This is a genomic window from Pseudoalteromonas sp. SG41-2, assembly GCF_014164535.1.
Classification (GTDB): Bacteria; Pseudomonadota; Gammaproteobacteria; order Enterobacterales; family Alteromonadaceae; genus Pseudoalteromonas; species Pseudoalteromonas rhizosphaerae.
Genome location: NZ_JACJFK010000006.1, coordinates 115,344 through 173,014, shown reverse-complemented (window position 1 = coordinate 173,014; position 57,671 = coordinate 115,344). Strand labels below are relative to the sequence as shown.

Annotated in this window: 40 protein-coding genes (2 of these 40 cut by a window edge); 26 read left to right on the top strand and 14 right to left on the bottom strand. The window is 41.5% G+C overall.

What is annotated here, in order from left to right:
• Positions 1 to 1,644, top strand: the 3' portion of a protein-coding gene (locus H5186_RS07060) for a LapD/MoxY N-terminal periplasmic domain-containing protein (protein ID WP_220491374.1). It extends 342 nt beyond the left edge of the window; the window shows 1,644 of its 1,986 coding nt (coding positions 343-1,986); the start codon falls outside the window, past its left edge; it ends in the stop codon at positions 1,642 to 1,644.
• Between the two features lie 148 nt (positions 1,645 to 1,792).
• On the opposite strand, the gene H5186_RS07055 is transcribed toward H5186_RS07060, so the two are convergent.
• The 4 genes from H5186_RS07055 to H5186_RS07040 are packed head-to-tail and all read right to left on the bottom strand — an operon-like array spanning position 1,793 to position 8,015.
• Positions 1,793 to 2,380 carry a response regulator transcription factor gene (locus H5186_RS07055; RefSeq protein ID WP_182719450.1) on the bottom strand — a complete coding sequence of 196 codons (588 nt, stop codon included), beginning with the start codon at positions 2,378 to 2,380 and terminating at the stop codon, positions 1,793 to 1,795.
• 36 nt (positions 2,381 to 2,416) lie between these two features.
• Positions 2,417 to 3,838 (bottom strand): HlyD family type I secretion periplasmic adaptor subunit, encoded by a 1,422-nt coding sequence (locus tag H5186_RS07050; RefSeq protein WP_182762303.1) that lies wholly within the window; start codon positions 3,836 to 3,838, stop codon positions 2,417 to 2,419.
• On the bottom strand, positions 3,835 to 5,973 hold the full coding sequence (locus H5186_RS07045) for a type I secretion system permease/ATPase (RefSeq protein WP_182762301.1): 2,139 nt from the start codon (positions 5,971 to 5,973) through the stop codon (positions 3,835 to 3,837). The genes H5186_RS07050 and H5186_RS07045 overlap by 4 nt, the downstream gene beginning before the upstream one ends.
• A 41-nt stretch (positions 5,974 to 6,014) precedes the next feature.
• Positions 6,015 to 8,015, bottom strand: a complete 2,001-nt coding sequence (locus H5186_RS07040; RefSeq protein WP_182740705.1) for a TolC family outer membrane protein — start codon at positions 8,013 to 8,015, stop codon at positions 6,015 to 6,017.
• A 231-nt stretch (positions 8,016 to 8,246) separates the two neighbouring features.
• Here H5186_RS07040 and H5186_RS07035 point away from each other — a divergent pair, with 231 nt between their 5' ends.
• Positions 8,247 to 24,458, top strand: coding sequence for an Ig-like domain-containing protein (locus H5186_RS07035; protein WP_182794268.1), 16,212 nt, complete (start codon positions 8,247 to 8,249; stop codon positions 24,456 to 24,458).
• A 122-nt stretch (positions 24,459 to 24,580) separates the two neighbouring features.
• Here H5186_RS07035 and flgN read toward each other — a convergent pair whose 3' ends face one another.
• From flgN to flgA, 3 genes are all read right to left on the bottom strand, one after another.
• Positions 24,581 to 25,012: a flagellar protein FlgN gene (gene flgN, locus H5186_RS07030; protein ID WP_182718217.1), complete on the bottom strand. Its 432-nt coding sequence runs from the start codon at positions 25,010 to 25,012 to the stop codon at positions 24,581 to 24,583.
• On the bottom strand, positions 25,005 to 25,319 hold the full coding sequence (flgM, locus tag H5186_RS07025; protein WP_149981594.1) for a flagellar biosynthesis anti-sigma factor FlgM: 315 nt from the start codon (positions 25,317 to 25,319) through the stop codon (positions 25,005 to 25,007). The genes flgN and flgM overlap by 8 nt, the downstream gene beginning before the upstream one ends.
• Before the next feature lie 78 nt (positions 25,320 to 25,397).
• Positions 25,398 to 26,105 (bottom strand): flagellar basal body P-ring formation chaperone FlgA, encoded by a 708-nt coding sequence (gene flgA, locus H5186_RS07020; RefSeq protein ID WP_182718216.1) that lies wholly within the window; start codon positions 26,103 to 26,105, stop codon positions 25,398 to 25,400.
• Positions 26,106 to 26,246: 141 nt separating this feature from the next.
• Between flgA and H5186_RS07015 the strand changes: the two genes are divergently transcribed.
• The 24 genes from H5186_RS07015 (at position 26,247) to H5186_RS06900 (ending at position 51,189) form a co-directional block, all read left to right on the top strand.
• A complete protein-coding gene (locus H5186_RS07015; protein WP_149981591.1) occupies positions 26,247 to 27,179 on the top strand; it encodes a chemotaxis protein in 933 nt (310 codons plus the stop codon).
• Positions 27,180 to 27,199: 20 nt separating this feature from the next.
• Positions 27,200 to 28,030, top strand: a complete 831-nt coding sequence (locus H5186_RS07010) for a protein-glutamate O-methyltransferase CheR (RefSeq protein ID WP_149981589.1) — start codon at positions 27,200 to 27,202, stop codon at positions 28,028 to 28,030.
• 199 nt (positions 28,031 to 28,229) lie between these two features.
• On the top strand, positions 28,230 to 28,640 hold the full coding sequence (gene flgB / locus H5186_RS07005; protein WP_149981587.1) for a flagellar basal body rod protein FlgB: 411 nt from the start codon (positions 28,230 to 28,232) through the stop codon (positions 28,638 to 28,640).
• Positions 28,641 to 28,642: 2 nt separating this feature from the next.
• Positions 28,643 to 29,074, top strand: a complete 432-nt coding sequence (flgC, locus tag H5186_RS07000; protein ID WP_149981585.1) for a flagellar basal body rod protein FlgC — start codon at positions 28,643 to 28,645, stop codon at positions 29,072 to 29,074.
• A gap of 14 nt (positions 29,075 to 29,088) precedes the next feature.
• Positions 29,089 to 29,781, top strand: coding sequence for a flagellar hook assembly protein FlgD (locus H5186_RS06995; RefSeq protein WP_182718215.1), 693 nt, complete (start codon positions 29,089 to 29,091; stop codon positions 29,779 to 29,781).
• Positions 29,782 to 29,837: 56 nt separating this feature from the next.
• Complete coding sequence (gene flgE, locus H5186_RS06990; RefSeq protein WP_182740803.1) at positions 29,838 to 31,193, top strand: flagellar hook protein FlgE; 1,356 nt, start codon at positions 29,838 to 29,840, stop codon at positions 31,191 to 31,193.
• A 159-nt stretch (positions 31,194 to 31,352) separates the two neighbouring features.
• Positions 31,353 to 32,117, top strand: a complete 765-nt coding sequence (locus H5186_RS06985; RefSeq protein WP_182718213.1) for a flagellar basal body rod protein FlgF — start codon at positions 31,353 to 31,355, stop codon at positions 32,115 to 32,117.
• 21 nt (positions 32,118 to 32,138) lie between these two features.
• Positions 32,139 to 32,927, top strand: coding sequence for a flagellar basal-body rod protein FlgG (gene flgG, locus H5186_RS06980; protein WP_149981578.1), 789 nt, complete (start codon positions 32,139 to 32,141; stop codon positions 32,925 to 32,927).
• Positions 32,928 to 32,945: 18 nt separating this feature from the next.
• Positions 32,946 to 33,629, top strand: a complete 684-nt coding sequence (gene flgH, locus H5186_RS06975; protein ID WP_182740804.1) for a flagellar basal body L-ring protein FlgH — start codon at positions 32,946 to 32,948, stop codon at positions 33,627 to 33,629.
• A gap of 11 nt (positions 33,630 to 33,640) precedes the next feature.
• Complete coding sequence (locus H5186_RS06970; RefSeq protein WP_149981574.1) at positions 33,641 to 34,735, top strand: flagellar basal body P-ring protein FlgI; 1,095 nt, start codon at positions 33,641 to 33,643, stop codon at positions 34,733 to 34,735.
• Between the two features lie 196 nt (positions 34,736 to 34,931).
• Positions 34,932 to 35,900, top strand: a complete 969-nt coding sequence (flgJ, locus tag H5186_RS06965; protein ID WP_182718211.1) for a flagellar assembly peptidoglycan hydrolase FlgJ — start codon at positions 34,932 to 34,934, stop codon at positions 35,898 to 35,900.
• Between the two features lies 1 nt (position 35,901).
• Positions 35,902 to 37,908 (top strand): FlgK family flagellar hook-associated protein, encoded by a 2,007-nt coding sequence (locus tag H5186_RS06960; RefSeq protein WP_182718210.1) that lies wholly within the window; start codon positions 35,902 to 35,904, stop codon positions 37,906 to 37,908.
• Between the two features lie 2 nt (positions 37,909 to 37,910).
• Positions 37,911 to 39,143 carry a flagellar hook-associated protein FlgL gene (flgL, locus tag H5186_RS06955; protein WP_149981567.1) on the top strand — a complete coding sequence of 411 codons (1,233 nt, stop codon included), beginning with the start codon at positions 37,911 to 37,913 and terminating at the stop codon, positions 39,141 to 39,143.
• A 349-nt stretch (positions 39,144 to 39,492) separates the two neighbouring features.
• On the top strand, positions 39,493 to 40,455 hold the full coding sequence (locus tag H5186_RS06950; protein WP_149981565.1) for a flagellin: 963 nt from the start codon (positions 39,493 to 39,495) through the stop codon (positions 40,453 to 40,455).
• A gap of 430 nt (positions 40,456 to 40,885) precedes the next feature.
• A complete protein-coding gene (locus H5186_RS06945; protein WP_182718208.1) occupies positions 40,886 to 41,854 on the top strand; it encodes a flagellin in 969 nt (322 codons plus the stop codon).
• Between the two features lie 165 nt (positions 41,855 to 42,019).
• The gene (locus H5186_RS06940) at positions 42,020 to 42,982 is read left to right on the top strand and encodes a flagellin (RefSeq protein WP_149981562.1); all 963 of its coding nucleotides are present in this window, start codon (positions 42,020 to 42,022) and stop codon (positions 42,980 to 42,982) included.
• A 77-nt stretch (positions 42,983 to 43,059) separates the two neighbouring features.
• Complete coding sequence (locus H5186_RS06935) at positions 43,060 to 43,494, top strand: flagellar protein FlaG (RefSeq protein ID WP_149981560.1); 435 nt, start codon at positions 43,060 to 43,062, stop codon at positions 43,492 to 43,494.
• Positions 43,495 to 43,525: 31 nt separating this feature from the next.
• A complete protein-coding gene (fliD, locus tag H5186_RS06930) occupies positions 43,526 to 44,944 on the top strand; it encodes a flagellar filament capping protein FliD (protein WP_182734918.1) in 1,419 nt (472 codons plus the stop codon).
• A 28-nt stretch (positions 44,945 to 44,972) separates the two neighbouring features.
• Entirely contained in the window at positions 44,973 to 45,401 is a 429-nt protein-coding gene (gene fliS, locus H5186_RS06925) for a flagellar export chaperone FliS (RefSeq protein WP_149981556.1), read from the top strand.
• A complete protein-coding gene (locus H5186_RS06920; RefSeq protein ID WP_182718206.1) occupies positions 45,391 to 45,690 on the top strand; it encodes a hypothetical protein in 300 nt (99 codons plus the stop codon). Before fliS ends, H5186_RS06920 begins: the two co-directional genes overlap by 11 nt.
• Positions 45,691 to 45,699: 9 nt before the next feature.
• The gene (locus H5186_RS06915; RefSeq protein ID WP_182739656.1) at positions 45,700 to 47,781 is read left to right on the top strand and encodes a 6-hydroxymethylpterin diphosphokinase MptE-like protein; all 2,082 of its coding nucleotides are present in this window, start codon (positions 45,700 to 45,702) and stop codon (positions 47,779 to 47,781) included.
• Positions 47,782 to 47,783: 2 nt separating this feature from the next.
• Positions 47,784 to 49,091 carry a DUF4910 domain-containing protein gene (locus tag H5186_RS06910; RefSeq protein WP_182794267.1) on the top strand — a complete coding sequence of 436 codons (1,308 nt, stop codon included), beginning with the start codon at positions 47,784 to 47,786 and terminating at the stop codon, positions 49,089 to 49,091.
• Position 49,092: 1 nt separating this feature from the next.
• Positions 49,093 to 49,758: a class I SAM-dependent methyltransferase gene (locus tag H5186_RS06905; RefSeq protein ID WP_169019233.1), complete on the top strand. Its 666-nt coding sequence runs from the start codon at positions 49,093 to 49,095 to the stop codon at positions 49,756 to 49,758.
• 51 nt (positions 49,759 to 49,809) lie between these two features.
• Complete coding sequence (locus H5186_RS06900; RefSeq protein WP_182739659.1) at positions 49,810 to 51,189, top strand: FAD-dependent oxidoreductase; 1,380 nt, start codon at positions 49,810 to 49,812, stop codon at positions 51,187 to 51,189.
• Here the strand turns inward: H5186_RS06900 and H5186_RS06895 are convergent.
• The 7 genes in view from H5186_RS06895 to H5186_RS06865 are tightly spaced (at most 30 nt apart) and all read right to left on the bottom strand, a layout consistent with a single transcriptional unit that may run on beyond the window.
• On the bottom strand, positions 51,171 to 52,001 hold the full coding sequence (locus H5186_RS06895; protein ID WP_182794266.1) for an AAC(3) family N-acetyltransferase: 831 nt from the start codon (positions 51,999 to 52,001) through the stop codon (positions 51,171 to 51,173). The genes H5186_RS06900 and H5186_RS06895 overlap by 19 nt on opposite strands.
• Positions 51,998 to 52,732: a hypothetical protein gene (locus H5186_RS06890; RefSeq protein ID WP_182794265.1), complete on the bottom strand. Its 735-nt coding sequence runs from the start codon at positions 52,730 to 52,732 to the stop codon at positions 51,998 to 52,000. Before H5186_RS06890 ends, H5186_RS06895 begins: the two co-directional genes overlap by 4 nt.
• Entirely contained in the window at positions 52,725 to 52,982 is a 258-nt protein-coding gene (locus H5186_RS06885; protein ID WP_145239482.1) for a hypothetical protein, read from the bottom strand. Before H5186_RS06885 ends, H5186_RS06890 begins: the two co-directional genes overlap by 8 nt.
• The gene (locus H5186_RS06880) at positions 52,982 to 54,439 is read right to left on the bottom strand and encodes an AMP-binding protein (protein WP_182794264.1); all 1,458 of its coding nucleotides are present in this window, start codon (positions 54,437 to 54,439) and stop codon (positions 52,982 to 52,984) included. Before H5186_RS06880 ends, H5186_RS06885 begins: the two co-directional genes overlap by 1 nt.
• 30 nt (positions 54,440 to 54,469) lie before the next feature.
• Complete coding sequence (locus H5186_RS06875) at positions 54,470 to 55,189, bottom strand: nucleotidyltransferase family protein (protein WP_145239477.1); 720 nt, start codon at positions 55,187 to 55,189, stop codon at positions 54,470 to 54,472.
• Complete coding sequence (locus tag H5186_RS06870; protein ID WP_182718197.1) at positions 55,186 to 56,634, bottom strand: PfkB family carbohydrate kinase; 1,449 nt, start codon at positions 56,632 to 56,634, stop codon at positions 55,186 to 55,188. Before H5186_RS06870 ends, H5186_RS06875 begins: the two co-directional genes overlap by 4 nt.
• A protein-coding gene (locus tag H5186_RS06865; RefSeq protein ID WP_182718196.1) for an alcohol dehydrogenase catalytic domain-containing protein crosses the window boundary here: on the bottom strand, positions 56,631 to 57,671 show its 3' portion. 15 nt of this gene lie beyond the right edge of the window; only the last 1,041 of its 1,056 coding nucleotides appear in the window; the start codon falls outside the window, past its right edge; it ends in the stop codon at positions 56,631 to 56,633. The genes H5186_RS06870 and H5186_RS06865 overlap by 4 nt, the downstream gene beginning before the upstream one ends.

The following is a 57,671-nucleotide window of genomic DNA, read 5'->3' as shown; positions in this document are numbered from 1 at the left end:
CCACTTTGGTTTCATCATCTTTATCAATTACATGTGATGCCAGGCGTTGCGCAAGTGAGCGATGGCTGGCAGCAGTTTGGTACTTTATATGTAGAGAGTCATAGTCAATACACAGAGCAAGCGCTATGGGAGAGCGCGATTCGATTATTCTGGAGTTTTTTTATGGTGGCGATTACCGCATGTATAGCGAGTGCTCATTTTTTAAGTCGAATTTTACGCCCGTTAGATGATGTTGTGCAGCAAGCAAATGCGCTAGGTGATAAACGTTTTATTAAATCTAAAGTACCAAAAACGTATGAATTTGCTCGGTTAGTTAGTTCGATGAATCTTCTGTCAACGCGCTTTAGTCGTATTATTAAAGAAGATAATAAACGCTTAGAGGAGTTTCGTTTTAAAAGCCAGCACGATGAATTAACTGGCTTGGCGAATCGAGAGTATTTTTGTGCCACTTTAGAAGCACAATTGGAGCAATCAAAAGAACATGCTCATGGCGCGTTATTTTTATTTCGTATTGTCAATCTTGACCTGATCAGTGAGCAAATCAATCGTGTTGAGATGGTGGCTTTTTTACGCCGCTTTACACAAACATTGGTCGCTTTTTTAGAAGCCAATGAAGATCGTTTTTCAGCAAGTCATATTGCCCGTATGTCTCATAGCGATTTTGCGGTATTGGTAAATGACACTGATGATATCGAAAGTCTGAGTTCGAAGGTACTTAAACAACATGCAGTATTACTGGCAGAATACAGTCATATTGGTTTAACTATCCCACACAGTTGTAGTTATATAGAGCGTGAAGATAGTCGTTTTACATTGTTAAAACGGGTCGATAATTTATTAAAAGCCGCCGTGGCAGAGCCGACAATACAGGTTCAAATTAATAATAATAAGCAGCGCAATGAATTATTTTCTGACGCTGCTAGTTGGCGTGAGGCGATTGAGCGCGCGTTAGATAATAATGACTTAGATGTGTTGCTTTATCCGGTTAAATCTTTTTCGGGTAAGTTATTACAAAACCAAGTGAGCTTAAGTTTATTACTCAATGGTGAGCTCTATCGTAGTGGCTATTACTTACAATGGGCAAAGCGATTGAAGTTACTTGCTCGATTAGACTGGGGCTTGATCAAATATCTGGTACAAACATTTGAAGCGCGAGAGGATTTAAAACTTATATCGGTGGAATTATCACAAGAAACATTATTAGATGATGCCGCGCTTGCTGCGATATTGACTTATTTATTGGCGTTTCCAAAATTAGCAGCGCATATTTGTTTTGATATACGTGAAAGTTTAGCTGTTGCTGAATTGACTATTTTTAAAGATTTTTGTATGCAAGTGAAAAGTATGGGAGCAAAAGTGGCACTGAAACGGGTCGGGCCAGCTTTCACTAAAATAGATAAAATTCATGAGTTAGGTCTTGAAATGATTAAAATTGATAGTATTTACGGACACAATATTAGTTACAGCCAAGATAATCAGACTTTTTTAAGAGGAGTGTGCGCACTAGCTCATTCAATTGGTATAAAAGTCATTGCTGAGGGCGTTAATAACCCCGAAGATCAGGTGACATTACAAGGGCTAGGATTCGATGGCATAGTATCGCAACCAGTTGATGATGAAGTAAAAGCAAGCGCGGAAGAATAAAATATAGGGTTGTGTATTCTGCCCAAGGTAGACTCTAATCTACGGACATAGTATTGCGTTTGTACTCTGGTTCTTAATGTAGAAAAATGCGGTTGATTTATAACATTACGGAAGATGCACAAGTATTAGAAATTGAATTCTCAATTTTTTAACTTCCTTTTACTGCGAGCATCAATTGCATACGGTCACGAACTTTGAGCTTGTTAAAAATCGAGCTCATATGTTCTTTAACGGTACGTTCGGTAATGTTTAATTGCTTTGCAACCATTTTATTACTGGCACCTGTGACAACAATATCGACCACTTGGTGTTCGCGTTTGGTTAATAGTGTTAGATCACAAGCATGCTGATAACTGATTGACTGCTTTGAGAGCACGCCGACTAAATTTGATAGCAACTGACCCGGTAACCAGATGCCGCCACTGATAACGGTTTCTGCCACTTGCTCTATAATTACCTTACTGGCAAATGCTTCAACATAACCGCGAGCTCCCACTTGCAGCGCAGCGCAGAGTTCTGCCATGTTTAACTCTTTGCTCATCACAATCACTGGAATGCGATTTTTACTGTACCTTTGTACTACGCTAAGCCAATCAGGACTGCCAGCTAAGATCCATAAAATAGTATCTGCTGTAATATTGTGTGGTTGTTGCTGTCGTATTTCACATTCAGGGTAGGCTGCTTGCCAGTGAGGTGAAATAAACTTAGCTTCGGTGATAAAGACACTTTGGCGCATTATAGTTCCATATTAAAAATGTAAGAATAATATTAATTAACGCTCAGTCATTGCTAATGAGGTTGCTCGTAATACCGGTTTAAGCAAGTACTCCAACACGGTTTTTTTACCAGTAATAATATCTACCTGAGTTGTCATTCCTGGAATAATTGTTAGGTTTTCGGCAAAGTGGCTTTTGTCCGTTTTCAGCTGTACTAAATAAAACGTGTTGTCTCGCTCATCAGTAATCGTGTCGGCACTAATTTGTATAACTTCGGCGCTTAGTCCGCCGTATATCGCAAAATCGTAAGCACTAAATTTGATCATTGCAGCTTGTCCCGGACGTAAAAAAGCAATGTCTTTCGGAGGGATTTTGGCCTCTACAATCAGTTGGTCATCCAGCGGTATTATTTCAAGTACATCACTACCAGGTTGTAAAATGCCACCGACGGTATTGACCATCAGGCGTTGCACAGTGCCATTAACCGGAGAGCGAATTTCAGTTTGGGTGACTTTATCTGCTAAACCAGATTCGGTTTCTTTAATTGCATCTAGGCGCAGCCGTGCTTCAGAAAGCTCATTATTCCAACGGTTTATCATAGATAATTCGACTTCGTTTACTTTATTCTTCGCTTCATTAATAGCAGAAAGGCTACGATTAATAACAGCCTTAGTGCGGTTTATCTCACCATTTAAATCAACAGCTTGGCGTTCTAAACGAATAATATCGATATCAGATACTGCGCCTGAGCGTAGTAATGGGCGGGTTACTTGTAGTTCGCGGTTTATTAATCGTAAGGCATTGCTATGCTGTTGCAGGGCTGCTTGTGCTTCGATATGATCTTGACGGCGTTGTTCTAATTGGCGTTTATGAATTGCGACTTGTTGTTCAAGCTCTTGGTTATTACTGGTGTAAAGTGCTTGTTCGTGCATCACGACTCCCGGCGCATCAGCAGTGAGTTTAGTCTCAAAAATTAACGGTTGTTTTTTAGTCTGAGCTTCAAGACGCGCTACTTTGGCACTGAGTGACAACACTTTTGACTGGTTTTCTCTAAAGTTCGAAATATATCTGGTAGGGTCTATTTTTATTAATACATCGCCAGCATTGACGATTTGCCCTTCGCGGACATTAATTTGCTCTACCATGCCGCCATCGTAGGATTGGATCAGTTGCAATTTATTTGATGGGATCACTCGGCCTTCACCACGAGCAACTTCATCTAGGTTTGCAAATGCAGACCAAACAACCAGCAACACCATACTTAAACAAATTAAATATAGCAGTAACTTGGCACTGGCTGGTTGCTGTTGCATTTTTTCCCATTGTGCATCGACCACCCAATCTTGGCTATTAGGTGGGGATAACCAGCCTTTAAATAAGTTATTAAATATTGATGGCTTTTGTCCTTTACTAGTCTCAATGGCACGACCGACAGATTCAAAAGAGCGTTGCTCTATAGTGATTTTATTTTTACTCATGAGGCACGCTCTACGGCTTGATTATTGAGAGACGCGATAACGTTGGCTTTTGCACCGTCGGCGATAATTTTGCCATTATCAATTACGATAATACGATCGACTAACTCAAGTAATGAGGTTCTGTGAGTAACAACAAGTAAGGTTTTATCTTGGCTGTGTTGTTTTAAATTGGCGATGATTTTGGCTTCGCTATTATGATCCAGTGCTGAGGTTGGTTCATCGAGAATGAGTATGGGTGGATCATTGATCAATGCTCGAGCCATTCCCACAGCTTGGCGTTGTCCACCAGAAAGTAAGCGACCTTGTTCGCCAACTTGTAGGTCAAAGCCATCAGGATGAGAGTTTATAAGATCGAATAATTGGCTACGCTCGCAAGCACTAATAATTTGTTCATCTTTGGCGTGCCATGCACTTAAGGTGATGTTGTCTTTGAGGGTGCCAAAAAATAGTGAGATAGTTTGTGGAACATAACCAATGTTATGGCGTAATTCTGCGGGATCTATTTGGTGAATATCGGTGTTATCAATTAAAATTGATCCTGAATTTGGCTCATGCAGCCCTAGGATTAACTTCTCTAGGGTGCTTTTTCCTGAGCCATTACGTCCTAGGATAGCCACTTTTTCACCGGCTTTGATTTTAAATGATACACCTGATAATGCTTCGTTACTGTCATCAGCATATTTAAAGTGCACATCATGAAACTCTATATCACCACGTAAAACGGGGTGACTTAACCAATGCTTTCCTGCAGGACGCTCAATTTCTTTTTCCATTATTTCATTGAGTGAATGCATGGCAATAGCGGCATGGTGAAATTGTGCTAACACAGCGGCAGATTGACCGATTGGCCCCATAGTGCGTGAAGATAATAAATAGGCGGCGATCAAGCCTCCTTGGGTTAAATCACCAGCAATAACTAAGTGCACCCCAATAATCATAATTATCACGCCAACACATTGTTGTAGCCAAGTGGCTGAGTTAGCAATTGAACCGGAGATCAGCCGGCTCTGTGCATTAACCCGAGCAATATAAATGGTTGATTTTTCCCATGCAGCCTGGGTTTTACATTCACTATGAAAGCTTTTAACGTCCTCGATATTGGTGAGACTCTCTACTAAAATAGCATTACGCATTGAACTGGCTTTCATTGTTTGCTCTGATAGCGCTTCTAATTTACGGTGGGCGGCTAAGGCATAGCATAGTAGCAACAGTGCTCCGACAATGATCGGGATACTAAGCTGTACGCCAATGATAGCAATCACGGTGAGGTATAAAAGTACAAAGGGTAAATCAACCAAAGCGATAAGCGTGATTGAGCTGAAAAATCCTCGCACAGCTTCAAATGACTGGATATTGCTGGCAAATGAGCCCGCCGATGTAGGGCGGTTTTTTAACTGCATACCCAGTACTCGCTCCATAATAACTGCGGAGACTTTTACGTCGATACGACTTGCTGCGAGTTCGACAAAATAGCTGCGTACTAACCTTAAAATGAAGTCGGCGGTCAGCGCGATTAATACGCCAATGGCTAATACCCATAGTGTTTCAACAGCTTGATTTGGTACCACTCGATCATACACGTTCATAACAAATAATGGCATCGCAATTGAAAGTACGCCTAGTGCAATGGCTGAAATAATCACGTCTTTATACAAGGATCGACATTCTTTTATCACGCCCCAAAACCAGCCGTCTTTAGATAGTTTTTGCAGCACTGGCGAGCGGGCATCAAAGGTGAATTCAGGACGTGTATAAATAACAATATCAGTGGCATTTTTGCTCAGATCTGTAATTTGTAAGGTTACTGCCGAATCGCTGAGTTCAGGGTAAATAACTTCTACGGTGTGTAATTGCAGATCCAGTGCAGTGATCACACAGGCTTGATTATTTTCTAGTAGTAAAATAGCGGGTAATAATGCCGTATTGATTTTAATAAGTTGTTTATTTACAACTTTAGTTTTAAAACCAATGCGTTTTGCAGCCCTTGAAAAACCAGAAGGAGTAAGATTACCTTGCTCAAGAGGAAGTCCATTTAGCAAGGTTTCGCGGGAAAATTCACGATCATGGTAGTGGCATAAAATTGCTAAGCAGTCGACTAAAATACCACCATGACCGATTTCATCATCTATTTCCATATAGCTTCCAATATCACTTTATATTGTTTAACTAGTTCAGATTAATAACTTGCCGCAACAAAGCTATTGCCAGTTTCTGTGTCTGTGATCACAGCTTCAATACGGCGGTTAGCGGCGTTAGCTCGAACAGAGATCTCATTAATTCTTGGTTTATCTACTCCATAACCGAGTGACTTAACCCGTTTAGGGGCAACACCGTATTGCTGAATTAAAATTTCAGCCACGGAGAATGCTCGTTTTTCTGATAGTTTTTTATTGTAAAGAGCAGGCCCTTCGAGTGAAGCATGCCCTTGTATTTCAACATTTTTAGATGGGTGTGATTTTAAAAAATCAGCGAGGCGTGCGATTTCTTGCAAATACTCAGGGCGCACAACACTTGAATCAGCCACGAACGGAATACCGATCTCGACGTTACTAGTATTACTGTTGTATTTAGTGCAGCCTTTTTCATCTACCTCAGTCAAGGTTGGGGTCGAAGGGCAATCATCTTGTTCGTTGGCAACACCGTCATTATCATCATCACTAAATGTACTGCTATTTAAGGTCGGTGCATTGAGATAACTGGGCATCGCAGTCATGCTCATATAGGCGTTATCTTGTTGGGCTTTTTTTTGCAAAAATGCTTGCCGATTGATTGTTGCTGCAACATCGTATTTAGGGCAGATAAACTCGGCATTATGGGCAATAGTATCATCTGTTAATTCAGTGATTTTCGGGAATTTGTCTGAGCTTACATTAAGTGTCGGAAGTAGTTTTCCCATTTCTGCTAGCATCGCTAATATGGCACTTTGGCGTTCATAAAGTGCTGCTGTATAGGAACGGTTTGACTGGAATGACTCGTTTTCTGCATCCAACACATCTAATAACGTGCGTTGACCAATATCAAATTGATCTTTATAGGCAACTTTTACTTTGTCTGATGAGCGGCGATGCTGGTCAAGGGCTGGTAATTTACTTTCAAGTACTTTGACATTGTTATAAGCAACTTGCAGATTTTGACGAATTTCGATACAGGATTGATCTCGCTGGTATTTTGCAATATTAACTTCTTGATAAGCTTGTTCTAAATTAGCGCTATCGAGGCCCCCGTTATAGAGATTGTAACGTACATCAATCCCAACCCGGGCTTCGGTACGGGTTTGATTAAAACCAAGTTCATCGCGATCTTGGGAGCCATATCGGGCGGATAAATCAACCTTTGGATGAAAGGCGGATTTCTGCGATTGGGCATTTGCTTGCTGCGCTTCAATATTGTAGAGCGATGCATAAAAATTTGGGCTGTTTTTATAGGCAATATCAAGAGCTTGATTAATCGAAATGGGGATGCTGTCTTCATTTAATTTTGCAGCCACGGTGCCTTGCTGAGGAAGTTCGCCGACTATGCGTAAGTAGCGTGCGCTAACATCATGGAGATTTGCGTATTCAGTCATTACATTTGATTGTGCAAGTGATAGGCGGCCGCTGATCTGTTCAAGATCGGCAGCTCTTGCAACTCCAGCACCAACACTTTGCTCAATTTGCTGATAAACCGATTCATGCTCTTGAAGATTTTTTTGTGCCAGCTCAACTAACGTGGTGAACTTCTGTACATCAAGGTAGGCAACGCTTGCTTGCAGGGCGGTTTGCTCTGCTTGGGAGAGCATTTCAAAATAGCGAATGAGCTGAATTCGCTCAAAGCGTTTAACTGTATTAGATGTTTGGAAACCATCATAGAGCATTTGTCGTAATGTTAACTCTGCCGTATTTCGATTGTATTCATCTTCTACGCCGTAGTTGCGCTTTTCATAGCCGGCACTGATTGATGCGTCTAGGGTCGGTAAATACCCAGATTGTGCTGCGTCAATGCCATAAACAGATGCTTTAAAAGCATGCCAAGCTTGCTGAACTTCTGGGTTGCTCGCAATCGCTTTGTCGGCTACATAAGTTAAAGGCATGATCGAAGTTTGTTCTGCATAAAGATTGGGGGTAAATCCATTTGCAGCTAAAACCAAACCAATTAGAGTTGTAAATCTAGTACCGGTAAAGTTAGTTTTCTTAGCCATTTCGTCCTCTTAGATCCAAATTTATGGGCAATTAAATTTAGTTTTAGACAACGAAATCAATTTGTGCAAATAGAACTTTGATAAAGCACAAAAATTAATTTCTACCAGTTTTTTAATCTTTTAATACAATTTTAAAAATTCAAAACCTGTACTTTAGTCCAGTATCCTTTTGGCTGTGATGTCCTAAATTTGAGTAATACAAAGGTATAACTCTTGATTAAAGGCAGCAAAATGGACGCAAATCAATTACTGATCATAGACATTCAAGGCTCAGCTGGGATTGTTTTAGAAGATGGTTCAATTCGGGCATTATCGTTGGGGGACGCGCTGACGGTTGGTGATGTTATTATCACTGCTGAGAACTCCTCGGTTATGATCGATATCAAAGGTATGTCTCTGTCTATTCCTGCCAATCAACGGGTAAGAATCACCCCCGACCTTGTTGCCGAAACGACCCGCGATAGCTCAGAAACAACAATTTTTGATGATAGTATTGATGATGCCATTGCTAGCTTAAACCAACCGAATACTGCAGATGAGGCATCCTCCTCTCCTTTAAGTGAAGATGTCAGTGATTTTTTGAGTGCCCTTGAAAGTGGTGGTGATTTACTGGATACATTAGAAGCAACTGCCGCTGGTGGTAATGCTGCAACAGGTTCTGGTGGAGGTACTTCCTTTGTGGAACTTGCACGTATCGCTGAGGGTATTGATCCAAGTAGTTTATCTTTTGATGATAGTTTTACAGCTAACAATGATGGCATTTTTTCTCTTCGTGATACGACCGATGGGGTGGTGCCCGAAACCGCGTTAATTGGTAGTTTAGAGTTAAATGACATTGGCTTAATTAATAACCCGCAACCGATTATTTCAGGTGCATCGACTAATTTAGTGGGTCAAACAGTATTAATTACAATCACCGATGCTTTGGGTAATGTACAAACGATTGATGTTGTTGTGCAACCTGACGGCACCTTCACCTCTCCGGAATTAGAACCATTACCAGATGGCCCAATTGTTGTTGAAGTTACAGCAACAGGCCCAGATGGCAATCCAATTTCAGATAACATTGCTGCCGATATTGATACCACAGCACCGCTTGTGAGTATTGATACACTTGCTGATTCGACATCGCCAGTGGTAGTAATTACAGGCTCCGTAGTCGGGCTGGTGGCCGGTGATGATGTAACGCTTACGGTGACTGATAGCAGTGGGCAAGTGCAAACGTTTGTGACGCAAATTGATGAGCAAGGTAATTGGAGTGTTACCACCGCAGCTTTGGCTGAAGGTCCTTATGGTGTTCAAGCAAATGCGGTTGATGAAGCTGGTAACCAAGGTAATGCACAAACTACAGCCATTATAGATCTAACCGCGCCAGTAATTGTGATTGATGCAATTGCTGATACCAATGACGTGACTCCTACATTGACGGGGTCGGTAAATGGTGTAGCTACGGGTACGCTTGTATCAATAACCGTTGTAGCTAGTGACGGCGTTGCGCAAGCTTTAACTGCTTCGGTTACAGCTGATGGCAGTTGGTCTGTAGAGGTTGTTGATGCACTGGCTGAAGGTCAATTTACAGTGACAGCCAGCGTCGCTGATAGCGCTGGTAATCAAGCCGAAGATAGTGCAGCTGGTGTAGTAGATTTAACCAGTCCAGTCATCTCGATTGATCAATTGAACGATAGCAATGACACAACACCATTAATATCAGGCTCAGTATTAGATGTGCCGCCAGGTACAACAGTGACTCTGTTAGTTACAGGCAGTGATGGGCAACAGCAAACGCTGACGGCTACAACCGACGGCAATGGCAATTGGCAAGTTGACGTTATTAATGCATTGGTGGAGGGCGATTATACAGTACAAGCCACCGTTTCGGATCCAGCTGGTAATAGCAGCTCAGCGTCGGCAGTGGGTACTATAGATTTAACTGCCCCACTGATCAATATCGATCCATTAGTAGATAGTAATGATCAACAACCGACGATTTCAGGTATTACCCAAGGGTTGGCTGCCGGAAGCCAAGTAACAGTCACCATTGTAGATAGTAACGGTCAGCAACAAACGGTTATCACACAAATAAATGCCAGTGGAGTTTGGAGCATAGCAGTGGCCAGTGCTTTAGCCGAAGGGCCATATACGGTGACAGCCACAACGCAAGATACAGCAGGAAACACAGCCCAAGATACCGAAACAGGGCTAATTGATTTGACTGCTCCGACCATCAGTATTGACTCATTTGCTGATTCTAATGATGTGACTCCGATTATCTCAGGTGTAGTCTCGGGTGTTGAAGCAGGTACTTTAGTTACTGTGATTTTGGTTGATAGTGCAGGCACAGTGCAAACTGTAACCACTACAGTGAATGCTGATGGTAGTTGGCAAGTTGGCACTAACCAAGCAATTTCCGAAGGTGAGTTTTCTATTACTGCGTCAGTAACAGATACCGCGGGTAATCAAGCAACTGATGTTGCGCAAGGCCTAATTGATCTTACTGCACCGACTATTAATTTAGAGCCATTGGCAAATACGGCTGATGATACGCCGGTTATTTCGGGTCAAGTCAGCGGTGTGGCAGTTGGTACTATGGTTACTATTGTTGTAACCGATGCAAATGGTGTGCAACAAACATTAATGACCAGCGTGCTTGCCGATGGAGGTTTTGCTATCGAAGTTGACAGCGCACTCGCGCAAGGGAGCTATAGCGTTACTGCATCAGTGACAGATAATGCTGGCAATCAAGCTTCAGATACTCAAACCGGTCTTATTGATTCGAGTTTACTATCAGTGACAATTGATGTGATTGGAGAAACAAACGACACGACTCCAAGCATTTCAGGAACTAGTCTTAATGCTGTTGCAGGTGATACTGTCAGTGTGTTGATAACTGGTTTTGATGGTCAAACGCAATTATTAACGACACAAGTAGACAATAATGGTGATTGGAGTGTTACACCAACAATTGCATTAGTTGAGGGTGGATTTAGCGTTAATGCCACATTAACAGACAGCTTAGGCAATATCGTGTCTGATAATGCAACGGGTATAATTGACACTACCGCTCCCATATTAACGATTGATAATTTAGATACAGTTAGCGATAGTACGCCGATCATTAGTGGTCAAACTGATGAACCAGCGGGCAGTGTTGTGAGCTTAGTTGTTACCGATGGTGTAAATTCACAAAACTTAACCGCGATAGTAAATACCGATGGCAGTTGGTCAGTAGAAGTACCTATTGCATTACAAAACGGCGCCATTAATGTCGATGCGAGCATAACGGATACTGCAGGTAATCAAGCAACGGCCTCTGATACCTTTATTTTAAATGGTAACGCACCAAGTATTAGTATCGATACGGTTGCTGATGGCAATGATGTAACACCAACCATTAGTGGTACGTCTGATGCCCCTGACGGTACACTTATCACCGTGGTAATTACTGATAGTAATAATAATAGCCAAACTCTGAACACAACCGTCATAGCAGGTGTGTGGAGTGTAGATGCACAAGATGCGCTTGCCGAAGGTGAATTTACGGTTAATGCAAGTATCACTGTAAATGGCTTAACAAGTGATGCTCAGGCAACGGGGATCATTGACACACTTGCACCGACTTTTGATATTGATCCGTTGTCTGTAACCAACGACACCACGCCAACCATCACTGGTAGCAGTGATGAAATTGGTGGACTGGTAAGTATCACCGTGACAGATGCAAACGGTGCGGTGCAAACTTTAACTGCGACGGTACTGGCAGATGGTACGTGGTCGGTAGATATACCGACACCACTTGCAGAGGGCGCATTCCAAGTGGATGCCAGCGTGACCGATGTGGCAGGTAATACCGCCAGCGACACTGAAAACGGTGGAGTAATTGACACCCAAGCGCCTACTTTTGATATTGATCCGCTTGCTGCAACGAGCGACAGCACGCCTACCATCACTGGTAGCAGTGATGAAATTGGCGGTCTCGTCAGCGTGATTGTCACTGATGCCACTGGCGCTGTGCAAACCTTAACCGCGACGGTACTGGCAGATGGTACGTGGTCGGTGGATGTACCGACCCCACTTGCAGAGGGCACATTCCAAGTGGATGGCAGTGTCACTGATGCGGCAGGTAATACCGCGTCTGATACTGAAAACGGCGGAGTAATTGACACTCAAGCGCCTACTTTTGATATTGATCCGTTGGCTGCGACGAACGACAGCACCCCAACCATCACCGGTAGCAGTGATGAAATTGGCGGGCTGGTGAGCATTACGGTCACCGATGCCAATGGCGATATACAAACCTTAACTGCCACTGTGTTGGCTGATGGCAGTTGGTCGGTGGATGTACCGACCCCGCTTGCAGAAGGCGCTTTTGTTGTTGATGCTAGTGTCACTGATGCGGCAGGTAATACCGCGTCTGATACTGAAAACGGCGGAGTAATTGACACCCAAGCGCCTACTTTTGATATTGATCCACTTGCTGCAACGAACGATACCACGCCCACCATCACTGGTAGCAGTGATGAAATTGGTGGTCTCGTCAGTGTCATCGTCACTGATGCGACGGGGGCAGTACAAACCTTAATCGCGACGGTACTGGCAGATGGTACGTGGTCGGTGGATATACCGACGCCGCTTGCAGAGGGCGCATTCCAAGTGGATGCCAGCGTCACTGATGCGGCAGGTAATACCGCGTCTGATACTGAAAACGGCGGAGTAATTGACACTCAAGCGCCAAGCTTTGATATTGATCCGCTTGCTGCAACGAGCGATAGCACGCCTACCATTACTGGTAGTAGTGATGAAATTGGTGGACTGGTAAGTATCACTGTGACAGATGCTAACGGCACGGTGCAAACTTTAACTGCGACGGTACTGGCTGATGGTACGTGGTCGGTGGATGTACCGATCCCACTTGCAGAAGGCGCATTCCAAGTGGATGCTAGTGTCACCGATGCCGCCGGCAATACCGCCAGTGACACAGAAAATGGTGGGGTGATCGATACTCTTGCACCGACGGTTGATATCAACCCGTTGGCTGATAGCAACGACAGCACGCCTACCATCACTGGCAGCAGTGATGAAATAGGTGGGTTGGTGAGCATTACAGTCACCGATGCCAATGGTGATATACAAACCTTAACGGCGACAGTACTTGCAGATGGCAGTTGGTCGGTGGATGTACCGACCCCGCTTGCAGAAGGTGCTTTTGTTGTTGATGCCAGCGTCACCGATGCCGCCGGCAATACCGCTAGCGACACAGAAAATGGCGGAGTGATCGATACTCTTGCGCCAACCTTTGATATTGATCCGTTGGCTGCGACGAACGACAGCACCCCAACCATCACCGGTAGCAGTGATGAAATTGGCGGGCTGGTGAGCATTACGGTCACCGATGCCAATGGCGATATACAAACCTTAACTGCCACTGTGTTGGCTGATGGCAGTTGGTCGGTGGATGTACCGACCCCGCTTGCAGAAGGCGCTTTTGTTGTTGATGCTAGTGTCACCGATGCCGCCGGCAATACCGCCAGTGACACAGAAAATGGTGGGGTGATAGACACAACAGCGCCGATTGTCACTATCGATGCACCGGCATTGACCAACGACAATACGCCGCTGGTCACAGGGACATCGGATCTAGCCAATAGTGACATTGCGATTACCTTTACGGATGGCAATGGCAGCCATACGGTGACAGTACAAACCAATGCTAGCGGTAATTGGAGTGCAGAAGCCACGCAGCCGCTTATCGATGGTGCGTACACCGTGACTGCCAGTCTCACTGATGCCGCAGGTAATACCGGCAACGCCAGTGACAATGGCGTGGTTGATACAATTCCGCCAGAGCTTGCGTTTGTGCCCACCTTCCTATTAGGACAGTTAGTGTCCCTTAATGGTACCTCCGATTTACCTGCTGGAAGCACAGTTACGGTTACTCAAAACCTACTTGGTGGCGGGGTGATAAACTATACCGCGACCACCGACGCAGCAGGTAATTGGTCATTAGTTGGGTTGAGTATTCCGCTGCTAACACTTAGTTCGATCACCGCCAGTGCCAGTGATGAAGCAGGTAATGTGCGCACGATCACTTCGACTGATTTTGATGGTACGCCACCGACGCTCACGGTGAGCGTCGATACATTGAGCAATGACAACACCCCAGCCATTAGTGGGACCACTGATGCGGGTCAAGGGACTGCAGTGACGGTGGTTGTTACTGATAAAGATGGCAACACGCAAACACTCACGGCCACCGTGGATGCCAATGGTGATTGGGTAATTAGCCCGACAACCCCGCTGCCTGATGGTGCGTTTAGTGTTGATGTCAGTGTCCTTGATGGTGTTGGCAACGAAACCACCGACTCAATTAGTGGTGTGATTGATACCACCGCGCCGAGTCTTACAGTGCAAGGCGTGGGTGATGGCAGTGACGTCACCCCGGTATTCAGTGGCACCAGCAATGAAATCGGTGGCACAGTGACCTTAGTGGTCACCGATGCCAACGGGGTTGAACAAACCCTGAGCGCGACAGTACAAAGCAATGGTCAATGGTCAGTCGAAGTACCGAACGGCCTGAGCGAGGGCGATTACACCGTCAATGCCGTCATTACCGATGCGGCGGGAAATGATACTCAAGTGGCCTTAACAGGCAATATTGATACCTCAGTGCCTGTTGTTATGGTTAATGATAATGGCCTTGGAAACAATGCGACACCAACGATTACGGGTACCTCAACCGAGCCGGCGGGCACCGTTGTCAGCATCAGTATCGTGGATGTCAATGGCGATAGTTATGGATTAAGTGCCACCGTCCTCGCTGATGGTTCATGGCAAGTAACAGCACCAAGCTTACCGGATGGCAGTTATACAGTGACCGCCAGTATTACCGATGCGGCAGGCAATACCGGCAGTGACACCGGCACTGGCAGTGTGGATACCTTAGATCCGTTGATCAGCATTAATAACTTGGGTGCAATTAATGATGACACGCCAACGCTCAGTGGCACCTCATCAGAGCCACAAGGAACGGTGATAAACCTCACTGTCACCGACAGCGGTGGGACAGTTACCACACTCAGTGCCACGGTTGATGTCAATGGTGACTGGGCCGTTACCGCCCCAGTTTTAGCCGATGATGATTATACGGTGGTTGCGAGCGTCAGTGATGCGGCGGGCAATAGCAACAGTGCCACCGATACCTTCACACTCAATACCTTAGCGCCAAGTATTACCATCAATGCGATTGGTGAAACCAATGACACCACACCGACCATTAACGGCAGCAGTGATGCGCCAGATGGCAGTGTTGTCACTGTGGTGATAAATGATGGAATTAATCCAGCAGAGACTATTCAAACCACCGTAACCGGCGGCACGTGGAGTGTCACGGCCAGTAGTGATTTAGCGGAGGGTGACTTTACGGTGACCGCCACCGTTGAAGATGCCGTGGGTAATCAAGGCACGGCCACAGTTACTGGGATTATCGACACCACCATGCCGGATATCAGCATTAATCCGCCAGCCGACACGAATGACACCACGCCTACTATCAGCGGCACGGCCAGTGCGCCACAAGGCAGCATTGTCACCTTAGTATTTAATGATGCGGCAGGCAACTCACACACAGTCACCACGCAAATGACACCATCAGGCACCTGGTCAGTGCCTGCGCTGGAGGTATTGGCTGAAGGCGAATACACAGTCACTGCGAGTGTCTCAGATCAAGCGGGCAATCCAGCCAGCGCCAGTGTCACCGGGGTGATTGATGTAACGGCTCCAATGCTCAGTGTGGATGCACTGGCAGACAGCAGTGATGTGACCCCCCTTATTAGTGGCCAAAGTAGTGGTGTGCCAGCAGGCACACAAGTAACGATTGAAATCATCGCTGCAAATGGCGCAGTACAAAGCGCGACAGCCCTAACGGATGGCGCAGGAAATTGGTCGGTGGAGGTCAGTAACGCGCTCGTCGAAGGCGAGTACACAGTGAATGTCAGTGTGACAGACTCCGCAGGCAATACCGGCACCGATAGCGAAACTGGGGTGATAGACACAACAGCGCCGAGCGTCACTATCGATGCACCGGCGTTGACCAACGACAATACGCCGCTGGTTACAGGGACATCGGATCTAGCCAATAGTGACATTGCGATTACCTTTACGGATGGCAATGGCAGCCATACGGTGACAGTACAAACCAATGCTAGCGGTAATTGGAGTGCAGAAGCCACGCAGCCGCTTATCGATGGTGCGTACACCGTGACTGCCAGTCTCACTGATGCCGCAGGTAATACCGGCAACGCCAGTGACAATGGCGTGGTTGATACAATTCCGCCAGAGCTTGCGTTTGTGCCCACCTTCCTATTAGGACAGTTAGTGTCCCTTAATGGTACCTCCGATTTACCTGCTGGAAGCACAGTTACGGTTACTCAAAACCTACTTGGTGGCGGGGTGATAAACTATACCGCGACCACCGACGCAGCAGGTAATTGGTCATTAGTTGGGTTGAGTATTCCGCTGCTAACACTTAGTTCGATCACCGCCAGTGCCAGTGATGAAGCAGGTAATGTGCGCACGATCACTTCGACTGATTTTGATGGTACGCCACCGACGCTCACGGTGAGCGTCGATACATTGAGCAATGACAACACCCCAGCCATTAGTGGGACCACTGATGCGGGTCAAGGGGCTGCAGTGACGGTGGTTGTTACCGATAAAGATGGCAACAGCGAAACCCTCAGCGCCACCGTGGATGCCAATGGTGATTGGGTAATTAGCCCGACAACCCCACTGCCTGATGGTGCGTTTAGTGTTGATGTCAGTGTCCTTGATGGTGTTGGCAACGAAACCACCGACTCGGTTAGTGGTGTGATTGATACCACCTCGCCGAGTCTCACTGTACAAGGTGTCGGTGCTGGCAGTGACGTCACCCCGGTATTCAGTGGCACCAGCAATGAAATCGGTGGCACAGTGACCTTAGTGGTTACCGATGCTAACGGGGTCGAACAAACCCTAAGCGCGACAGTACAAAGCAATGGTCAATGGTCTGTGGAAGTACCAAATGGCTTGAGCGAGGGCGATTACAGCGTTGAGACGACCATCCTGGATGCGGCTGGAAATAGCACGCAAGTCAACTTAACGGGCACTATTGATACCTCAGTGCCTGTTGTTATGGTTAATGATAATGGCCTTGGAAACAATGCGACACCAACGATTACGGGTACCTCAACCGAGCCTACGGGCACCGTTGTTAGCATCAGTATCGTGGATGTCAATGGCGATAGTTATGGATTAAGTGCCACCGTCCTCGCTGATGGTTCATGGCAAGTAACAGCACCAAGCTTACCGGATGGCAGTTATACAGTAACCGCCAGTATTACCGATGCGGCAGGCAATACCGGCAGTGACACCGGCACTGGCAGTGTGGATACCTTAGATCCGTTGATCAGTATCAATAGCCTCGGAGCCATTAATGATGATACGCCGACACTCAGTGGCACCTCGTCAGAGCCACAAGGGACAGTGATAACCCTCACCGTTACCGACAGCGGTGGAACGGTTACCGCACTCAGTGCAACGGTTAATGCCAGTGGTGAGTGGGCGGTCACCTCGCCAGTCCTCGGCGATGATGATTACACGGTAGTTGCGAGTGTCAGTGATGCAGCGGGCAACAGCAACAGTGCCACTGATACCTTTACACTTAACACCTTAGCGCCGAGTATTACCATCAACGCGATAGGTGAAACCAACGACACTACACCGACCATTAACGGCAGCAGTGATGCGCCAGATGGCAGTGTTGTCACTGTAGTGATAAATGATGGAATAAACCCCGCAGAGACAGTTCAAACCACCGTAACTGGCGGCACATGGAGTGTCACGGCCAGCAGTGATTTAGCGGAGGGTGACTTTAGTGTTACCGCCACCGTTGAAGATGGCGTGGGTAATCAAGGCACCGCCAGCGTCACTGGGATCATTGATACCACCATGCCGGATATCAGTATTAATCCGCCAGCCGACAGTAACGATACCACGCCTACCATCAGTGGCACCGCCAGTGCGCCACAGGGCAGCATAGTTACGCTGGTGTTTAATGATGCCGCGGGTAATTCACACACAGTCACTACGCAAATGACACCATCAGGCACATGGTCAGTGCCGGCGCTGGATGCATTAGCAGAAGGCACTTATACGGTTACTGCAAGTGTATCAGATCAAGCGGGGAACCCAGCCAGTGCGAGTGTGAACGGGTTAGTTGATGTCACCGCGCCGGTTATTAGCGTGAATGCGCTGGCAGATAGCAGTGATGTTACTCCGCTCATCAGTGGCCAAAGCAGTGGGGTGCCAGCGGGTACGCAAGTGAACGTTACAATCATCGCGGCCAATGGCGCAGTACAAAGTGCGACAGCAACAACGGATGGCGCAGGTAATTGGTCCGTGGAGGCCAGTAATGCGATTATCGAAGGCGAGTACACAGTCAATGTCAGTGTGACAGACTCCGCAGGCAATACCGGCACCGATAGCGAAACTGGGGTGATAGATACAACCGCGCCAAGCGTTACCATCGATGCACCGGCATTGACGAATGACAATACGCCAGTGGTGACAGGCACATCGGATCTAGCCAGCAGTGACATTGCGATTACCTTTACGGATGCTAATGGCAGCCATACCGTGACAGTGCAAACCAATGCCAGTGGTAATTGGAGTGCCGAGGCCACGCAACCGCTGGTTGATGGTGCATACACAGTGACTGCCAGTATCACCGACGATGCAGGCAATACAGCCAGCGCCAGTGACAACGGCGTGGTGGATACCATCGCCCCAGAACTGAGAATTATACCTTCCTTCTTACTTGGCAATTTAGTATCGCTATCAGGTGATTCAGACTTACCAGCGGGAAGCACCATCACTATCACGGAACATTTAGTGGGAGGGTTAATTGGTGCAAGTTATACGGCAACTACAGATACTGATGGTAATTGGCAATTACTTAACTTAACGGTGCCATTACTTAACCTTGCCTATGTTACTGCCAGCGCAACTGATGCAGCAGGAAATATTAGTACGGTCAGCACACTCGATTTTGATAACGTAGCACCTGATTTAACGGTCAGTGTTGACGCGTTGAGCAACGACACAACGCCAGTTATTTCAGGTGATACGGATATGGGTCAAGGCACTGTGATTAATTTGACAGTGGTTGATAGTGATAATGTCAGCCAAACATTTACCGCAGTGGTACAGGCTGATCAAACCTGGTCAGTATCTGTGCCGCAAGCTATTGCACAGGGAACCTATACCGTTACTGCCTCTGTGCGCGATGGGGTTGGTAATTTGACTACTGAGCAAACGACTGGAGTGATTGATAGTGTGGCGCCAAGTTTATTTATCGATAATTTAGCGCCAACAGCAAATACTGCCCCAACAATAACTGGCAGCAGTAATGAAATAGGCGGAGATGTATCGGTCACAATTGCAGGACAAACGTTGCAAGCGACAGTGGCAAGTAATGGCACTTGGCAAGTAACGCTACCAAGTGCATTGACTGATGGTGATTACACGGTTGATGTAACGATCACCGATGATGCAGGTAATCAACAAACGGCATCTGCGACACTGACCATAGATAGCACGACACCAGTGCTTACAATCACAGCCCTTGGAGTGGGCAACGATGCGACGCCAACAATTTCTGGTACGTCAACAGAGCCGCAGGGAACTGAAGTGGCTATCGTGTTGGTTGATGCAAACGGTGACACTCAGCAATTTACAGCACTAGTGCAAGCCGATGGCAGTTATTCAGCAACTCCAACCGCTGATATTGCTGATGGTGACTACATTGTTACGGCTACTATTACTGATGCCGCTAACAATATAGGCACAGTTCAAGGTAATGGCACGGTTGATACATTAGATCCTAGTTTAACCTTGAACGGACTAGGCACATTTAATGATAGTACACCGATGATTTCAGGGAGTAGTGATGAAATAGGCGCCACGGTAACAGTGAATGTCAATGATGACTCAAACAGTTATCAACTAACTGCTGTTGTACAAGCAGATGGCAGCTGGTCAGTTCAAGTTATTGATGCATTAAACGATGGCGCAATTACTATTACGGCTAATGTGAGTGACACTGCTGGCAATCAAGCATCGGCTTCAAGTAACGCAACATTGGATACTAATGCGCCGACTATCTCGATTGCGAGTTTACAAGCAACGATGGATACAACACCAACTATCTCTGGTACCACCGATGCCAGAGATGGTACGAATGTAACGATTGAAATTATTGCCTCGGGCATTGTTGTGCAAACATTGACTACTCAAGCTTTGGCTGGGCAATGGACTATTGATGTCAGTAATGCACTTGTTGAAGGCAGCTATACTGTGAATGCAGTTGTCAGCGAGGACGGTTTAACTGGCTCGTCAAGTACTAGCCTAGCAATAGACTTAACCGCACCAACATTGGCTGTCAATTCGCCTAGTATTACAAATGATACAACACCATTAATTAGTGGCACATCAGATGCTGCGCAAGGCACTGTAGTTGAATTATTGATCACTGATAGTACTGGCACAGAGCAATCTGTGCAGGCAACAGTTAAAGCAAATGGTACATGGTCTGTAGCGCTTGGAAGTGCGCTTGCAGAAGGAAGTTATAGCATTGCTGCAACTATCACTGACATTGCTGGGAATAGCAATTTGGCTCAAACAACAGGTGAAATAGATTTAACTCCACCAACAGTGTTGATTGATCCATTAAGCAGCACCGCAGATAAAACCCCAATTGTTTCAGGGGGAGCTGTGGGGGCTGTTGCTGGCAACACCGTTGCTGTTACTTTTACTGACGCACAAGGGGCTAGTCATACCATCAATACAACACTCGCAGCAGATTTAACATGGCAAGTCGAAGCTTCCCAAGCACTTGCGGAAGGCGCTTACTCAGTCACTGCTGTGGTCACCGATACTGCGGGTAATGTAGGGCAACTAACCGCTAATGCTGTTATAGATAGTATTGACCCTGAGATCACAATTGATCAAAGTAGTTTGATATTAACACAAGACACAACGCCACTTATTAGTGGGACATCTGATGAAGCGAATGCCACTGTTGAGGTGACCTTTACTGACGCAAGTGGTACTGAACAGGTTGTAACAGTTACTACGGATGCTCAAGGTGATTGGCAAGCAGCTGCAAATACCGCGTTAGCTGAAGGTGTTTATTCCGTAAAAGCAACAATCACTGATATGGCGGGTAATCAAGGAGAAGACAGTAAAACGGGCGGTGAAGTCGATATTACACCACCTGCACTTACGATTGTCCCTTCTTTCCTTCTAGGCAGTTTGGTTTCCTTATCTGGCACATCAGATTTACCTGAAGGCAGTGTTGTTACCATTACAAACCATTTAGTGGGAGGCGCTGTTGGTTTACCTTACACTGCAACGGTTGATGCGAACGGTGATTGGAGCGTATTGAATTTATCGGTATCATTACTGACACTAGCTTACGTTGAAGCCTCGGCAACCGATGCGGCTGGCAATACCACGACTATTAGTACTTTGGATTTTGATAATACGGCGCCTGAACTAACGTTATCTACCCCTGCATTGACGATGGATAGCACCCCAACTATTAGCGGAACCACTGATTTAGGTGAGGGAGCGCAAGTAACATTGGTGGTAACTGGTCAAGGAGTTGCAACACAAACCTTTAGCGCGACAGTGCAAGCGAATGGCAGTTGGTCAGTTAATGTACCGCAAGACTTAGGTGATGGACAATATACGGTTCAAGCGAGTGTGCGCGATGGAGTCGGCAACCTAACTGAGCAGACGGCCAGTGGTGTAATTGATACTACCGCGCCAACACTCACTATAAATCCTTTATCAATTACCAGTGATGCGACTCCAACGATTAGCGGTACAAGTAATGAGTTAGGAGCAACGGTAACCGTAACCATTGATGGCCAAACACTAACAACTTTAGTAAATGGATCTGGCTTATGGCAAGTCACTACAACGACTCTTACTGATGGCGATTATAATATTAATGCGACTGTGAGTGACAGTGCAGGTAACAGTATCAATCAAACAGCGAACCTAAGTATAGATACAGAAGCACCAGAGTTAACTATAGCGCCATTATCATTATCTAATGATAGTACGCCAACCATAAGTGGTAATTCAAATGAGCCACAAGGAAGCACAGTTTCTATTACTGTGGTGGATAGTAATGGTAATACTCAAAATTTAATTGCTACTATAGATAGTAATGGTAATTGGCAAGCCACGGCAGCAGCTTTACCTGATGGCACATTCACAGCAACAGCGTCAGTGACAGATAGTGCGGCCCTGACTACAACAGCTTCAACAACAGCTGTGATCGATACCAGTGCGCCAACTATTTCGGTTGATTCTATAGGGACTATAAATGTAGCCACCCCTCAACTCAGTGGTTTAACTAATGAGCCTGCAGGTACGCAATTGAGCGTCACAGTTACCGATAATAATTCCAGTTATACTTATACGACGCAAGTACAAGCCGATGGCAGTTGGTCAATTAATGTTACAGATTCACTGGTTGACGGCACTATCACAGTCGCTGCAAGTATTACTGATTTAGCGGGTAATTCAACAACCTCAACGTCGGTAACTGGATTATTGAATACCAGTGCACCAAGCATTGCAATTGTTGCTCCTGCAGATACCAATGACACAACTCCCAATTTCAGTGGCAGTAGTGACGCTGTCGATGGCAGTGCAGTCGTTGTTACAGTAACGGATAGCGCGGCCCAGACACAAACTTATAATACAACAGTAGTCGATGGTTTGTGGATTGTCTTAGTTACTCAAGCTCTTAGCGAAGGTATTTATACTGTTACAGCGACAGTCACTGAAGCAGGGCTAACAGCAGATGCTAGTGTTAGCGGTTTAGTTGATATTACTGCACCGGTATTGACTATTAATGAGCCTGGTACTAGTGGCGATGCAACACCTGTAATATCGGGTAGCACTGATGCGGGAGTCGGTTCAATAGTTACCATAGTACTAGTTGATAGCTTAGGTACTACAGATACAGTTACTGCTATGGTACAAGCTGGGGGAGTATGGAGTGTTGCATCAAATCAAATACTGGCTGAAGGGAGTGTCGCAATTACCGCCTCGGTTAATGATAGTGCAGGTAATCAAGGTAGCAATACCGCGACACTAATATTAGATTTAACGGGTCCTGTTATTGCTATTGATGTAATCAGTGACACAAATGATTTAACACCTCAGATCACCGGCACAGTAACTGGTGCACCTGGAAATAGCCAAGTTACTGTATTGTTTACTGATGCGGCAGGTAACACGCAAACGGTTACAACCACAACTGCGAGTAACGGTAATTGGTTAATTGAACCAAATACAGCACTTGCAGCGGGTAGTTATACTGTGGATGTGACCGTGCAGGATGAATACGGTAATGCCACCACGGTACAAGAATCAGGTGTTATTGATACGGTTGCTCCGACTATTGCCATTACGAGTGGGCTGATATTAACCAATGATGCGACACCTGAAATCAGCGGCACATCGAGTGAAGCAGGGCGCACAGTCACGCTGATATTTGATAATGGTATAGCGCAAACATCAGTAACAACTACTACGCAAGGCGATGGTAGTTGGAGTATTTCACCAAACGATATTCTGCTTGATGGCAGTTATACCGTCAGTGCAACAGTGTCAGATATTGCTGGGAATACCACTGCTACCTCTGCGATGACAGGTCTTGAGATAGATACTATCCCGCCATCACTTACGAACATAGATACAAATAGTATATTGTTAGGCCTAGTTGTGACAGGTTTTGATGGTGAAACTGATGCTGAAGATGGAGCTATTGTAAGGCTTGATAATGCGCTGGCACTCGGGATCACCTTATTAAGTGATGGTGGGGCTGTTGTAAATAATGGCACATGGAATATCGGCATTGTTGATGTAAATTTGGCCGATTTACTTGGCGCAGGCTTAAGCGATGCTCGCTTTAGCATTACAGATTCAATCGGTAATATAAGAGTGGTTGATATTAATGGTCAGGACCTTGAGATAAATGGAGTGGATGTTAGTTCTGCAGGTGTTGAACCTAGCGCTGAATTCAGTGGCAGTGATAATAGTACTGAATTATTATCATCAAACGATGATAGTATTGATTTAAGTAAAATTAGCAGTGTTGCTCCGGTATCTGAATTAACACCACAACTGAGTCAATTAACAGTTGCAGATCTTCTTGCAGAGAGTGAACAAAATAACTTGCTCGCACTCGATCCTGTGAGTGAGAGTAATAGTCTGGTGTTTACAGCACAGCAGAAAGCTACTGCGGAGCCTGCTCTTGATGTGCAAAATCAATCAGAGGAAATGATTAAGAAATTAATCGAAAGCGGCAATAATCAAATTGATAGTTAATTATTGTTAAGCAAAAGATATAAGGCGCGGGTTGTCCCGCGCTTAATCACTTTCGAGATAATTTTAAATAGGGAAAGAAAAATAATAAAGGGAATTTTGTAAAACTAAAAGTAGGAGTCAAATTATGCTTTTAAGTTATGGACGATCTTACTGTTACCATGAACAACACTACCATCTTGGTCATATGTTGTAGAGGTTGGCACACCAATCAAAATGTCTTTCAATTGTTTTACTGTTAATTGTGCATGGTGGGCTGCATGAGCATTAACGTCATTCTTCTTTTTACATGACTCTAATAGCTTATGCACATCACTCGTTAAGCTTGTTACTTCGTCAGATTCAACGTCATTACCTGCAAATAAGGCTTTGAGTTCTTTATCTAACGTTTGAATTTGACTTAAAAAGGTAAGTTTTTGTTTCGCGATATCTTTAAGGCCCTCGCCACGACGGGAGGCTATAGCGGTTAATTCATCTTCTAAGATATCAGCAAGGGATGTTAAGCAATTTAGCTGCATAACAAGTTTAGAACTGATCAAACTGGTGTGATCAGCCATACACATCAAACTCAAATGCAGCGATATTTTTAGCTAGCTTTTCAGCATCGATTTGATATTTACCTTCAGTAATTGCTTTTTTTAGCTCAGCCACTTTGTTGCTATCAAAACCAGAAGATTGCTGTGCTTTATCTTGCAAAGATTTTAATTGTTGCGCTTGTGGCGTTAAGCTTACTGAGTCAGCAGTCGCTTTTGGCGTAGTTGCTTGCGCAGTATTAGCATTATTATTTTGTAAATCAATTTTTTGCTGTTTAGCATTGGTCAACACATTAGCCTGTTGCTGACCTTTATTTACTTGGCTTACCATGATTTTAACCTATACATTATCCAACACATGCCTTGTTATCGGCAACCATGTTAGAAACTTTAGCACAAATACGAAAATTTAAATAATTACCTGCACAGACTCAACACCATCAACGCGGGCATTTAAAACTTTCCCTGACTTTGCATTTTTAACCTTTACCTGCTCTCCTAAAGTACCATCTTCTAGGGCTAAACCGGAAGTTTTTATTTTCAATCCTCGAATTATTGCAAAAATAGTGACATTATCGCCTTTGCAGACCATACAGATTTGATTTAATGCAACAGGGTAACCACTGCGGATATTACGTTTGCTGCGGCTACCAATCAGCAGCTCTTGATTTTGTAAATACTGCGCTCTTACGAAATGTTTTGGTTTCATAATCAAACGTAAATGATGAGCTTCAATAACCTCCCCGCGACTTAAATTTTCAGTGGCTATAATCACAGGGGTGAGTTCAATCATACGTACATGAACATATTGACTCCAACCATTGAGGTCATCACATTTTATTTGTACGGTTATTTGGCGATTAAATGGCGGCTCAGTAGGAATATTAAATGCAAGGTCGCTGTTGCAGCCACGATCAGGTATCCGACTATCCAATGTTAGAGCATTGAGTTCCTTATCATCGGCGGTATTAGGGTCTAATTGATCATAGACATGGGATACAGCAAGTTCTTGCAATTGTTCTTTGCTATATGTTTGTGCATACAGTGGAGTAACTAGGCATAAGCTAGCAAGAAAATAAAAAACACTGTATCTTCGGCTTTTTTTTAACAAACTCATAATGTTTCGACTATGCTTATGGTTGAAAACAGGGTATAAATATTTAGCGTCAATAAACAGACGCTCCCGTGTAGTTATGTAGCTTTACAGAAAGAAAGCAATTATTGTTCCGTTCTTATTCGCTTTCTTCAGGAGATTGAAATGGCAGGCATTTTAGACTCAGTTAACCAACGTACTCAATTGGTTGGGCAAAACCGTCTTGAATTATTATTATTCAAGCTAAGAGGGCGGCAGCGCTTTGGTATTAATGTGTTTAAAGTGAGAGAAGTACTGCAATGCCCTCCTTTAACAAACATGCCGAAGTCGAATGCCTATGTAAGAGGTGTCGCACATATACGTGGGCAAACTATTTCTGTTATTGATTTATCAATGGCTGTAGGTGGCCCTGCGATCGAGAATATTAAAGATAGTTTTATTATCATTGCTGAATATAACCGCTCCGTACAAGGTTTTTTGGTTGGCGGCGTTGAGCGAATTGTAAATATGAATTGGGAAAAAATAATGCCGCCACCGTCTGGGGCTGGCAGATATTCGTATTTAACAGCAGTGACAGAAATTGAAAATGAGTTAGTCGAAATTCTTGATGTAGAAAAAATATTAAATGAAATTTGCCCGGTAAATACTGAAGTCAGTGCAGCAATAGCTAATGATGGTGAAATTCAAAAAGACTTAGGTGAGCGCATCGTATTTATTGCCGATGACTCTGCCGTTGCTCGTAATCAAGTCAAACGTGCTCTAGAGCCGTTAGGCGTGCAGACTGAGCTTGCTAAAAACGGGAAAGAAGCATTAATTCGCCTCCGGGAAATTGCTGCACTTGACTGTAAGCATGATATTACCGAGCGAGTTGGTTTATTGATCTCTGATGTTGAAATGCCAGAAATGGACGGTTATACCCTCACGGCTGAAATAAAAGCAGATCCAAAGTTAGCCCCATTACATGTTATTCTGCATACATCACTCAGTGGTGTGTTCAATCAAGCGATGATTGAAAAAGTGGGGGCTGATGACTTTATTGCTAAGTTCAATCCGGATGAGTTAGCTACAGCAGTGAAAAAATGGGTTCATTGTGACTAATTTGAAAAGGCGGTGTTACTTTGGAAAATAAGCATTTACAACAAAGTGAGTACGATCAGTTTCGTTCTTTTTTAGAGCAACAATGTGGCATTGTTTTGGGTGATAATAAGCTTTATTTAGTCAAAAGCAGGCTTGCTCCGCTAATGGTTCGTTTCAATGTTGAGTCATTGTCACAATTGGTCAGTAAAACACTGAGTCCGCATGAGCGGCAGTTACGTGCCGCAGTTGTTGATGCTATGACGACCAATGAAACTTTATGGTTTCGGGATCAATACCCGTTTGAACTATTACAAAGTAAGTTATTCCCAGAGCATAAAGAGTTGCGTCGACCGTTGAAAATTTGGTCAGCGGCAAGTTCCTCAGGACAAGAGCCATATTCTATTGCCATGTCGGTCGCTGAGTTTCAAGCTAAGCAGCCGGGTGTATTAAAAATGGGCGCGCAGATCATCGGCACCGATATTTCTAATACTATGTTAGATATGTGTAAACATGCAGAATATGACTCTCTTGCTTTAGCTAGAGGGCTGTCGGTAGAGCGCAGGAAGAAGTTCTTCAAAGATAGCGGCAATGGGATGGCGCAAGTTAACGACTCAATAAAAAAATTAGTGAGTTTTCGACACCTTAATTTATTAGATTCATACGCACTAATGGGCAAATTTGATATTATTTTTTGCCGTAATGTGCTGATTTATTTTGCACCTGAGGTGAAAGCCAAAATTATTGCTCAGTTTGCTCAAGCACTTAACCCTAAGGGGTATTTATTTTTAGGTGCTTCAGAGTCTATGTCAGGGTTAAGTAACGAGTTTGATATGGTACGCTGTAATCCTGGTATTATTTATCAAAAGAAATAACTTACCAGCGTAAATAACGCGCTAAAACGCAAGTAACTCAAGTCTCATCGGTAGTAAAGCCGAATCTAGAATACGATAAAACGATGTGCCTCCACATCGTTTTTCTTTTTAAATCAAAAATTAAACACATCATAAAACACTAACCTAGTTGGCTCACCTTTTGCATTAATCATCTTAAGTCAATTTTTTGGAGATGGTTATGGCTATCAGTTTTGATAAAGCATTTGGGGTTCATCCTCATGCAATGTTGATCCGTTCGCAACGTGCTGAGTTATTAGCAACCAATATCGCTAATGCTGATACGCCGGGCTATAAAGCGAAGGATATCGACTTTGCCTCAGCATTGAAAGCGGCAAAAAGCCACCAGCAAGGCGGCAATAACATGGTAACAACTAACCCGAATCACATTGCAGGTGGTAGTCGTTATATCGGTAATAGTGAAATGTTTCGTTCGCCAAATCAAGCAGATACAGGTGATGGTAACTCGGTTGATATACAAGTGGAACGAAACTTGTATACAAAGAACTCATTAGAGTATCAGGCAAGCCTGCAATTTATGAGTAGTAAAATTAAAGGCCTTAAAAAAGCCCTCGGTAGTCAAGGAGCCTAAGCATGAGTTTATATAACGTTTTTGATATTTCAGGTAGTGGTATGAGTGCGCAAAATGTGCGTTTGAACACCACCGCAAGTAATATTTCCAATGCCAATAGCATTAGCTCAAGCCAAGACAAAACTTACCGGGCGCGTCACCCTGTTTTTGCAGCTGAACTGATGAAAGCATCAGAATCAACTGGTAATACGCAGGGATCGTCTGTTGGCGTTAAAGTACTAGGCATTGTAGAGAGTAATAAACCACTGCAAATTGAATATAACCCAAATCACCCCAGTGCGGATGAAAATGGTTATATCTACAAACCTAACGTTAATGTCGTTGAAGAAATGGCTAATATGATTTCCGCCTCACGCTCTTATCAAACCAATGTGCAAGTTGCTGATGCAGCGAAGCAAATGTTAAGTAAAACACTGTTGCTTGGGCAGCGGTAATTGAGGGTTAGATTATGAGTAACGACATAAATACTGCATCATCAAGCTATATAGATTCGCTTCGTTGGCCGAGTAAACAAGAGGCTGACGAAAAGACTGGTGAAAAGAAAAGTGATGCATTAACGCAAGAGGATTTCTTTTCATTATTAACGCAGCAACTGTCGTTTCAAGATCCCAGTAAACCTGCGGACAACGACCAAATGATTGCACAAATGACGAACTTTACCATGGCAGAAGGTATCTCAAATTTAAATTCAAAGTTTGAGTCTTTGGCTGCTTCAATGACCTCTAATTCAGCGTTGCAAGCATCAACTCTGGTAGGCAAAAAAGCTTTAGTTGAATCAGATACATTAGATCTTAACAGCAGTGGTGATGTCTCGGGCATGATTGCTGTTGAAAGTCCCGTTAAAGATTTAAGGCTCAGTATTACAGATGCTTCCGGACAACTAGTGAGAGTAATTGAGTTAGGTGATAAACCTGCTGGTGGCTTACGTTTTAACTGGGATGGAAAAAATGAAGCCGGTGAGAGCCTTCCGCCAGGAGAATACAATATCAAAGCAGAGGGCAGCATGGGCGAAGAATTTACTAGTTTACCCATGGCCTCTTATAAAAATATTGATAGCGTCAATATTAATGGCGCTAACGGTATTATTATTAACACTAAAGAAGGGGCAGTTAAGCTGTCTGATGTCGCAGAAATTGCGTGATAAATTTTATTTATTTTTTAGCCTATTGGCTAAATTTTATAGGTTAGAGGTGAATTATGAGTTTTAATATTGCATTAACTGGCATTGCTGCCGCACAAAAAGATTTGGATGTTACTGCTAATAACATCGCTAATGTAAATACCTACGGTTTTAAAGAATCGAGAGCTGAGTTTGCCGATGTTTATTCATCATCAGTTTTTTCTTCGGGTAAAACTAAAAATGGTGATGGTGTACAAACAGCATCTGTAGCACAGCAGTTTCATCAAGGTTCAACATTAGGCACTAAAAATTCACTCGATCTTGCTATAGGAGGTGAAGGATACTTTGCTCTTAGCAATGAGTTAGGCTCACAAGATAAAACATTCACTCGTGCAGGGGCGTTTAAATTAGATAAAGATAACTTTATCGTTGACGCACAAGGTAATTACTTACAAGGCTTTCCTGTTGATGAAATTAGTGGAGATGCAACATCAGTAAGTTTAACCTCCTCTGGGGCGATTCAAATTCCTGATTCATCAGGTTCCCCGCGGGCTACCTCAAGTGTATATTCGTCATTTCGATTGGATTCGACCAAAGATACACCGACTATTACACCATTTGATCCAACTCAATCAGGGTCATATACTCACTCTACCTCAACCAATGTTTATGATTCGCTAGGTGAGCCGCATACTATGCAATTGTTTTTTGTGAAAACGGATGCAGCTGTTACAGGTAATGCTAATGAGTGGCAAACCTATGCCACGTTAGACGGTCAAGCATTCAATCCTGATGGAAGCTCGCAAGGCGCTACTGGACCATTTAATCCAATTTCAACATTTCAGTTTGATGCGAACGGCTTACCACTTAACACCAATGGTACCGCAAATACAGGCAATACATTTAACCCTGTTGTGTTAGATAGCACTAATTTGACAGGGTTTTTAAGCAATGGTGCTAGCTTTCCTAATAATGTAACTATCAACTGGCGTGATGAAGCAGGTACCTCTGCAAAAATCCCGACCCAGCATGCAGGCAAGTTTGAAAATAAAGTATTATCTCAAGATGGTGCTGCTGTGGGACGGTTGGCAAATATAGACATTGGTGTTGATGGAAAAATTGTTGCTTCTTATAGTAATGGTGACTCTAACTACCTAGGTCAAGTTGCGTTAGTCCGTTTTCCCAATTCACAGGGGTTACAACAAGTAGGCAATACGTCATGGAAGAAAAGTTTAACTTCAGGTGACCCTGTAGCGGGTGAAGCAAATTCAGGCGCATTTGGTAAGATTAGCTCATCAGCATTAGAGCAATCAAACGTGAACTTAACCAATGAGCTTGTTGATTTGATCAGCGCACAGCGTAACTTCCAAGCTAACTCGCGTGCACTCGAAGTGAATTCAACACTACAGCAAGCTATTTTGCAGATCCGTTAATCTCGTTTTAATATTTTTTACAATCCGACACCTAGGCTGCTATTTATTAGCAGCCTTTTTTATTTGTGCTTGATTATATTTTGTAATTTATTACGTCATTTTATTGTGGCACTTATCTTGCATTTGTCATGTTATAGATTTTTAACGTGAGTCGATGTTATGGACAAGATGGTCTACATTGCAGCGTCTGGAGCTAAGCAAAGTTTGCGGGGCCTAGAGCTTAAAGCAAATAATTTAGCAAATGCCAATACCACAGGCTTTAAAGCTGACTTCGCGCAAGCGCGCTCAATGCAAGCTTTTGGTGAAGGCTTACCGACACGTGTTTTTACTATGCAGGAACGGCCAGGCTCTAATATGACTTCCGGCGGTATTGTTGAAACTGGACGTGATCTTGATATTGCTATGAGCGATAAAGGGTGGCTTACAGTGCAAGATGCTTCAGGGAATGAGGCATATACTAAAGTTGGCACGTTGAATATCACCCCTGATGGCGCTTTGATCACCAGTCACGGGCGTCAAGTTATTGGCGAAGGTGGACCGATTATTTTGCCATTGCCAGTGGAGAAAGTCGAATTTAGTGACGATGGTTCAATCCAAGTTCGCCCGCAAGGTGCGCCGGCTAACTTTTTAGAAGTTGTTGACCGTTTGAAGGTAATTAAGGCAAATAATTCTGAGCTTGAAAAAGGCAATGATGGCTTATTTCGACCAAAACCCGAATTACTGGAAAATGGTATATGTGGATTTTGTGACATCTCTAATGATGTGAAAGTAATGAGTGGCACTTTGGAAATGTCAAATGTGAATCCGGTACATGAGATGGTGGATATGATAAGCCATCAACGCCAATTTGAATTACAAGTTAAGTTAATGAAAACGGCTGAAGAAATTGACGAACGTCAAACTCAATTGCTGCGTATTGTTTAACTTTATTGAGAGGACATTAATATGAATCCTGCATTGTGGATAAGTAAAACGGGGCTTGATGCTCAACAAACCGATATTTCGGTTATCTCAAATAATTTAGCCAATGCCAGTACTGTTGGTTATAAGAAAAGTCGTGCTGTATTTGAAGATTTGCTTTATCAAAATATTAATCAGCCAGGGGGGCGTTCATCACAAGATACAGAGATGCCTTCTGGTCTGATGCTTGGTGCTGGTACCAAAGTAGTTGCTAATCAGAAGAACTTTTCTCAAGGTAACATGTTAACCACTGAAAACTCATTGGATTGGATGATATCAGGGCCAGGTTTTTTTGAAGTTTTACAGCCCGATGGCAATATCGCCTATTCTCGAAATGGTCAATTTACCACGGATGAGGATGGTCGTATTGTTACTGCTGGTGCAGGTTTTCCTGTGCAGCCAGAAATGAATGTACCTGATGATGCGAAGTCAATTACCGTATCACAAGATGGTGAGGTGTCTGTGAAAATAGAAGGACAACCTGAGAATGTGGTGATTGGTCAGTTAACGATCAGTGACTTTATCAATCCATCAGGTCTAGAGCCTGTAGGCCAAAATTTATATACCGAAACGGCCGTCAGTGGCGCACCTGTACAAGGTAACCCTGGTCTAGAAGGATTAGGCACTGTTGTCCAAGGCGCACTTGAAACCTCTAACGTAAATGTAACCGAAGAGTTAGTTAACCTAATTGAAACTCAACGTATCTATGAAATGAATTCAAAGGTGATTTCAGCGGTTGACGAAATGATGAGTTACATCAGTCAGCAACTTTAACTAATTCGGAGCAAAGTTATGCGTAATTTATCTATAGTCTTAACGGGTGCATTTATATTGAGTGGTTGTATGACGACTCAAAACCACAGCGTGGTTCAAGATGATCCATACTATGCTCCTATGTACCCAGAGCCTGCTGCAGAGCAAGTTGTGCCGACAGGCTCATTGTTTGATAGCAATTTATCAAACGATTTATATTCAGATAAAAAAGCGTTACGCACCGGAGATATTATTACAGTTAAACTGCAAGAATCGACGCAATCATCTAAAGCAGCTAAAACTGAAACGGATAAACAAAGTGATGCCAGCTTAGATCCTGTCATTGGATTAGGCGGACTACCGGTTAATATTGGTGGCGATAGTATTCAGTTTGGTGTGGGCAGCGGTGCTAAATTCAAAGGTGATACTAAGTCAAATCAATCTAATAGTTTATTTGGTGATATTTCCGTAAATGTTATGCGGGTATTACCTAATGGTAATTTAGTGATCCGTGGTGAAAAATGGCTGACTTTAAACTCCGGCGAAGAATTTATTCGTTTGGAAGGTCTTGTTCGCCCGCAAGATGTTACTGCAGATAATACTGTGACCTCTAACAGAATCGCAAATGCGCGTATTCAGTATTCTGGTAAAGGGCAAATGCAAGAGACTCAAACGGCAGGATGGTTAACTCGATTCTTCACTAGCTCTCTGTTCCCTTTTTAAAGGATGTTGATATGAATAGCTTGAAAGCGTTGCTGTGTATATGTTTATTAGCTTGGCATTCTATTGCTAGCGCTGAACGTATCAAGGATGTCTCAATGGTTGAAGGTGTTCGCTCAAACCAGTTAGTTGGTTATGGTCTGGTAGTAGGTTTACCTGGCACCGGTGAGCAAAGTCGTTTTACTGAACAAAGTTTTAAAGCCATGCTAAATAGTTTTGGTATTACCATGGCATCGAATTTAAAACCCAAAATCAAAAATGTAGCAGCGGTTGCTGTGCATGCAGAATTACCTGCATTTAGAAAGCCAGGGCAGACAATCGATATTACTGTATCGTCAATTGGTAGTGCGGGTAGCTTACGTGGTGGAACATTACTACAAACCTTTTTGAAAGGGGTTGATGGAAATACTTATGCTATCGCGCAAGGTAGTCTAATTGTTGGCGGGTTAGGTGTCGAAGGAGCTGATGGTAGTAAGATCGTAATGAACACGCCCACGGTAGGACGTATTCCAAATGGCGCAACGGTTGAACGGGCAATTAAAAGTCCTTTTATGCAAGGTGATTACATAACTTTTAATTTAAATCGTCCTGATTTCACTACTGCTAAACGTTTGGAGCAAACCATTAATGAGCTTATCGGCCCAGACAGTGCACATGCCCTTGATGCCGCTTCAATTCGTGTTATTGCCCCGCGTGATGCGTCGCAGCGTGTTGCTTATTTGTCTACGCTTGAAAACTTAGAGTTTAAACCTGCCGATACTTCGGCAAAAATTATTGTAAATTCACGCACTGGCACCATAGTGATCGGCAAAAACGTGCGGTTACAAGCGGCGGCAATTACCCATGGTGGTCTTACCGTTACGATCGCAGAACAGCAAAATGTATCGCAGCCTAACGCATTAAGTGAAGGGGAAACTGCCGTTACTAATCAAAGTATTATTGATGTTAACGAAGATGATTCTCGGGCCTTTGTATTTAACCCCGGTGTTAGCCTTGACGATTTAGTGCGCGCAATTAACGAAGTTGGAGCAGCGCCTGGTGACTTAATGGCGATACTAGAAGCATTAAAAGAAGCGGGTGCCATTAGCGGTCAACTCGTGGTTATTTAAACCATATTGACCCCCTAAGTTTGCGTTAACTTGCATTTAGGGGGCCTTGACTTGCATAATTAATCAACGCTTTTATACTTTCGCAAACTCGCAAACTCGCAAACTCGCAAACTCGCAAACTCGCAAACTCGCAAACTCGCATTGGCTTAATTATTGCATTGTTAATACTATTATTAATCACTGTGTCAAATTGCTGATGGATACTAATCATCTCGATAAACAAAACTTCTTTGATTTAGGCAATCTCAATACATTACGTCAAGATGCCTTAAAAAGTGGTGCCTCGCCTGAAGCATCAAAAGAAGCGCTAAAAAAAGCAGCGGCACAATTTGAATCTATTTTTACGCAAATGCTTTTAAAAAGTATGCGTAAAGCAAACGAAGCGTTTGAAGACGAAGACAGCCCTTTTAACTCCAGTGGAGTAAAGTTTTTTGAAGAAATGCATGATCAACAGTTATCGGTTGATTTATCTTCAAAAGGTTCATTGGGCTTAGCCGATCTCATAGTGCAACAACTCTCTCCTGACGGGAAAAAATTTACCCCTAGTTCAGTGCTGCGCACCGTCGATGATTTTACCAGTGATCAACGTGCAACCAGCAAGAATGCTGATAAGGCGGCTGACACTCAGGCTGTCAATAGCAGCTCATCAACAGCGCAAAAACCTCAGTTTGAAAATGCAGAAGATTTTATCAGTAGTGTTTGGGAACATGCCAAAACAGCTGCTGAGAAAATTGGTTTGAACCCCGCTGTGATGGTTGCACAAGCAGCTCTTGAGACTGGCTGGGGGAAACATATCATTAATAAAAGTGATGGTAATAGCAGCTTTAATTTATTCAATATTAAATCAGATAAAAGCTGGCAAGGTGAGAAAGCCAACAAAATGACGCTTGAATTTGAGCAAGGCACACCAGTTAAAAAACAAGCTAGTTTTCGTGCATATGATTCTATTAAAGAGAGTGTGAATGACTTTGTGCAGTTTTTGATAGAAAACCCACGTTACCAAGAAGCGCTACAAAATACCGCAAAACCGGCTGCCTTTTTAGATTCATTACAAAAAGCTGGTTATGCCACTGACCCCAATTACGCTGACAAAATTAAGCAAGTGCTAAACCACACAGAGCTTAAGACATTGGCGACATCATTGGTTCGCCAAGGAGTAAATTAACATGTCGTTTAACTTATTTGACATTGCAAGCTCAGGAGTTCGAGCTAGCTCTGAGTTACTGCAAACCACCAGTAAGAACATTACCAATGTTAATACGGTAGGTTATGTACGCGAGCGTACAGAGCATATGACCATGATTGATAACCAAGTCGGTCGTGGAGAAACCTATCGTTTATTAAATGAGTTTGCACAAAAGCAACTCAATCGTGATACCTCAAATAAAACCTTTTTCGACCAATTTGTGACTGAGGCTGGCCGGGTTGATAGTTTGTTTTCTCAAGAATCCAATAGTCTATCGACTAGTATGAATTCGTTATTCAATAATGTGCAGGAAAGTTTAAATCAGCCATCATCCTCAGTTGCACGATCGCTCGTAATGACGGATGCAAAAAATTTGATTGATCAAATGGATCGCTTATCAGGCATTGTATTTAATCAAAAAAATATCGTGAATGATCAGTTAGAAATATTTTCTGATGAAGCGAATACATTAATTCAAAATATTAGCAGCTTGAATAAGCAAATAGCTACCGTAAATGGTACGCGTAACGAGGCAAACTCAAGCACCACGTACAACGAAAGAGACCTTGCTATTCGTAAGTTATCGGAATTAATTGATGTAGAGACACTTGATGGCCCCAACGGTGAAAAGCTCGTATTTATGGGCACCGGCGAATCATTAGTAATGCAAGATGGCGCATTTAATTTATTTTCGATGGCGGGCGATCCTGATCCTAATTTTAAAGAATTACATTTAGACATAGATGGCGGCAAAGCTGTGCCGCTTGATGTTGATGTGACTAAGCTTAAAGGTAAAATTGGCGGATTATTAGCATTTCGTGATGACATTTTAGTGCCAGCACAAAACCAACTTGGCCAAATGGGGCTTGCGATTGCTGATGCTTTTAATCAACAAAACCGTTTAGGAATGGACGGTAATGGCGAGCTCGGTGGTGATATTTTTACAATCCCAACGATTGGCGGTCACGCTTATCAAGCCAATACAGGCAATTCAAGCATAACGGCTACCTTAGAACCAGGTAAAGGCAGTGAAATTCCTGCCAGTGACTTTATTGTTACTTATACCAGTGGCACAACGGTAGAAATACAACCGGTCGATAATAAAGGTGAACCATTAGGCTCTCCCTCAACCGCCAATATAGTTGCTGGCGTTATTGATTCATCGACTATGACCGGTGGGGAATCTTTTGGTTTACAATTAAACGTTACAGGGACTGGTAATGTTGGCGATAAATTTGCAGTTAAACTGAATGCCGAGGCTGCATCGAGTTTAACACTGGCTACCGATAGACCAGAAGCGCTAGCGCTGGCTTCTCCAATTCGTACGGCAGATAATATAAACAATACAGGTAATGGCAATATATCAGCAGGGACTGTTACTAGTGTGACTTCGGGTGGCTTTACAGCCACGACGCCTCCGGATCTAGCAAATGGTGATATCACGATAGTGAAAACCGCTAATGCTAATGAATATACAATTACAGACAATAACGGCAGCTCGACTTTTACGATTACTCCACCTGCTAAAAATCTACTAGAGCAAGCTGGCCCTCCTTATGATAGTTACGGTTTTGATTTTGATATTGAAGGCACCACAGCGGTAGGTGATAGTTTTACACTGGAGTTTAATGAAGGTGGTTTTGACGATAACCGCAATGGCTTAATGTTAGCTGGGTTACAAAGTGGCGAGCTAGTGCGGCAAAATGTTACCACAACCGCATCGGCTGATAATCATAAAACATTTAATCAAGCCTATGCAGGGTTAGTTACTGATATTGGTGTTGTTACCAATCAAGCGAAGACCAATGGTGCTGCTTTTGAGGCATTAGCTCAACAGTCTGAAGCCTGGTATGAATCACTCTCGGGAGTTAACCTTGATGAAGAGGCTGCCAATTTATTGCGGTTTCAACAATCTTATGCGGCGTCTGCACAAGTGCTTTCAACAGCCCGTTCTATATTTGACACTTTACTTAATGCTGCGAGGTAATTATGCGTTTATCTAATAATTTGATGTATCAAAACAGTGTTAATTCGATTTTGAATAATCAGCAAAATGTCAATAAAGCACAAGAGCAAGTTAATACCCAAAAGCGAGTGCTTACAGCTTCAGATGATCCATCGGCAACAGCACGGGCGTTACTGTATACCGATCGTATACAAGCGAATGAGCAATACAGTAAAAACATTACCATGCTAACGAGTCGATTAAAGACTCAAGACAGTGTGCTTGAAAATATTAAAGGCTCACTTGAAAAAGCCTATACATTGGCAATTCAAGCAGGTAATGGTGTTTATACCGATATCGATCGTGAAGGTATTGCTGAAGAGATTAAATCTATACAAAGTAGTGTGCTTGATTTAATGAATGCTAAAACTGAAGATGGTAAGTATATATTTTCAGGCTATCAAGATAACACCCAAACCTATTCGCTTGATTCTTCAACTGGCAAATATGTTTATGGTGGCGACCAAGGCCAGCATAAAATTAAAGTAGCGGAAGGAGTTGAAATTAAATCCAGTGATAATGGGGTTGATACGTTTGAAAAGGTCAATGCCCGGTTGAATGTTGCCTCTAATGACGGCGTTGTTTCAGGAGGGATCACTAGCGCAAAAGTGTATGTACGCGAGCAAGCTCAGTTTGATGCTTTTCATAAAGCAAATTATAACGCTGATCCCGCAGCCGCGGCCGGAGCAAATACGTTTAATATTATAACAACCCCAGGTACACCTAATACATATCAGGTTGAACAAGGTGGAAGTGTGATCAGCTCTGGCAGCTTTGAGGGATCAAAAATTAAATTTGCTGGGATGGAAATTGATATTAGCCCAGTTGCAAACGGGCAGGTAGACTTTACTTTAGAAGCGCCGAAAAAAGAAAATATTTTAAACACATTAAGCGATTTAATTGCTGGGTTAACTGACCCAACAATTAGTCAAGAAGATTATGACCAAGTATTGGCATCGGCCATGGTCCAAATCGATAACAGTAAAAATCAGGTCTCTTTAACACAGGCTGGTTTAGGTGGGCGGTTAAATACAGCTGAGAAAATCACGCAATCTAATAGTGATCTGGATGTAAATAATAAATCCTCCCGTGCAGATTTAATTGAACTTGATATGGCTGAGGCTATTACTGAACTCACGAAGCAAGAAACTGCACTGCAAGCGTCGCAGGCAACTTTTGGCCGCTTAGCTAAATTATCACTGTTCGATTACTTATAAGTAAGTTATAAGAACATCAAGAGTAAGGCAATATATTGCCTTACTCTCGTATTTTTCCAGCCTTTTAAGATCATCTCCTTACTATTTAACAGCTTAATAATTTCCTGAAGAAAAAGACCTGCACAATAATCCTTTTAGTTTTTTAATGAGCTTTATTAATTTAGTCACTATAAAATTCATTAAATTACATGAGCTTAAAAAATAATGGAAAAAAAATAAAAAAAAAAGCTAAAGGATTTTTTTGCTAGACCGATAACTTAATTAACCAAGCAAAGCGTTGTAAATAACAACCACTGCTTAATCTAGTAAGTTTGAGAGTAAATGATAAGTTTACTTCTGGAGAGATATCATGGCTTTATATGTAAATACAAATGTTAGCGCGTTAAACGCACAAAGACAATTAAATAATTCTGGTAATGCACTGGATACATCATTCCAACGTTTATCATCAGGTTTTCGTATTAACAGTGCGAAAGATGATGCGGCAGGTCTACAAATTTCTGACCGTTTAACATCACAAATTAACGGTTTGAACCAAGGTAACCGTAACGCAAACGATGGTATTTCATTAGCACAAACAGCTGAGGGTGCATTAGATGAAGTAACATCAATGTTCCAACGTATCAGAACATTATCACAGCAAGCAGCAAATGGTTCAAATACTGATGAAGACCGTTTAGCGGTGCAAGAAGAGATTCGTTCATTATCTGAAGAAGTAAATCGTGTTGCAGCAGATACAACGTTTGGTGGTCAAAACCTTTTAGACGGTTCTTTCTCCGCGAATTTCCAAGTTGGCGCAGATGCTGTACAGAATATCAGCTTTAGTATGGCGTCAGTTGGCGGTACGGCTAACTCAATCGCTGGTAATAACGGTTTTACCATGTCAGGTATTGCAGGGGTTGCCAGTGCGGTAACAGGCGCAAGTTTAAGTGCTACAGCTGGAACAATTAGTTCGCAAGTAGGTTCATCAGCTGATGCTACAGGTTTTGCTGCGGTATTTACAGCAAGCGGCATAAGCGTATCTTCACAAGCGAATGCGCAAGCGGTAATGGCCGGCATGGATTCATTAATCGCGGTTGTTGATAAAAAACGCGCTGAGCTGGGTGCGGTACAAAATCGTTTTCAATCAACGATTCGTAACCAGTCAAATATTTCAGAAAACCTAAGTGCTGCAAAATCACGTATTAAAGATACAGACTTTGCGCAAGAAACTGCAAACTTAACAAAAATGCAGATTCTACAACAGGCTAGCCAAACAATTCTTAGTCAGGCTAATCAACGTCCACAGGCTGCATTAAGTCTTCTAGGATAATAGGTTGGAAATAGTCAATTAATTGACTAAGAATGTAGCGCCTTTGTTTAATGGGGTATTAACAAAGGCGCTGAAACGGATTGATAAAGCGGAGGCGCTTAAAAATCCTGTATTGTTCTAACATTTGTAAGAACATAATTGTTAAAGCACAAACTATGCCAATAGTAAGTGTTAGGCATACCCACTCTCAAACTTATCTTCAAAGGGCCTTATAGGCCCTTTTCTCGTTTTTTATAATTCAATGCAACTCTATCTATAAAGTTGGCCTAAAGATTGCTGAATACTTATTACGATTTAAATTAATCTGCAAAGTGGCAGTTTATTGCCCCCAGTCAACTTAACTTGACTGTAGTAACAGGTCACTTTGTCAAAATTCCACTCATTAAATTAAAGAGTGGCTTTAATTTGACAGATAAGAAGAGAGTTTATTATGGCTTTATTTGTAAATACGAATGTCAGCGCGCTTAATGCGCAAAGACAGCTTGAAAGAACTGGCAACGACTTAGATACTTCCTTTAAACGTTTATCATCTGGTCTGCGTATTAACAGCGCGGCGGATGATGCTGCTGGTTTACAAATATCGGATCGTTTGCAATCGCAAATCTTGGGTTTAAACCAAGGCAACCGTAATGCGAATGACGGTATCTCGCTGGCACAAACGGCTGAAGGTGCGCTTGATGAAATTACTTCTACATTTCAACGTATCCGAACACTTGCTCAGCAATCAGCAAATGGCTCTAATACAGATGAAGATAGGCTCGCTATCCAAGAAGAGATTAGACAGTTATCTGATGAGGTTAACCGAATTGCCACGGACACTACATTCGGTGGTCAAAATTTATTGGATGGCTCTTATTCTGCAAGCTTTCAGGTTGGTGCTGATGCTGTACAGACTATTGGTTTTAGTATGCAGTCTGTTGGCGATACAGCTAATTCTCTCGCTGCTAATGGTGGTTTTACTATATCAGGTGTTGCCGGTGTTGCTTCAGCCGTGGGTGGTAAAGCACTTTCAACGCTCGCAGCTAATGTAAGCTCAGTTGATGGCGCAACGGCATCAACAACATTAGATTTTTCTTCTGTATTTACAGCTGCAGGTATTAGTGTGTCATCACAAGTAAATGCACAGGCTGTGTTTGCGGGTATGGATTCTCTAATAGCGGTGGTTGATAAAAAACGCGCTGAATTAGGTGCGGTACAAAACCGTTTTCAGTCGACAATACGAAATCAAGCTAATATTTCTGAAAATTTAGCCTCTGCTAAATCAAGAATTAAAGATGCTGATTTTGCAATGGAGACAGCTAACTTAACTAAAAACCAAATTTTACAACAAGCGAGCCAAACAATATTAGGCCAAGCAAATCAAAGGCCTCAGGCTGCATTAAGCTTGTTACAGGGTTAAAATAGTATAACGTTGTTAAAAATTTATAAATAAAGCTAAAGTTTCCGTTTTATCTGACGATAACTGACTTAGAGAACTAAAAATCTAGGACTCTCAGTCTGGAGTAATAACAGGGTAGGGGTATCCCGTTGTTATTCTATTTAAAATGATAAAGCGGAGGCTATTATGGCTTTATATGTAAATACTAATGTGAGTTCATTGAACGCACAGCGCCAGTTGATGAAATCTGGTAACCAGCTCGATACATCCTTTCAACGTCTATCATCAGGTTTTCGCATTAATAGTGCAAAAGATGATGCTGCAGGCATGCAAATATCTAACCGTTTAACTAGTCAAATAAATGGTTTGAATCAAGGTAACCGAAATGCTAATGATGGGATCTCACTTGCGCAGACTGCTGAAGGCGCACTTGATGAGACTACGTCAATGTTCCAGCGTATTCGTACTCTTGCTCAACAAGCTTCAAACGGTTCAAATACAGATGAAGATCGTTTAGCAGTACAAGAAGAAATTCGTTCATTATCAGAAGAAGTAAATCGTGTTGCTGCAGATACAACATTTGGTGGTCAAAATCTACTAGATGGTTCATTCTCAGCTAACTTCCAAGTTGGTGCTGATGCTGTACAGAATATTAGCTTTAGTATGGCTTCTGTTGGTGGCACTGCAAACTCGGTTGCGGGTAATAATGGCTTTACTATGTCAGGTATTGCAGGTGTAGCAAGTGCTGTGACAGGTGCAAGCTTAAGTGCTACTGCGGGAACAATTAGTTCGCAGGTTGGTGCTTCAGCTGATAATACCGACTTTGCAACTGTATTTACAGCAAGTGGTATTAGTGTATCTTCTCAAGCTAACGCACAAGCAGTAATGGCAGGTATGGATGCAATGATTGCAGTAGTTGATAAAAAACGTGCCGAACTCGGTGCTGTACAAAATCGTTTTCAATCAACTATTCGTAACCAATCTAACATTTCAGAAAACTTGAGTGCTGCTAAGTCACGTATTAAAGATACTGATTTCGCTGCCGAAACAGCTAATTTGACTAAATCTCAAATATTACAACAAGCAAGCCAATCTATTTTGAGTCAAGCAAACCAGCGTCCACAAGTAGCATTATCGTTACTAGGCTAGACGGTTAATTAGGTCATTATTGAGATATTGTCTCGATAATGACTTATACTTTGTTTGTATTTTGAAGGAGAGCTACTATGGCTGACTTAGGTGGAATAATTAAATCGAGTGAAAACTTCACCGCTAATTCATCTTTTACAAATAAAAATGAGTTAAACGAAGCAAGTAAAAAAGCAACTGTTGAAAAAGCTGGTACAAAAATTGCTGGTAGAGAGCCCGCACTTGTTGATAATAGTCAGCAACTTGATTCTGAAAGTGAAAGAAAAGCACTGATCGACGAAGTGAAAGAAAACTTAGAGAAATTAAATAAATATATTCCTGTGACGGCAACAAATTTAAAATTTGAATTTGATGAGCAGGGTGATCCACCAATAATTAAAGTGTTTGATAAAACAAGCGAAGAAGTTATTCGTGAAATTCCAACTGAAGAGTTTAGAGAAGTTGCTAAAGCTTTAGATGAATTTGCCGATAAACTAACTAACAAAGGTTTGTTACTAAATCAAACTGTATAATATTTTTTGGAACAGATAGTAGGAGAGAAGTATGCCACTTATAACATCCGCAGGTATTGGATCTGGGCTGGATCTCGAAAGTATCATTACAGCATCTGTTGATGCCGAAAATGTTCCAAAAATGAATGCCTTTGCAAAAAAGGACAAGTCGTTAGAAGTTGAATTATCTTCAATCGGAGAGATCAAGTCTGCGTTATCCAAGCTACAAGACACAATAAAAAAGCTAGCAGATCCTGATAATTTTAATAAACGTATTGCTAATATCACTCAACCAACAAGTGATGACGGTGATCTCGTCTCAGTTACCCCAACAAAAGATATTACGCCTGGTAATTTTAAAATTGAAGTTGTTGCACTTGCTCAAGGCAGTCGTGCAACGTCAAACGATGCCGTACCTCCTTTGTTTACATCTACTGACGATGTGGTCACTGCTTCTGGAGGCACCTTGTCATTTGCTGCTGGAGACAAAAGCTTTGACCTAACTCTTGATGCGGGTGCGACATTAGCTGATTTGCGTGACGCAATTAATGACTCGGATGATAATTTTGGTGTAACAGCAAATATAATAAATACTGGTACTGAGTCAAAGTTGGTTCTTACTTCGAGTGTGAGTGGCGCTGGTAATGACTTGGTAATTACCAATGATAATGCTGAGCTAGACAATGTATCTACAGATGCTAATGGTGGAGCTTCTGGTAGCGGTGGTATTGGTATAACAGCTGGAAATGAAGCAAAAAGTGCAGTTATAAAAGTAGATGGCATAACAATAACAAATGACACCAATACCTTTAAAGATGCTGTACAAGATATGACGATCACTGCTAAACGACAAAGCGTTGATGGAGAGACGGCAAAGTTAGCTGTTAGCTATGACCGTGAGAGCGTTACAACATTAATTGATGAATTTATTGCTAATTATAACAATGCTATAGGGCAGTTAGGTCTGCAATCGAGAGTTGGTAAACCTTTAAATAGCGATGCAACCATTCGTACTTTGAGCTCGCAAATGGTCAATATGCTTTCTACAAATTTAACGGATGCAGGGCCTTTCACAAGTATTTTCGATATTGGCTTGGGTGTTGATAAGAAAGGTTATCTAGAAAAATCAACTTTAGTCCGCAGTTTAAATACAGCAATGGATGAAAATTTTGATGATATCGGAAAGGCTTTTGCTGGTGAAAATGGTGTTGCTAAACAGTTCGAATCTTTTTTAGATAATTACGTAAGTTCAAAAGGCATTTTAAAGCAACGAGAAGATAATTTAAATACACAGGTCACTGATTTAGAAGATGATGTACTAAAGCATGAATTTAGAATGACCGAATTAGAAAGTAGGCTTAGAAAGCAATATGCGGGTTTAGATGTGTTACTGGCGCAAATGCAATCAACACAACAGTACTTAGGAGCGCAGCTTGCGAGCTTACCGGGATTTACAAGAAACAAATCATAAATTAATTTTGATTTAAAAGGGTTTTAATATGTATAACGCCAAAGTAAAAAATTATCAGAAAGAAGCACTCAAGACCCGTGTTGCCGGTGCTGATCGCTATGAAATAATTCAAATGTTAATGGCGGGTGCGATTGAAAAAATGGTGATGTCTAAAGTTGCTATTGAAAGAAAACATATGGAAGCGAAGGCCGAACATTTATCTAAAGCGACTGCTATTATTGAAGCCTTAAGGGGCTGTTTAGATTTTAAAGTTGGTGGTGAAGTGACTGATAATTTATATGCACTTTATTCTTATATGATAGATCGCTTAGTTGATGCAACAATAAAAAATGATCCTGCAATTGTTGAAGAAGTATCTAATTTATTGAAAGAAATAAAGTCTGCTTGGGATGCTATTCCTCATGACGTTCGAGAAAAAACACTTAGTGAAAATGGTATAGATGCTAATGTCGGCTAGTTTATTGTCTCAGTTAGCCCCCGATTTGTCTGTAATTAATCAATATTTAGCTGAAGGTGATATAGAGTCAGCTCAAAGCAAGTTACTATTAATTGATAGAACATTGAAAGCACTCTTTACCTCACCTGAGAACCTCAGCGAAAACGATGTGTTATTTTTATCGGATTTTTCAATCAAATTGAATACTACGGTATTAGAAATAAGCCTCAAAAAACAGCAGGCTGCAAAAGAACTTGGTATTCATATTAATACGCAAAAAAAAATAAATGTGTATAAAAATATCAAGTAGGTAACCGACATGATAAAGAATATAGATATTAATAACGAGCTTGAGCACATCTCAGAAAAACTTGAAAAAACTATAAAACATCAAGAAAGAGAGGCGATTTTTGCTACAGAAGCAAATGAGCGATTTGAAAAGAATTTTGAGTGTTTTTCTGAGTTTTTCCCTGATATAGCAATAGCAATAAAAAACTTTAAAACCAAAGATGACTTTTGCTTACATGTTACAGAGTCCGGGCATGGTAATTTTATACCAAGTGGTGGAAATACTTTACTTTATTCACAAGACCCCATTACTCAAACTGAAAAACAAATACAGGCACAAAGAGAAAGGCCCGTATTTAGTTTAACTGACTACACTGGTTATCCTGAAGATGATGACGATACCCGTATTCACTCTCGATATATGGTAAAGTTAACTCGCTTTATGAAAAAAGTCAGAGCCGAAAGTAAACCTGTAGTTCGTAACTTACCATCTTCATTTCCTTCCGCAGTTATTTTTGGTATCGGGCTAGGTTATCATGTTCCGCTTCTTTTGGAAGATACTCAATTTGACTATATATTTTTAGTTGAACCAGATTTTGAACAATTTTTTGCGAGTTTATTTTGCACTGATTGGTTTGAAATTATAAAAAAAATTGATTCCAATGGAGGGTGCTTGTTTTTTCATTTAGGTGTTGATCATAAATCATTTATAATTGACCTTGAAAAAATAGCCGAAGACATTGGTGCATTTTCCTTAGTGCGCAGTTTTTGCTATCAGCATACACCCGGTACAGAACTAAATGTTTTGATTAAGCAGTGGAGTGAAGATTACTTCCGTTTTCAGTTTGGTCATGGGTTTTACAACGATGCAATAACTGGGCTTGCTCATAGTATCCATCATATTCGAAATAAAGCTGCGTTACTAACGAAGACGACCCAGGAAATAGACTTTGATACACCTATATTTATTGTTGGTAATGGTCCATCGCTGGATGAAGCTGAAGTATTTTTAAAAAATAACCATCAAAAAGGGATCGTAATCGCTGCGGGAACCGCCATAGCGTCATTATATAAGAAGGGTATCCCAGTTGACTTTCATGTGTTAGTTGAACGTCCATATTCGAACTATAAAATTTTTGGTGATATTTTCCCTGCTGATGAATACAAAAAAGTGAACTTGCTGGGCCTTAATACTTTATATCCTGATACGAATAAACGTTATAAATGGGCAGGAATAGCGGGAAAAGGTAATGAGGCGGGAACATGTTTAATGGACGTTATATCTCAAGTTCATTTGTCCCAAATTTTACCATTGATCCCTTACTGTAATCCTGTTGTTGCAAATGCAGCCCTTTCGTTTTTACTTCATATGGGATTTAGAAATATCTATCTTTTTGGTATTGATAACGGTAAACAGCCATCAGGCTCACATCACAGTAAAGATAGTATTTACAAAGTAAATAATGATGATGATTCAGAGGGGTACGGTAGTTTAGAGTTCAATGGTCGATTGATTGAAGGTAATTTGGGTGGCCATGTTGTTTCAAATGATCTCTTTCTTGTGGCTCATGCGCAGTTAGAAAAGCTTCTAAGTCTTTACAAAGTGAATAACTGCATAAATGTAGGAAACGGTGCAAAACTTCAAGGTGCTATTCCTACTGCAGCAGATAATTTAATTGATATTGAAAAAGAGATTGATAAAGAGTTGGTTATCAGCAATATCAAGAATAATTATTTTACAGTATTACCTGTTGATGATGTAGAAGATAGATTGATTGCAGTGGATAGACTTCAGGATATTTGCGAGCATCTACTCTCAATTATTGATGAAGATATTACAAGTCGTAGTATTGCTGCTAAGCAATTACAGCGTCAAGCTAGGTATGTTTACTCTTTAAGAAATACTAGCTTAGGGCATATATTTCATATAATAAAAGGCGCGCTCTTATATTATCACTGCCCGATGATTACGCTTTTGTATCAATATGAAGACGAAGTATTTTGTTTAGAAAAATATAAACAGCTAAATAAGTTATGGAAATGTTATATCCAAGAGATAATGGCTGATTATAAAATCCACTATGATGAAAAATGTGACTTAGGAAAGGAATAATAGTGACAGATTACCAAGAATCAGAGGCTTTCTACAATGAGTTATTTGATGAGCTTTTCCCTATTCTTCGTTCTATAACAGGTCCAGGCTTACGACAAAGTTATAGTATTCTCTCGCGGTATATGCCGCTTAATATTTCTTCTATTGCTTCTGGTGAAAAAATATTTGATTGGACTGTACCTAAGGAGTGGCATTGTGAAGATGCTTATTTATTAGGGCCTGATGGAGAGAAAATTGCTGATATGCAGCGATTGAATATTGAGGTCGTTAATTACTCAGAATCTGTAGAAATAGAGCTTAGCCTTGAAGAGCTTCAAAAGCACTTATATAGCCTACCTGAGCAGCCAACGGCAATCCCTTATGTTACTAGCTACTATAAAAAGCGTTGGGGTTTTTGTATCGCTCATGAAATACGTGAACAACTTAAAGAGGGAACATACAAAGCTGTAATTAAGAGTCAGTTTGTAGATGGTTCGTTGGATATCGCCCAATCAGTTTTAAATGGTGAATCAAAACAAGAAGTATTACTAAGTTCATATCTATGTCATCCATCAATGGCGAATAATGAGCTGAGCGGCCCTTTAGTTCTTTTAGGCTTATTTAATCGTATTAAAAAATGGCCAAAACGTCGTTACTCCTACCGTTTTGCATTACACCCTGAAACAATAGGTAGTTTAGGATTGCTTCATTTAATGGGGGAGCATTTTACTGCAAACATGGTTTCTGGACTGGTTATTAATTGTATGGGTGGAGAACCTGAAAAATTAGTTTTTAAACATAGTCGGAATGATAATGGTATGCTAGATAAACTTTTATATCATCTAAATCAACATGATTATAACCATGAAAACATACAATTTAGTCCTTTAAGTGGTTCTGATGAAAGGCAATATAATTCTCCCGGCTTTCAATTGCCAGTGTGCTGTGTCAGCCGTAGTTTTCATTCTGGCTACCACCAGTATCATACTTCCCTTGATACTAAAGCGTTTATGGGAATAAAACCACTGCTTGATAGTATTGATAAATTAGAGAAAATATTTTTGGCGTTTGAACAAGCTGCGACTTTTGAGAATACACTACCTTTTGGTGAACCTAACTTAGGTAGTAAAGGGTTGTATCCAACGTTAAGTTTTTTTAGTAAAGAGCGTGTAAGCCAACTCGATGAGCTTAATCACATTAAGATGTTATTAAATTATAGTGATGGAGAGCACGACTCTATTGATATTGCGGATAAATATGGATGCAGTGTTTTAGATATGGCGTCTGCAATTGACAAGCTAGAGCAACAAACACTCTTGGTCATGAAGTGAAATGGGTAATTGGCAGAATATTTATCAGCAGGGCAGGCAATTAAATAAATACCCTTATGATGCAATCGTATCATTGGTGATGCGATTAAGGCACACTAATTCAAGTTTAAGCGCATTAGAGTTAGGCTGTGGTGCTGGAAATAATATCGTTTTTATGGCTGAAGAGGGAGTTGATGTTGCTGGTATTGATATATCTTCAGTTGCTTTAGATTTTGCTCAAGAGCGTCTAACAAGGTTACAACTTAAAGCTGATTTAGTTAATGGTCATTTTACTCAGTTACCTTGGCAAGATAATTCGTTCGACTTAGTGATAGACAGAAGCGCTTTAAACTGTGTTCCTCGCTCAGATATTTTAGTTGCCCTTAGTGAATCTTACCGAGTGTTAAAACCAGGCGGTTGTATATTTTCTATTATGTATGCTGATACTCATCCTGCATTTATAAACTCAGGATATCAGCATGATGGGTTTGCGCGACAATTTTCGCCGGATTATTTCTCTGACATTGATGGCCTATTTTTTGCTTCTAAAGCAGATGTTTGCGAACTATTCAGTAAATTTGCAATAACGCAGCAATCGTATGATGTTTCTTATGATCAGAACGATAAGATCACTTCTGCACAAAGAAGTATCGTTGCATATAAATCACCTATTGCTCAAATTACGTAATCATGAGTGGTTATCATATAGCTACTACTTACTAGTTTCTGGAGAATTATTATGCGAAATTCAGCTATCGTTGTTGGTGGTGGGGTATGTGGTTTAATGGCGGCATTACTACTCAAACAGTCTTTTAAAAAAGTTACAATAATTGAGCAAAGTGAGCGTGTTGGGGGATTATTTTGTTCTATAAAAGATGAGTTAGGTGCATATTATGATATGGGATCACATATACCGAACGCAACGGGCATAGAAGCGCTTGATACTCTGTTATTTGGCGAGCTAGAAAATCGTGATTACTATTGGCACGTAATAGAAAAACTGCAATCAGGTAATTACTTTGCCGGTGAATGGGATTTAAACTCTCCGTTTCCAGATAGTCACAAACTGCCAAGCGAAGAGTATTATCAAGGTTGTGCTGAGCTTATTCAAGCAACCTCTTCTAGTGGCAGTTCGCTTATACTCCCTTATTGCGAAGAAACATTAGGCAAGACGTTTACCCAGCATATTATTAAACCAATTCTGTATAAGCTCTATGGTAAACATACAGATTTAAATACATTAACGGTCGCAGCAGGACTATTTGGCTTTACTCGCATTCTTGCTTTTGAGCCCGATGTTGCAAATGCACTGAAAAATATTCCTACTTTTGATGCTAAAATTGGATATCAAACGCAAGCGCATTTTCATGAAAGACAAACCAAAGACAACTCAAAAACTCCAAATTACTTTTATCCATTAGAAAATAAAGGCATTGAGTCTTGGGTTGAGTATTTAGTAACTAAAGTTAAAAGCGCTGGAGTTGAGGTTGTACTTTCTTCATCAATAGAGAAGATAGAGACTAATGGACGGCAGATCACGGGAGTAAAGCTTACTAATAAAGCAGAAATCCTTGAGTGTCAGTTGTTATTTTGGAGTGCTCCTCCGTTTATTGCCTTAAAAGCATTAGGCTTACCTTTAGTTTATAACAAGCCAGAACTGAGAACTGCTATTGTATTTCATTTGAATTTTGACTTGCCTTTACTTGATCAAAAATCGCATTATCTATGGGTGTGGGATCATCAAACGGATATATTTAGGTTGACGTTATACCCTAACCTCAGCACTAAAAGTCAGCATGCGAACTTGTCGGCAGAAATATTATGCAGGCCAGAAGAGGTGGAGCAGTATGACGTGGATGAAATTGTGAATACATTAAAGAAAATGCAAGTTGTCGGCCAAGATGCTACATGTATCAGTCATATTAAACAGGTCATACATGGCACTTTTCCTGTGCCAACTTTAGAATTTGAAAAAAATAATCAAGCTAATTTTGATACATTAAAAAACAGTGTCGATAATATAATTATTTCAGGCAGATCAGGCGGTAAACAATGGCGACAAGCTGATGTACTTGTTGCCGCATATAACGATATAAACAATTATTTATCGACAGAATAAGAGACTTCTTTTCCATTATCAAAACGATATAGTTCAGATGGGTTACAGTTAAGCAATGCAAATTGGTTATCAGCAACAAAGTCTTTTACAAAATGATAAAGTGCTTTCATCTTTATTGTATAGATAAATGATCTTCCAAGTTGGGCTTGTTTCATAATCCCTGAGTTTAATAATGCAGCTTCTAACTTGGAATAGTCTTCCCTGTAGGCATTATTTATAGGAAAGCAAAAGTGGTAAAAAGTACCGTTAGCCTCTTCTCCATTTGTGAGCGTTGTCACACCGGTAAAAGGTTTATTAAACCGGTATTTTAATCCTAACATTGCTTCTATTTGAACAATCACCGTGGCGACTCTAAGGCCAATGCCTTGCAGTACAAGCACTGTATCTTGTTCTATTAACCTACTAAACGTTGAGTTTTCTGCAAAGGCATAATATTCAGGTTTTTTGGGTAAACAGATTTTTGCCACATCAGGCCCTAAACCGCAGATTGAGAACATAGGGTGCCCTGAGCGTACTACATTTGGTTGTTGTCGAAACCACTCAGGCCAATACCCTAAGACACATTCTTGTGAGCGCAAATCTTCTTTGCGACTGCGTGGGAATTGATAATTAAAGGCTGGCATAAATATATTACCGTTATCACCAATTGCAGTTTTAAAGCAGTTTAGGAACGCCTCAGGCACTTCTTTTACTGAGTGATTTTCTATAGCGCCAAGTGTAAATAATGAAGAGTGTATAAACACACTGTCATTCATGTTGATACCAACTGAATGTAATGTTGCGATAATTTGTTCTTGGCTGATACTTCTCACAAAAAGTCCTCATTACCGAAAGCTGCTTTAACTTCGTCGTAGATAGTATCAATTCTTTTTGAAAAAGCGGGATCTTTCCACGGCTTGCCTGATAGAATCATCCATTCATATTTAGCAATAAACTTTTTTTTCTGTGATTCATCTAAGGTATCAATAAAGCCCCCCATTTTTTCTTTGAGGCGGTCTACAAGTTCCTTCAAACACCTAAAGATAAACACAACTTCAGGATCACGTAACAATGGCTTCATAGAAACTGTAAGTTCACGTTTCAACTTTATGGCTTGCTCTCTAACCAGCGTACATTTATGGTTATTATCTGGATCACGGTAAAAAAGATCCATTAAAGCGGAGTACTCAAAATCAATAACAGTACCAAACGCATCTACTATAGGGAAGTAGGGATATATTCTGCAAACTAAGGGTCTATGTCCATGGGGTTCGCATAAACCACCACATTGGCAAGAGAGCAAATAGATATTGAAGCTTTTACCGTTTGAAAGCGTAAATGTACGCTTTTTAGCTGGTGTAGTAATATTTTTAATACCACCAATAGATTTATAGTACTCATACTCATTTTCGAGAAGAGGTAAAGATACACCACTTTTGTCTAGGATATTAAAATGCTCTCCGTAAAAATTTTTACAGCAGTAGCCACCGCATGTTTTCCAACACTCAGGGGCATTCACATATTCCGTATTATATATTTCTTGCCAATTCACTTTGTTAGGCATTAGTAGACTCACTAAGTAGCTTTATTAGGCCACTGTAAGATGTAAATTGCACAGGGTCAGCTTCTTCGAAATCAATATCAAGGTTTAAGCTGTTTTCTATTTCCATTAACATACTAATAAAATCAAGCGAATCTAAAAGACCTAAACTTATTAAACTATTTTTTTTATCTAATGATATGAGTATGTCCTGACCATGCTTTTCTATTAATTTATTATTGATAGCTTGTTCAATCGAATTTGTTAAGCTCATTATTTCTCCATCATGGTATGTAGGGCGCTTTTATCAATTTTACCATTACTATTTAGTGGCATGGAATCGATCCATATAATCTTTTTGGGCACCATATAAAGTGGCAGCTGTTGCTTTAAGTAATCAATCAGTGTTTGCTCACTTTCTTTATCGGCTGGATTACAAATAAATAAAGTCAAACTTTGAGGTTGTTGTATTGGCGTTGCGATAGCCTGTACCAAAGGGTTTGATAAAAAATTTTGTGCTAGTGTATTTACTTCGGATAGCTCAACGCGGTATCCCTGGATTTTAACTTGGTCATCTACACGGCTAATATAGTGAAATACTCCTTGAGCATCACGATTTACGAGATCACCACTTCGATAATGGGTAATGTTATTTGTTTTAATTAAACATTGCTGAGTTTTAATATTGTCATTTAAATACCCAGAAAATACTTGAGGCCCCGAAATCAAAAGCTCACCTTGTGCATCTAAATCAAAGCTCATGTTTTTAAGTGCTTTACCCAGGGGAATATAGCTACTATCACTATCATCATTACAATCAAATACATATCTACTGCATGCTATTGTAGCCTCAGTTGGTCCGTATAAATTAATAACCTTGCTGTTTGGTGCTGCTTTTTGCCATTGCAGAGCGAGTGTTCTAGGTAAGGGCTCACCACAAAACTGACTCACACGAAGGCTAGGATAGGCATCATTTTTAAGCATTCCTAGTTTAGCCATAATTGATGCAGTAGAAGGGACACTAAACCACACTGTAAGCCCGTGTTGTTTAATGAATTTACCTGGCGCAAATATAGCGGTTTCAGGCACTACATAAAGACAAGCACCTTGCAGCCAAGTAACAAATATATCATGCATGCTTAGATCAAACGTTGGATCAAATACTTGGCTTACCTTATCTGTATTACTGAGGGGTAAAGACTCACACATAGTATCAAGATAAGACTTAAGATTCGCAATGCTAATAGGCACACCTTTTGGTGAGCCTGTAGAACCTGAAGTAAATAAAACATAAGCGATATTGGATAGGCTGCGAGCTTGTAGTGATTTAGTTGATACAATGCTTTTATTGACTATATCGTCCAAACATACAAATACTCTATCTGGGAGTGCTTTTATTAATGCTTGGCTGATCGACAAATATTTTTTACTGTATAAAACATACTTTAAGTTGCCTTGCTTTATGATAAAAGCCAATCTAGCTATTGGCAGTTTTACCCCAAGTGGTATAAATGTTCGTGAATCTAAAGCGCAGGCAAGTACGGCGCTATAATAGTGAGTATCTCGGTAACTTAAAATTCCAACTTGCTCAGCTTCACTTATTTCGCTCGTGTTAATATTATTAGCGTAACTTGCAAGCTGTTTATAAGTAATGTATTGATTATCAACAAAAATTGCAGGAAGTTTTGCATGGCTTGCAATGCTGTTTTTAAGTTTTTCAGATAACTTCACTTTATATCCTAGTTTTTATTTATCTTAATATTAAGCAGGTTTGTTGATAGCCAGCAATTCAGTTTGAAGTTTATTATAAGCTTGTGGAGTGCCTATATCTATATATCTCAGATGGGTTTTATAGCTATAAAGACTGCCCAATAATAAAGGCACCATGTCGTGGCTAATTTCATAGAAGCTTTCCTGTTTAAAGTGTGAAAAGTATTTTTCATACACTCCTGCGGAGAATAAAAACAATGCCCCGCTTGCTAGGTTACTTGGTGGATTGGATACTTTTTCATGAAACCTTTGGATTGAAGCGTCTGAATCAAGTTCAACAATACCACATGAGGAGGGAGAAGCAGATTCAAAAAGTAAAAGCGTAGCATCACACTTTTTGGGCCTTTTTGAATGGGCTTCTACAAAATTAGTAAGGGTATCTTCGCAATAGTTATCAGCATGAATGACCATTGTGGGACTACAATGCCAAAACTCTTTATTACTAATCAAAGTGCCGCCTGTACCGAGTAACTTTTTCTCTCTAACGATTGTTATTTTATTACGGTATTCGGACTTTGACACAAACTCTTCTACTTGTTCAGCGAAATAGTGCACATTAATGAGTATGTCGCTGACACCAAGTTTATCGAGCTTTTCTAGCCAATAAGCCAATAAAGGCTTGCCTTTAATAGGCACTAAACATTTTGGAATTGTATTAGTCAAAGGTTTTAACCGAGTGCCTAACCCTGCTGCAAGCAATATTGCTTTCATATATTTTTGAATGACTCCAGTACTCGTTGCTGTAGCGTGTTGAAGGACAGTGGCTGATTTCCGAGAGTATCTACTTGGCAAGCGGCTGCAATACTTGCAATATAAAAAGCTTGCCAAGGTGTCGCACCTGAGCACAATGCCAGGCTACTGGCAGCTAAGAAGCAATCACCAGCTCCCGCAGGATCAACCGCATTACGGTTAATCGCAGGAAGCATATCATTTTCCCATTGGCCGTTTTGATCTGGTAGATGGATAAAAATACCTTCTCCTGCGAGGGTAATAACTAAAGACGTTGGATTTGCTTTTTCGCAAAGTTTTTGGGCCAATATAGGTAGACCATCATCAATATTATTCAATGCTACGCGTACTTCTTTTTCTGTTGGTGTTATTAGCATCATATCTTTATAACGGGCAATGTCACCAACTTGAGAAGATGTTTGGCTGTCTGCGACAACACGTACATTGTTTTCTTTGCATAAAGCAATGACTTTATCGACCAGAGTTTGAGGTAATAATCCATAATTAAAATCAGAAAATACCAGTAAATCGAAGTTGTTAATACTACTTTCAAGTTGCATGTATAAATCTGTTTGAATTTCTTTAGAAATTTTATGCTGTCGAACTTGATTGACCCTTAGAAGTGTTTTATTGCCAGCTCTATATCGTGATTTTAATGGTGTTGGGCGACTGCCATCATCGAAAAGTATAGTATCAATATTGTATGCGTTAATATGATTTTTTACGTAATCAGCTTTATCATCTTTGCCAAGTACCGAGAAAAGCGTAACTTGATTAGCTCCTAGCCCTTTTATATGACCTGCTGTAATTGCTGCTCCGCCTAAAAATGTATCCGTTCTATCTGGTGTCATCACTATGGTAGGATCCTCCTGAGATAAGCCTACCGCAGTACCTTGGATATATTCATCGACGATTATTTCGCCAATTACAGCAACACGGTTTTCACTAAATTGAGAAAATACCGTGTTGATTGATTGATAATTAAACTGATGCCTTGTTGCATAACTTTGGCATTTTTTATAATCAAAGTTATGACCATGGCTTATTGTTCTTGTAATATATTGTTCGGAATTAGATTCGAACTCACCAGAGCCAAAAATAAGCTTTCCTCCGTACATTTCAACAAGAGCATGCTCAGGATTGTGCCTACTTTCAAACTCTTTACCTTTCACGACAATATGAGGCTTGAGGCTCTTTACGGTTTCTGCTGGAGTTAAATCTGATAAAAATGCTTCATTCACACATTCGAGGGATTGAACCATCTCTAGGCGATGTTGTTCGTTTACCCGACTCTTTAACCCCATAGATTTGTCGCTGTTAACAGCAACAATTAGTTTATCACCACACTCTTTTGCAAAACGAAGTAAGCGAATGTGGCCAGGGTGTAAAATGTCAAAATTTCCTTGAACAAGGACTTGCTTATTCATACTTCAATATTCTCAAAAGTAATGATGGCTCTGGTAATTTCTCTTCGTTCGAGCGCCGATATTGCTTCATTGATTTGATTCAAAGAATAGCGATGGCTTATCAAAGAATTAATAGATATTTCAAGTTTTTGAATAATATCTGCAATCGATTTTAAATCTTTGTCTGGATTACAATTACCTCCCCAAGTTCCAAAAATTTGCTTTCCACAAATTAGTTGATGAGGATCTAACTTTATAAAATCGCCAGTTTTTGGATGTGAGGCAAAATAGCATTTACCGCTGTTATGTATATTATTAAAAGCGAATTCTATGGTTTCACATAGTCCAGCACTCTCAATAGCATAATCAAAGCCGTTAGGGTGTTGCTCTTTGAGTAAAGCTAGGCTTGCTTCTTCATATAAATAAGCTTCATCGGCGCCTAGTTGTAGTGCTAAGTCACATTTAGATTGTTCAATATCTACAACTATGATTTTTTTTGGTCTGAAATGTTTAAGCATTAATAGTGCACTTATGCCTATACCACCTAGTCCGATTAATATCACATTACTATTAGAGTGTGGTTGTATCTGGTTAAGAACCATACCGGCTCCTGTGGGGAGGGCGCAACCGAGTAAAACAGCTAACTCATTTGAAATACCTTCAGGGCAAATGGTTACTCTATTCTCAGATATAACAGAGTACTCTGAAAAAGTCGTAACTGGACCTGCATTGATAATTTGACCCTCTTTGCTAATTATATGTGTCCCACCGGAATCGATTCCACTGCCTTTTAGCCAACCAAGAACGACACGATTTCCTTGTTTAACCTTGGTAACACTATTGCCAACTGCTATTACTTCACCTACACCTTCATGACCCATTAAGTGGGGCAAATACTTGTCTTCTCCTCTAAGGCCTTTACTCTCCATCAGCTGGCTTCTACACAAGCCAGCCATATGCATTTTCACCAGAACTTGATTATCTTTCAAATACGGTATTTTTAAATCGAGTAGTTGAAGGGGCTGCTCTATATCTATTAATACACCTGCTTTAAAATA

What these genes read in the sequence shown, in the direction of transcription:
- H5186_RS07055 (WP_182719450.1), bottom strand. Translation starts at nt 2,380, where the DNA reads ATGCGCCAAAGTGTCTTTATCACCGAAGCTAAGTTTATTTCACCTCAC.
- H5186_RS07050 (WP_182762303.1), bottom strand. Translation starts at nt 3,838, where the DNA reads ATGAGTAAAAATAAAATCACTATAGAGCAACGCTCTTTTGAATCTGTC.
- H5186_RS07045 (WP_182762301.1), bottom strand. Translation starts at nt 5,973, where the DNA reads ATGGAAATAGATGATGAAATCGGTCATGGTGGTATTTTAGTCGACTGC.
- H5186_RS07040 (WP_182740705.1), bottom strand. Translation starts at nt 8,015, where the DNA reads ATGGCTAAGAAAACTAACTTTACCGGTACTAGATTTACAACTCTAATT.
- H5186_RS07035 (WP_182794268.1), top strand. Translation starts at nt 8,247, where the DNA reads ATGGACGCAAATCAATTACTGATCATAGACATTCAAGGCTCAGCTGGG.
- flgN (WP_182718217.1), bottom strand. Translation starts at nt 25,012, where the DNA reads ATGGCTGATCACACCAGTTTGATCAGTTCTAAACTTGTTATGCAGCTA.
- flgM (WP_149981594.1), bottom strand. Translation starts at nt 25,319, where the DNA reads ATGGTAAGCCAAGTAAATAAAGGTCAGCAACAGGCTAATGTGTTGACC.
- flgA (WP_182718216.1), bottom strand. Translation starts at nt 26,105, where the DNA reads ATGAGTTTGTTAAAAAAAAGCCGAAGATACAGTGTTTTTTATTTTCTT.
- H5186_RS07015 (WP_149981591.1), top strand. Translation starts at nt 26,247, where the DNA reads ATGGCAGGCATTTTAGACTCAGTTAACCAACGTACTCAATTGGTTGGG.
- flgB (WP_149981587.1), top strand. Translation starts at nt 28,230, where the DNA reads ATGGCTATCAGTTTTGATAAAGCATTTGGGGTTCATCCTCATGCAATG.
- flgC (WP_149981585.1), top strand. Translation starts at nt 28,643, where the DNA reads ATGAGTTTATATAACGTTTTTGATATTTCAGGTAGTGGTATGAGTGCG.
- H5186_RS06995 (WP_182718215.1), top strand. Translation starts at nt 29,089, where the DNA reads ATGAGTAACGACATAAATACTGCATCATCAAGCTATATAGATTCGCTT.
- flgE (WP_182740803.1), top strand. Translation starts at nt 29,838, where the DNA reads ATGAGTTTTAATATTGCATTAACTGGCATTGCTGCCGCACAAAAAGAT.
- H5186_RS06985 (WP_182718213.1), top strand. Translation starts at nt 31,353, where the DNA reads ATGGACAAGATGGTCTACATTGCAGCGTCTGGAGCTAAGCAAAGTTTG.
- flgG (WP_149981578.1), top strand. Translation starts at nt 32,139, where the DNA reads ATGAATCCTGCATTGTGGATAAGTAAAACGGGGCTTGATGCTCAACAA.
- flgH (WP_182740804.1), top strand. Translation starts at nt 32,946, where the DNA reads ATGCGTAATTTATCTATAGTCTTAACGGGTGCATTTATATTGAGTGGT.
- H5186_RS06970 (WP_149981574.1), top strand. Translation starts at nt 33,641, where the DNA reads ATGAATAGCTTGAAAGCGTTGCTGTGTATATGTTTATTAGCTTGGCAT.
- flgJ (WP_182718211.1), top strand. Translation starts at nt 34,932, where the DNA reads ATGGATACTAATCATCTCGATAAACAAAACTTCTTTGATTTAGGCAAT.
- H5186_RS06960 (WP_182718210.1), top strand. Translation starts at nt 35,902, where the DNA reads ATGTCGTTTAACTTATTTGACATTGCAAGCTCAGGAGTTCGAGCTAGC.
- flgL (WP_149981567.1), top strand. Translation starts at nt 37,911, where the DNA reads ATGCGTTTATCTAATAATTTGATGTATCAAAACAGTGTTAATTCGATT.
- H5186_RS06950 (WP_149981565.1), top strand. Translation starts at nt 39,493, where the DNA reads ATGGCTTTATATGTAAATACAAATGTTAGCGCGTTAAACGCACAAAGA.
- H5186_RS06945 (WP_182718208.1), top strand. Translation starts at nt 40,886, where the DNA reads ATGGCTTTATTTGTAAATACGAATGTCAGCGCGCTTAATGCGCAAAGA.
- H5186_RS06940 (WP_149981562.1), top strand. Translation starts at nt 42,020, where the DNA reads ATGGCTTTATATGTAAATACTAATGTGAGTTCATTGAACGCACAGCGC.
- H5186_RS06935 (WP_149981560.1), top strand. Translation starts at nt 43,060, where the DNA reads ATGGCTGACTTAGGTGGAATAATTAAATCGAGTGAAAACTTCACCGCT.
- fliD (WP_182734918.1), top strand. Translation starts at nt 43,526, where the DNA reads ATGCCACTTATAACATCCGCAGGTATTGGATCTGGGCTGGATCTCGAA.
- fliS (WP_149981556.1), top strand. Translation starts at nt 44,973, where the DNA reads ATGTATAACGCCAAAGTAAAAAATTATCAGAAAGAAGCACTCAAGACC.
- H5186_RS06920 (WP_182718206.1), top strand. Translation starts at nt 45,391, where the DNA reads ATGTCGGCTAGTTTATTGTCTCAGTTAGCCCCCGATTTGTCTGTAATT.
- H5186_RS06915 (WP_182739656.1), top strand. Translation starts at nt 45,700, where the DNA reads ATGATAAAGAATATAGATATTAATAACGAGCTTGAGCACATCTCAGAA.
- H5186_RS06905 (WP_169019233.1), top strand. Translation starts at nt 49,093, where the DNA reads ATGGGTAATTGGCAGAATATTTATCAGCAGGGCAGGCAATTAAATAAA.
- H5186_RS06900 (WP_182739659.1), top strand. Translation starts at nt 49,810, where the DNA reads ATGCGAAATTCAGCTATCGTTGTTGGTGGTGGGGTATGTGGTTTAATG.
- H5186_RS06890 (WP_182794265.1), bottom strand. Translation starts at nt 52,732, where the DNA reads ATGCCTAACAAAGTGAATTGGCAAGAAATATATAATACGGAATATGTG.
- H5186_RS06885 (WP_145239482.1), bottom strand. Translation starts at nt 52,982, where the DNA reads ATGAGCTTAACAAATTCGATTGAACAAGCTATCAATAATAAATTAATA.
- H5186_RS06875 (WP_145239477.1), bottom strand. Translation starts at nt 55,189, where the DNA reads ATGAAAGCAATATTGCTTGCAGCAGGGTTAGGCACTCGGTTAAAACCT.
- H5186_RS06870 (WP_182718197.1), bottom strand. Translation starts at nt 56,634, where the DNA reads ATGAATAAGCAAGTCCTTGTTCAAGGAAATTTTGACATTTTACACCCT.